Genomic DNA, 57,671 nt, shown 5'->3' with positions numbered 1-57,671 from the left:
TGGCCGCGACCCTGCTCGAGGCGGCCCGCGAACACGCCGAAATCCGCTGGGCCGATTCGATTTCCGGCATCACGCAGGATGCGGAGGGAGTGGATGTCACCTTCGAGAGCGGTGACACCGGGCGCTACGACTACGTGATCGGCGCCGACGGCCTGCATTCGAACGTACGGCGGCTGGTCTTCGGTGCGGAGTCCCAATTCATCCACCACATGGGCATGTACGCCGCGGCCCTGCCGGTCGAGCGGGCCCTCGGTGACGAGCACGAGGTGGTCATGCTCAATCTGCCGGGCCGGGCCATCTCCGTGCATCCCACCAAGGGAAAAGCGGTGGCGGCCTTCATGTTCCGTCGGCAGGCCGTCCCCGGCTTCGATCACCGCGACCTCGCCCAGCACAAGGGACTGGTCGCCGACGCCTTCGCCGGAGACCTCGGCATCTTCACCGATCTCCTCGATCAGCTGAAGGCCGCCGAGGACCTCTACTTCGATTCGGTGAGCCGGATCAGCCTGCCGCACTGGTCATCCGGCCGCGTCGCCCTGCTCGGCGACGCCGGATCCTCGCTCTCGCTCTTCGGCGACGGCTCCACCCTCGCGATCGCGGGCGGCTACACCCTCGCCGAGGAACTCACCCGCACCCCCGACCACCCGGCCACCGCCCTCACCGCCTACGAACAGCGTCACCGCAAGCTCGTCGAACCCAAGCAGCGGGGCTTCCGCGCCGCCGCGGCTCTCATGGTCCCCGCCACCGCCGCGGGCATCGCGCTCCGCAACACCGTCACCCGCTTCATGCGCTGATGAGCGGGTGGGGTGGGCGATCAGTAGGTCGGCAGGACGTAGTCCTGGGTCTGGTCGAGCATCTTCATCATGATCGGGCGGAAGAGCTTGGTGGTCATGAGCTTTCCGATGCGCTGCATCACCTTCAGGCCGAGCTTGGAGGTGGGGAGCATCATCTGGATGCCGCCGCCGGGGAGCTCCTTGGCCTTCTCGAGGAACGGGGTCACCTGCGCCTCGTAGCGGGCCAGGGCGCCCGCGATATCCGTTGGGGTGGCGGCGATTTCACCGGCGAGCAGGTAGGCGCCGACGATGGCCATGGCGGTGCCCATGCCGGTCATGGGGGAGCCGCAGAAGCCGGAGTCGCCGAGCAGGGTGACGCGGCCCTTGGACAGGGTCGGCATGTCGACGCGCACGAGTTCGTCGAAGTAGAAGTCGGGAGCGTGCTCCAGTTCGGCGAGCGCCTCCGGAACCACCCAGCCCGCGTCGGCGAGCATGTCGCGAATCAGCTTGTGCTGGGCGGGGATATCGCCGCGCAGCGCCGGATTCTGCTCGGTGCGCAGGGTGATGATGGCCTTGGAGGTGGTCGGTTCGTAGTCGGGCCGGATGCCGAGCGAGGCGCGCGGCACCACGCGCATGGACAGCCAGTCCTGCTCGGCGACGGCCGGGGTGGGCACGGTGTAGAAGGACATGTAGCCGCCGAGGAAGGTGGTGAACTGCTCCTCGGGCCCGAACACGAGCTTGCGGGTGCGCGAGTGCACGCCGTCCGCGCCGATCACCAGGTCGTAGCGCTCGCTGCGTCCCGAATTGAATCCGACGGTCACCCCGTCGGCGTCCTGGTCGATGGTCTCGATCCAGTCGCCATGCCGGTAGTCGAGTTCCCCTGCGGCGCCGGCGAGTTCGGTGAGCAGCACATCGTTGAGGTCGCCGCGGCTGATCTCGATGTCGGCGACCGGCCCCTTGCCGTCGAACATCTCCATGGACATGCGGTAGACCGGGCTGCCGTCGGTCTTGACGATGCTCATGCCCTTCTCGTGCAGCAGGCGCTTGGAGATGCCCTCCATCAGCCCCATGCGCTCGGCCACCTCGCGGCTGGGTCCGCGCAGATCCACGGCCTGCCCGCCGGGTCGCGGGGCACTGGCCCGCTCGACCACGGTGACGGCGATTCCGGCCCGAAGCAGTTGCAGCGCAACGGCGTTACCGGCGATGCCGCCGCCGGCGACGAGGATACGGAGGGTGTCGGTGCTCATTGGTTTCTCCCGGTGCGGTGAAGCTGGTTTGTCTAAGACATATGTCTAACAGAGTCTGGAACAAATGTCTAGAACAAATGTCTAGAACAAATGTCTAACAAGTCTTCCATCAGCGGAAACGCACTCGGCCCCCACCCGAATCGGGCAGGGGCCGAGCGACTTACGAGCGGATCAGCCGACCGTGGCCGGTTCCTTCTCCAAGACCGGCGTCGAGGACTGCTTGAGCTCGGCGAGCTTGCTGCCCTCCACGTCGATGTCGGGGAGGATGCGATCCAGCCACTTGGGCATCCACCAGGCCCAGTTGCCCAGCAGGGCGAGCAGGGACGGGATCAACACCATGCGGACGATGAAGGCGTCGAAGAACACGCCCGCCGCCATGGCGAAGCCCATGGACTTGGCCACCACGTTGTCGTCGAGCATGAACGCGCTGAACACCGAGATCATGATGATGGCCGCGGAGGTCACCACGCGCGCGCCGTGGTGGTAGCCGCTGATCATGGCGTCCTTGGCGGACTTCCCGTGCACGTACTCCTCACGCATGCGGGTCACCAGGAAGACCTGGTAGTCCATGGCGAGACCGAATACCAAGCCGATCAACATGATCGGCAGGAAGCTGACCAGCGGATGCGGGTCGAACAGCCCGAAGGTGCCCTCCTGGAACAGCAGCACCGTCGCACCGAAGGTGGCGGCCATCGAGAGCAGGAAGCCCAGCGCGGCGGTCAGCGGAACCAGGATCGAGCGGAACACCAACAGCAGCAACAGGAATGCCGCTCCGGCCACGATCGACAGATACGGAATGATCTTGTGCAGCAGGGCCTGTGAGACATCGGTGTAGATGGCGGTGGTGCCGGTGATGCCGTACTCCATGCCGTACTGGCCCTTGAACTCCGACTCGGCGTTGCGCGCGCTCTCGACGAGGTCCTTGGTCTCCTTGTTGTTCGGCCCGGACTTGGGCACGCCCATGAACAGCGCGGCCTGGCCGTCCTGACTGCGCTGCGCGGCCGTCAGGTAATCCATGCCCGGGTAGTGCGCGAGCTTGGTCCGCAGCTCACCGAGCGCCTTGTCGCGGTCGGCCTCGGGCGTCTTCGAAAGATCAACGGCCACCATGAGAGTGCCGTTGGAGCCCTCGCCGAAGCCCTTGGTCTGCAGGTCGTACGCCTTGTAGAGCGTGGTGTCCTTCGGCATCGAGTCGCCGCCGGGCAGGCCCAGCTGCAGATTCACCGCCGGCGCGGCCAACAGTCCGAGCAGCACCACCGAGGCCGCGAGGGTCAGCGCCGGAGCCTTGCCGATGAAGCGGGCGAAGCGAATCCCGTTGGTGACCGAGTTCTCGTCCTCGGGATCGTGCTGCGCGACCAGCGGCAGCTTCGGCTTGAACAGCGTGCCGCCGAACGCACCGAGCAGCGCGGGCATCAGGGTGACGGCGACCAGCACCGCCATGGTGGCCGTGATGGCGCCGCCGATACCCATGTAGGTGAGGAAGTTGACGCCGACGAAGCTGAGCCCGGCCAGCGCGATGATGACGGTCAGACCGGCGAAGATGACCGCGGAACCGGCGGTGCCGACCGCGGTGCCCGCCGCCTCTTCCGGCGAATCCGATACGGCCAGTTCGTGTTTGTAGCGCGACACGATGAACATGGCGTAGTCGATGGACAGCGCGATGCCGATCATCGAGGCCAGGGTCGGGGTGAACGCGGGCACGGTCAGCCAGTGGGTGCCGAACATGACGATGGACATGGCGGTGCCGACACCGAAGATCGCGGTGATGATCGGCACGAACGCGGCGACGATCGCGCCGAACGCGATGATCATGACCACCAGCGCCACGCCGACGCCGATCATCTCGGACGCGCCGCCCGCGGCCTGCTTCTGCTCGATATTGCCGGTCAGCTCCACCTGCAGTCCGGCGTCGCGGGCGCGCTGCCCGACCTGGTAGGCCGCGTCCTGGTCGGCCGTCGTGATGTCGGAGAACTTCGGAATGCTGTACAGCGCCTTGACGACCGCCACCGAATCCGGGTTGGTCTTGTTCAGCACGTTCAGCGGCGCGTTCGAGCAGTTGGCCGCGAAGTTCGGATCGGATCGATTGCCGTCGAGGCAGTCGATGCCCGCGCGCTGCCCGATCTGCTTGGTGGCGGCGATGGGATCCACCGGCGGGGCGTTCTTGTCGATGATGTCGAGCTTGCCGAGGTCGGCGAGGAAGCCCTCCAGCGCCGCCTTGTTCTTGGGATCGGTCAGCTTCTCACCGTCGGGCGCGGCGATCACATAGGTGCCGCTGACGGTGTTGGAGTCGAAATCCTTGGAGGCACCCGGAAAGTGCTTGTCGAGGATCTCGGTGGCCCGCTCCGACGGCAGGCCGGGCATGGAGAAGCTGTCCTGGAACGGCTTCGCGAGGGCGGCGCCGGTGCCGCCGATGACGAGTAGGGCGGCGATCCACGCCGTGATGACGAGCCATTTCCGGCGGAAGGCGAACTTTCCCCACCGATAGAGGTATACGGACACGAGGGGTTCTCCTGGCGAATGGTTTACGGGCGAAACAGGTCTGCTGTGTGCGAGCGCGTAGACAGGCACTGCCGCCTGGGAGCTTCGGCCCCCCGGCCTCCACGAAACTTGAATTCTGCCTACCGTGCGGTAGGTAGACTACCGACCGGATAAGCGGAGGAACAACCTCGACTCTAGGTGGCGTGCGTCGCATCCCCGGCTGGATGACTCACGAACCGAGCGCGGGTGAGAGGATGAGAGCATGGGCGCCCCAGTCGTTTCCGGAACAGTTATCGCAGGTAGAAGCACCAAGGATGCGATCAGAGAGGCCGCGCTGCAGCTATTTTCGACCAAGGGGTTCGACCACAGCAGCCTGCGCGAGGTCGCCGATGCGGTGGGAATCACAAAAGCCTCGCTCTACTATCACTACGCCTCGAAGGTCGATCTGCTGATCGCGATCATCGAGCCGATGTTCGACGAGCTCCGCGCGCAGGTCGAACGCCTCGACGACATCGAGCACACGCCCGAGAACGTGCGCGAGGTGATCAGTGAGCGCCTGCGCTCGACGCTGGCCAATCGCAATGTGGGCGTGCTGTGCATGCGCGATACCGTCGCCATCGTCAATGCCCTCGGCAACCGCTATCCCGACCTGATCGAACTGCATCACCGCACCTGCCGATGGCTGGCCGGACCGGGCGCCGACGCCGACACCCTGTTGCGCGCGACGGCCGCCATGCAGGTGCTCAGCACCGCCATGATGTCCCAGGAGATCGTGCCCGACACCGATACCGCCCATGTCGAGACGATCCTGCTGAATGCCGCACTCGGCGTGCTGTATCCGGCGCGATAGGGTTTTTCCTCACCACCGATTCAAGATCAGGAGTTCCCGTGCACATCACCGCGAAGGTCGATTACGCGGTGCGCACGCTCGTGGAAATCGCGAAGGCGCAACCGGATTCGGTGAAGGCCGACGCCATTGTCGCCGCCCAGGACATTCCGCCCAAAGTGCTCGAGTCGGTGGTCTCGGACCTACGCAAGGGCGGATTGGTCACCAGTCGCCGCGGCCCCGATGGCGGATACCGCCTGGCCCGCCCGGCCGCCGAGATCAGCATCGCCGATGTGATCCGCGTGGCGGAGGGCCCGCTGGCCTCGGTGCGCGGGCAGCGGCCCGAAGACGTCTCCTACCCGGGTGCCGCCGAACCGCTGCAGCGGGTGTGGATCGGGCTGCGGGTGAACATTCGCTCAATTCTGGAGCGGATCACCATCGCCGATATCGCCCACGATCTGCTGCCGTCCTTCCTCGACGAGCTGCTGCGCGATCCGGACGCGTGGACCCGCCGCCCCCGCCCGACCGGCGCTCCGACCCCGGCCCCGCAGGTCACACCGGGTGCGTCCGAATGGCGCGATCTGGACCGGCCCGATATCTGAGTCCCGCCCGGTATGACGTGGGCCACTATCCGACCGCGCCGGAAAACGTCGCGGCGGCGGTCGGGATTCGGCGGTAGCCTGCCAACATCATGTTGATCCGACTCCTACGCACCTTCCTGTGGACCTACCGCAAACAGTTGGCGGGGGTCGTCGTGCTCCAGCTGATCTCGGTCATCGCCATGCTGTATCTGCCCACGTTGAACGCCGACATCATCGACAACGGCGTCACCAAGGGCGATATCGGCTATATCTGGTCCACCGGCGGCTGGATGCTGCTGGTGACCGCCATCCAGATCGTCGCCCAGGGTATTTCGGTGTATCTGGGCGCGCAGGCCGCCATGGGCGCGGGCCGCGATATGCGCGCCGCCCTGCTGCACCGGGTCGGCACCTTCTCCGCGCGTGAGGTCGGCGTCTTCGGCGCGCCGTCGCTCATCACGCGCAATACCAATGACGTCGGACAGGTGCAGCTGCTCATCCTGATGAGCGCCACCATCCTGGTCATGGCCCCGATCATGTGCATCGGCGGCATCTTCATGGCGCTGCGCGAGAGCATGCAGCTGTCCTGGCTGCTGCTCATCGCGGTGCCCGCGCTGGGTCTGTCCATGGCCTTCATCATCAGCCGCATGGTGCCGGGCTTCCGGCGCATGCAGGAGCGCATCGACGCGGTGAACCGCGTGCTGCGCGAACAGATCACGGGCATTCGCGTGGTGCGCGCGTTCGTGCGGGAGCGGCAGGAGACCTGGCGTTTCGGAGTCGCCAATACCGAGCTGACCGAACAGTCGCTCTATGTCGGCAAGTACATGGCGCTGATGTTCCCGGCCGTCATGCTGATCTCCAATGTGACCACCGTCGGCGTCATCTGGTTCGGCGGCCACAATATCGACAACGGGGACATGCAGATCGGCTCGCTGACCGCGATGCTGGCCTACATCATGCAGATCCTGATGGCCGTCATGATGGCCTCGTTCCTGGCCATGATGGCCCCGCGCGCCGCGGTCTCGGCCGAGCGCATCGGCGCGGTGCTCGACACCGAGTCCTCGGTGGACGAACCGCGGCTGCCGCAGTCGTTCAAGGGCGATCCCGGCACGGTCGATCTGGCCTTCGCCGAGTTCAAGTTCCCGGGCGCGGAGAAGCCGGTGTTGCGGGCCATCCGATTCCAGACCACGCCCGGCACCACCACCGCCATCGTCGGCGCCACCGGCTCCGGCAAGACCACGCTGATCAATCTGATCCCGCGGCTCATCGACGTCACCGACGGCGCGGTCTACGTGGGCGGCACCGATGTGCGGCACCTCCCCTTGGAGACGTTGCGTTCGGAGATCGGGCTGGTGCCGCAGAAGGCGTACCTGTTCTCCGGCACCGTCGCCTCCAATCTGCGCTACGGCAAGCCGGACGCCACCGACGAGGAGCTCTGGCACGCGCTGGAGATCGCGCAGGCCGCCGACTTCGTGCGGGAGATGCCGCAAGGACTGGAAACCCCTGTGGCACAGGGCGGTACGACCGTCTCCGGCGGTCAACGCCAGCGCCTGGCCATCGCCCGCGCACTGGTGCGCAAGCCGCGCATCTACCTGTTCGACGACTGCTTCTCCGCCCTGGACGTCGCCACCGATGTGCGGGTCCGCGACGCCCTGCAGCCGGAGACCGCGAACGCGTCGGTGATCATTGTGGCGCAACGCATCTCGACCATCCGCGACGCCGATCAGATCGTGGTGCTGGAGGACGGCGCCATGGCCGGCATCGGCACCCACGACCAATTGCTCAGGGACTGCAGGGAATACCGCGAGATCGTGGAATCCCAGTTCAGCGCGGAGGAGGTGCGATGAGGCCCGGAACCGTCAATCCCGGTGCGCCGGACGCCAAGGCGAAGTCCTTCGGCCCGTCGCTCAAGCGCCTGCTGCGCCTGCTCGCACCCGATCGCGTCTTCCTCGTGATCGTCTTCGTGCTGGCCGTTGGCTCGGTGGTGCTGAACACGCTGGGCCCGCAGATCCTCGGCAAGGCCACCAACCTCATCTTCGACGGCGTGGTCGGCAAGCAGCTGCCCGCGGGGGTCGGCAAGGACGAACTGGTCGAGCACGCCCGCGCGAGCGGCAACGGCACCTTCGCCGACATGCTGGCCAGCATGGACGTGATTCCCGGTACGGGAATCGATTTCACCGCGGTCGGCCACGTGCTGGCCTGGGTACTGGCGCTCTACATCGGTGCCTCGGTGTTCCAGTGGCTGGAGGCGCAGCTGCTGATCATCCTGATCAACCGAACCGTGAAGCGGTTGCGCGCGCAGATCGAGGACAAGATCCACCGGCTGCCGCTGCGCTACTTCGACTCCATGCCGCGCGGCGATGTGCTCTCCCGCGTCACCAATGACGTCGACAATGTGGCACAGACGTTGCAGCAGACCATGTCTCAGCTGATCATCAATGTGCTGTCGGTGATCGGCATCCTGATCATGATGTTCTGGATCTCCTGGATCCTGGCCCTGATCGCCCTGCTGACAGTGCCTTTGGCGATCATCGTGACCGCGCAGATCGCCAAGCGCTCCAAGCCGCACTTCGTCGATCAGTGGAAGCTGACCGGCGACGTCAACGCCCAGGTCGAGGAGGCCTTCACCGGCCACGAGGTGGTCAGCGCCTTCGGCCGCGTGCGCGAGGTCGGCGAGCGTTTCGACGAGACCAACGACAAGCTCTACAACGCGTCGTTCAAGTCGCAGTTCATCTCCGGGCTGATCATGCCCGCCATCATGTTCCTCGGGAACCTGAACTACGTGCTGATCGCCGTGGTCGGCGGCCTGCGGGTGGCGTCGGGTCAGCTGTCGCTGGGTGAGGTGCAGGCCTTCATCCAGTACTCGCGCGGCTTCACCCAGCCGCTCACCCAGATCGGTTCGATGATGAACCTGCTGCAGTCGGGTGTGGCCTCGGCCGAGCGCATCTTCGAGATCCTGGACGCCGAGGAGCAGTCGGCGGATCCGGATCCGGAGGATTCGCGGCCGGTGGATCGCGGCCGGGTGGCGTTCGAGGACGTGTCGTTCCGCTACGAGCCGGAGACCCCGATCATCGAGAACCTCTCGCTGGTGGCCGAACCCGGGCACGTGGTGGCCATCGTCGGCCCGACCGGCGCGGGCAAGACCACGCTGGTCAACCTGCTCATGCGGTTCTACGAGGTGGACTCCGGCGCGATCACCATCGACGATGTCGACATCACCCGCATCACCCGCGACCACCTGCGCTCGCGCATGGGCATGGTGCTGCAGGACACCTGGCTCTTCGGCGGGACCATCCGGGAGAACATCGCCTACGGCAACCCGAACGCGTCCGAGGCCGACATCCTCGAGGCCGCCCGCGCCGCCTATGTGGACCGGTTCGTGCACGCGCTGCCGCACGGCTACGACACCGTCATCGACGAGGAGGGCTCCGGCGTCAGCACCGGTGAGAAGCAGCTCATCACCATCGCGCGCGCGTTCCTGGCCAAGCCGTCCATCCTGATCCTGGACGAGGCCACCAGTTCGGTCGACACCCGCACCGAGCTGCTGGTGCAGCACGCCATGGCGGCGCTGCGGCGGGACCGTACGAGTTTCGTGATCGCGCACCGGCTCTCGACGATCCGCGACGCCGACACCATCGTGGTGATGGAGAAGGGCAAGATCGTCGAGCAGGGCACCCACGACAAGCTGCTCGCGGCCAAGGGCGCGTACAGCCGCCTCTACAACGCGCAGTTCGCCGCGGCCATCACCGACGGCGAGGGCGAGAACGTGGACGATCCGGAGCCGGACGCGGTCGCCCTCAGCAAGAACTGAGAAGATGGCTCGGTGTCTGCACCCTCCGAGTTCTCGTTCAAGGTCGGTACCCGTCTGGAAGGACGGCACGGCAGGACGGGCGTGATCAGTACGCCGCACGGCGACATCGCCACGCCCGCCTTCACGCCGGTCGGTACCAAGGCCACGGTCAAGGCCGTGCTGCCGGAGACCATGAAGGAACTCGGTGCGCAGGCGCTGCTCGCCAACGCCTATCACCTCTACCTGCAGCCCGGTCCGGACATCGTGGACGAGGCCGGGGGCCTGGCCAAGTTCATGAACTGGAACGGCCCGACCTTCACCGACTCGGGCGGCTTCCAGGTCATGTCGCTGGGCGTCGGCTTCAAGAAGGTACTGGCCATGGAGTCGGTCGGCGTGCAGGACGACGATGTGATCGCCAAGGGCAAGGAGCGGCTGGCCCACGTCGACGACGACGGCGTCACCTTCCGCTCGCACCTGGACGGCTCCAAGCACCGGTTCACGCCGGAGGTGTCTATGGGCATCCAGCATCAACTGGGCGCGGACGTCATGATGGCCTTCGACGAGCTCACCACGCTCATGAATACCCGTGGCTACCAGGAGGAATCGCTGGAGCGCACGCGCCGCTGGGCCCAGCGCTGCCTGGACGAGCACGAGCGGCTCACCGCGGCCCGCCCGCACAAGCCGTATCAGGCGCTGTTCGGGGTGATCCAGGGCGCGCAGTACGAGGACCTGCGCCGCAAGGCCTGTCGCGATCTGGAGGCGTTGCGCGGCGCAGCCGGAACGGGATTCGACGGGTACGGCATCGGCGGCGCGCTGGAGAAGCACAATCTGGGCACCATCGTCGGCTGGTGCTGTGACGAACTGCCCGAGAACAAGCCGCGGCACCTGCTCGGCATCAGCGAGCCGGAGGACATCTTCACGGCGGTGGAGAACGGCGCGGACACCTTCGACTGCGTGAATCCCTCACGCGTGGCGCGCAATGCGGCCATGTACACCGACGAGGGCCGCTTCAATATCAATACCGCGCGCTTCAAGCGGGACTTCACGCCCATCGACGAAACCTGCGACTGCTACACGTGCGCCAATTACACGCGCGCCTATATTCACCACCTGTTCAAAGCGAAAGAGATTCTCGCGGCGACACTTTGCACCATCCACAACGAGCGTTTCACGGTGCGCCTGGTGGACCGCGTGCGAGAAAGCCTGGACGGCGGCTATTTCGACGACTACAAGACCGATTTCCTGGGCCGCTGGCGCGGCCGCATCAAAGCCCCTGGGCTATAGGGGAATTCGACGCGACCGCGCCGAAACCGCTATTCGTAGATGGCGGCCCGTTCGCGCGGGCGGTACGAGGGCTCGCGCTTCTTCAGGAAGGCGATGCAGCGGTAGCTGATCGGCAGCACGCACGCCTCGACGAGGGTCTTCCAGACGAAGCCCACGATCAGGTAGTTGAGGTAGTCGCCCCAGGTGTGAATGCCGATGGCGGTGGCCGCGATCGAGCAGAACACCAGGGTGTCGCCGAACTCGCCGGCGACGGTGGAGCCCATCAGCCGCGCCCACAGGTGCTTCTCCTTGGTGCGCTCCTTGATGAGCACCAGGGTGGCCGAGTTCAGGAACTGGCCCACGAAGTACCCGGCGATGCCGGCGAACGCCAGCTGCGGGGTATGGCCCAGGACGTCCTTGAACGACGACGCGTTCTGGTCGAGGCCCTCGCCCGTGGGCAGCCAGATGACCACCTGGAAGCAGGCGATCATGAGCAGCAGCGCGGCGAAACCGTAGTAGACGGCGCGGCGGGCGGCCTTGAAGCCGTAGACCTCGCTGAGGACGTCGCCGATGACATAGGCCAGCGGGAACAGGAAGAACGCGCCGTCCATGGTGACGGGCAGCACGGTGATCGGGCCGAACGAGAGATGGCTGTCGGTGAAGAACTGCACGCCCTTGGCGACGCAGACATTGGAGATCAGCAGGACGGCGGTGAAGGCCACCGCCACCTGGGTGAAATATCCCCCAGCCGGATCCGCGAACGAGGCGTGCTCCGGCGTGGGGTGTCCAGATCGGCCGGAATCGACCGTTTTCGTATCACTCACGCGGAAAGTATCCCTGCCTGGACCGATACGCACGGACCGACGGGTGTCTTAGGCTTGATGAATGACGAAGCCCGGCGATTCCGACGAGTGGTGGAGGCAGTACGGCGGTGAGGGCGTGACGCCCGAGAACCCGCCCTCGGCGCCCCAGCAATCGGTGCCGCAGCAACCCACTCCGCCCCCGGCCGGCTACACCTCCGGGCCGCAGTATCAGAATCCGCCGATGACCCCGCCGCCGCAGCCGGTGTATCCGAATTACCCTCCGCCGCAGTCGAATTACTCCCAGCCGCAGTCGACTCCGGCACCCGGCTATCCGGTCGCCGGGCAGCAGCAGCCGCAGGGTTACGGCTATCCGGGCTACCAGCCCTACGGGTACGGGGCCCCGAGCCAGCAGACCAATTCACTGGCCATCGCCTCGCTGGTGGTGTCGATCATCGGCCTGCCCAGCATGTTCTTCTGCCTGTTCATCCCGGTGATCTCGCTTGTCGGGCTGGTGCTGGGCATCGTCGGGTTGAACCAGATCAAGAGCAATCAGCAGCAGGGCCGCGGCCTGGCGCTGGGCGGCATCTGGGTGGGCGCGATCGGCATCGTCATCGGCCTCGGGCTGCTGCTGATCCTCATCCTCGCGGGTGACTGGAGTACGTCGACGTATTAGCGAAAATGACGTATCAGCGAAAACGCTGTGCGGCAATGAAAATGGGGCGCATCCACGAGGATGCGCCCCATTTTCGTTCGGTTCGAGGGACTCAGCCCTTGAGCACCTGGGTGCCGCCCGCGAACTTGTCGTGCCAACCCTGCTTGTTCGGGTCCTGCTCGATGGTGATCGCGACGTAGATCATCAGGCCGATGCTGATCAGGTTGCCGATGCACCAGACGATGTCGGCGAGCACGAAGATGTTCCGCTTGATCGAGGTCTGGATGTCCAGCGGCGCGCCGCCGGGGCCGATGACCCGCAGTCCGAGGATCTTCTTGCCGAGGGTCTGACCGTTGTTCTGGGTCTCCATCAGCACGAAGTAGGCGGTGATGATGATGGTCGACAGCGCGCCGCCGATGATGCTCGCGCCGATGCCGCCGCCCATGGCGGACTGCAGGATCCCGACGACGATGCCGGTGGGGATGCCGGCGATCAGGTAGTCGATGATGCGGGCGCCGAAGCGGATCCACAGGTCACCGGGCACCGCGCCGCCGAAACCGCCTGCGCCGTAACCGGGCTGGCCGCCGCCCGGGTAGGGCTGGTACGGCTGCTGCCCGTAGGGCTGCTGCTGGCCGTAGGCGTCGGACTGGCCGAAGGACGGCTGCCCGTAGGACGGCGGCTGCGGCTGGCCGTACTGCGGCTGCTGCTGACCGTACGGATCCGACGGCGGCTGCTGCTGGCCGTACGGGTCGGACTGCTGGCCGTAGGGCTGCTGCGGCTGCTGACCGTAGGGATCGGACTGACCGTAGGGCTGCTGCCCGTACGGCTGCTGGGGCTGCTGCCCGTAAGGCTGCTGCCCGTACGGCTGGCCACCCTGCGGATATTGGTTGGGGTCGTACCCACCGCTCGTCATCTGTTTCGCCGTCCTCGTCGAATTCGTTCGGGATCTGGTCGAGTGCGTACGTTACGGTTATGAACTGGGTTGCAACAACCCGTTGGGGTCGAGTGTCCACGGTTCCCGGGGCAGGTCTTCCGGCCGGAATTGTTCCAGCAGATCGGACGGCGTGTTTGCGCCGATGTAGCCCAATGACGCCGCGAGCGCGCCGAACACCTGGTGCGGGGATTCGCCGAGCGCCATCCGATCCCGCAGGGTGACCGCCCCGTCCCGCTTCGCCAGCCGCTGCCCGGCCGTGTTCAGTACCAATGGGACATGGGCGTATTCGGGCACCGGCAGGTCGAGCAGGGTGGCCAGGTAGGCCTGCCGGGGCGTGGAGGGCAGCAGGTCGTCGCCCCGCACCACCTGGTCGATGCCCTGGTCGGCGTCGTCCACCACGACCGCGAGGTTGTAGGCGGGGGTGCCGTCGCCGCGGCGCAGCACCAGATCGTCCACCGCGCCGCGGTATTCACCGAGTAGCCGGTCGGTGACGGTGAATTCGGTGACGGCGGCGCGCAGGCGCAGCGCGGCGGGACGGCCCTCGGCGCGGCGCTCCCGGATCTGCTGATCGGTGAGATTCCGGCAGGTCCCGGGGTACGCGCCCAGCGGGCCGTGCGGCGCGGTGACCGCCTGCTGGATTTCCCTGCGCGTGCAGAAGCATTCGTAGGTGAGCCCGGCCGCGGTCAGGCGCTCGATGGCCGCCTCGTAGAGCGGCAGCCGCTGGGATTGCCAGACCACCGGCGGATCCCAGTCCAGTCCGATGGCCGCGAGATCCTCGAGCTGCCGTTCGGCCGCACCCTTTTTCACCCGATCCAGATCCTCGACCCGCATGAGGAAGCCGCGACCCGTGGAACGGGCGAACAACCACGCCAGGAGTCCGGTGCGCAGATTGCCCACGTGCAGGTCGCCCGACGGGCTGGGCGCGAATCGGCCCGACGCAGGTCGAGGTTCGGCACTGCCGGACGTTGCTGTGGCGGGGTCGATGGACACGTCTGTCGATGGTAGTTCGCATCCTTCGCACCGCCGCCGATCCTTCGCATTCTTGCGGGCGCACACAGGGAGTGTGGAACGAGAGTTCCGCTGCGAATTCAGTGCGGGATTGTGAGCCGGGGTCGAAGATCGTTCTCGGATATGGGTTTTCCCTGGTCAATGGCGGTAAGCAGGGTGTCGGCGCAGGCCAGCAGCCCGGGCGAGTCGATGCCGTAGGGCGCCGGACCATAGGCCGTGAGGCGCTGCGTCGCGCGTTCGAGCAGGGTGCGAGCCCCTTTCGAATTTCCGCGTTGAATGTGGGTGAGCCCAACGGCAAATTGCGCGAGGCCCTGCCACAGCGACTTCTCCGCGAACGGGCCGTTCTTCCAGGCCGCCTCGAGTACCTCGTGGGCGTTGAATGCCAGCCCGTCATCGATCAGCCGCTGCGCGTAGTCGAGGGTCTCGGCGGGCGGCAGGTCGAGATCATCGGGGATGCGGGGGACACCCGGGCTGCCGAACGGGAGGGGTCGCCCAAAACGGTCGCGGGGACGGGCATTCCGGGCGCGGCCGCCCTCGTCGCGGTCCCGGGTGTCGTCGTGCGCTGCGTCCTGGGGCATGCGCTCCATGATTCCCCATGGCGCGGGCCCCGGCGCGCGGCGAGTTCGCGCATGCCGACGGGAATGGCGCCGCAACGGAATTCGGACTTCTGAAATTCGAAAGGCTCAAATTACGGCTAATTCGGCGCAAATAATTAGCTGGCTAACCTTGCCGTATATTTGCTGATTGAAAACGAAAGAATGCGATCTCCTTATGACGAACCCTGCTAGTGTTTAGCGCGGGAACGGCCATCGGGGGTGCATTCCCATCGCGAAGTGCACGAACTGGTTGTACGGAGCGTTTGCGTGCGGCCCGTGGCGCACCAGGGATTCGTGATTCTCGATGGATCCCAGGGTCACCAAGATCATTGCCAGCAAGATCTCATCCTTGACGCAGCAAAGGAGCTAGTACCGTGAACCTGGATTACACAGGCGCCGTATGGCGCAAGAGCAAACACAGTGGCCCCAACGGCAACTGCGTAGAGGTCGCATTTCTCGGCGACGGAAACGTCGCGGTCCGGGACAGCAAGGAAAACGGCCGCGGGCCGATCCTGGCCTTCACCCCCGGCGAATGGGACGCCTTCGTCGCCGGCGTCTCCGACGGAGAGTTCAAGCGGGCCTGACCGGCCGCGCTGAGGGCCTCGCCCCAGGCCCGATCCGGGAGAAAAGCGGAAGCCCCGAGTCCCGGAGACTCGGGGCTTCACTCTGTCCGGGGCGGCCCGGCGAACAGACGTGACTAGGCCCGTTGCCCGTTGCCCGCGTGCCCGTTGCCCGCCGCGTCCTCCTGCGCCCGCCGCAGCACCGCCAACTGCGCGTGCTCGGCCGCGCGGTCGTTGGCGGCATTGGCCTCCCGCTCGGCAGGTGGATCGGCGCGGAAGAACGCGCCCGTGCCCGGTCGCCCGGCGACTCCCAACTCGTTCATCTTCCGGGGCACCTTCGCGCCCTGGTACTCCAGGGGAATCGGATGACCGTGCTCGTCCACCGGTCCCAGCGGCTGATGCAGTTCGATGTACTCGCCGTGCGGAAGCCGCCGCACCACACCGGTTTCGATGCCGTGCTCGAGGATGGCCCGATCACTGCGCTGCAGGCCCAGGCACAGCCGGTAGGCGACCGTGTAGGCCAGCGCGGGCACGGTCAGCAGGGCGATGCGGAAGGCCCAGGTGGTGGCATTGAGCGAGATGTCGAACTTGAAGGCGATGATGTCGTTGACGCAGGCCAGGGTGAGGATCAGATAGAAGGTCAGCGCCATGGCCCCGATCGCGGTGCGCACCGGCACATCTCGCGGCCGCTGCAGCAGATTGTGCCGGGCCCGATCGCCGGTGAGCCGCTTCTCGATCCACGGGTAGGCGATGATCAGCGTGAAGATCAACGGCATGAACAATGCCACCGAGAACGCGCCCGGCACCGTGTGCCCGAAGATGTAGAGCTCCCAGGCCGGGAACAGGCGCAGGAAGCCGTCGGTCCACATCATGTAGAAGTCGGGCTGGGTGCCGGCCGACACCTGGGACGGGTTGTAGGGACCCAGATTCCAGATCGGATTGATCTGCAGCAGCCCGCCCATGATGGCCAGCACGCCCAGGGTGAAGGCGAAGAACGCGCCCTGATCCAGCGAGAACACCGGCACGATGCGGGTGCCGATGACGTTCTTCTCGGTGCGGCCCGGGCCCGGGTACTGGGTGTGCTTCTGGTACCAGACCAGCGCGATGTGAACGACGATGAGCGCCAGCATGATTCCGGGCAGCAGCAGCACATGGGCGATGTAGAGCCGCGGAATGATGATGCTGCCGGGGAAGTCCCCGCCGAACATGAGCCAGTGCAACCAGGTGCCGATGACCGGACTGCCCAGCGTGATGCCGGCGAAGGCGGCGCGCAGGCCGGTGCCCGAGAGCAGGTCGTCGGGCAGCGAGTAGCCGAAGAAGCCCTCGAACATGGCCATGATGAACAGCAGCGCGCCGAGCACCCAGTTGGCCTCGCGCGGTTTGCGGAACGCGCCGGTGAAGAAGATGCGGCACATGTGGACGATCATGGACGCGGTGAACAGCAGTGCGGCCCAATGGTGCACCTGCCGCACGAACAGGCCGCCGCGCACGTCGAAGGAGATATTGAGCGCGGTCTCGTACGCGCGGGACATGGTGACCCCGCGCAGCGGCTGATAGGACCCGTTGTAGGTCACGTCCTGCATGGACGGATCGAAATACAAGGTCAAATAGACGCCGGAGAGCAGCAGAATGATGAAGCTGTAGAGCGCTATTTCGCCGAGCAGGAACGACCAGTGGGTCGGAAAGACCTTGTTGATCGAGCGTTTCAGGAATGCGGCAGCTTGATACCGCTGATCCGCTTCATCGGCCTGCGTCGCGATTTTTCTCGCAGTCGCCGTTCTGGTTGCCATTGCGGTCACCCCGCCCCCGGGAGAGATGTAAGGCTTCTACTACAAACGGTAGCACCCAGAGCGGCTGCGCCGTATGGAGTTTCGCTAGGGTCATCGGGTGAATTCCCTGGCCGCCCGGGACGCCACCATGTACTGGCTGTCCGCGCGCACCCGCAATGATCTGTTCCTGCTCTACTGCTTCGCCGACACCGGACGCGATGCCGGGCGGCTGCGGGCGGAGGTGGCGGATCGGGTCACTCACATTCCGGATTTGCTGATACACGTGCTGGACACTCCTGCAAACATTGCGTATCCCATTTGGGCGGCTTGCGAATTCACGAATGCTCAGTTCGTCGATCACGACCTCGACGCGGCGACGTGGGCGAATGCCACCGCGGCCGTGGGCGGTCTGCTCGGCACCGGTCTGCGTGCCGCCGATCGGCCCTGGCGGCTGCACGTGTTCCGGAATGTCCGGGAGGTCCCGGGATTCGCTACCGGCGAGTCCGCGCTCGTAGCGGTGCTCCAGCTATCCCACGCGCTCGCCGACGGTCGCCGCGCCGCGCTCATCGCGCGGGCGCTGTTCGGCCGCAGCGAATTTCCGGCAGATTCACCCCGGCGTGAATCAATACCGCTCGTCGACCGCGTCCTGCCGGACAAGGTGCGCGAGACGGCACTCAGCGCCTTCGCCGCTACCCGGGCCCTGCCCGGTATTCCGATCGGTATGGCGCGCACCGTCATTCGCGGGCTGGCCGCTGCCCGGGCGCAAGGGCGGCTGGCCGAGCTGACCGCGGCAGGGGAGCTGCCGCCGCCCGCCCCGGATGCCGAACCGAACGTCCTCAACGGAGGCGGTGCGGTGCCCACAACGCATACCGTGCGAATGCTGGTGTGCGACAAGGACCGGCTGCGCGCGCCGGGCCACTCGGTCACCGTTGTGGCGCTCACCGCGGTCTCGGTCGCGCTGGAGCGCTACCTCCAGGATCGGGGTGAGCCGCCGCTCGGACTGCGCGCCCAGGTGCCGATGGCGTTCGCCGCCACCGGCGACGGCCGCAACGGCTACCGCGATCTCTCGGTGGATCTGGCCGTCGCCGAACCCACCCCGCGCGCCCGCGCCGACCGCATCGCCGCCGACCTGGCCGCGCGTCGCGAGCGCGCCGCCCACCCGTTGCAGGCCGCCCGGGACGCGGTGACCGCCGTGCTGCCCGCCCCGCTGCTGCACCGCGATGTCATGCACGCCCCCACCGACGCACTCCCGGAACGAGTTTCGGGTCACACCGTGGTGTCCAGCGTCGACCGGGGTGGCGCGGATCTCGAGTTCGGCGGCGGTGCGGTGCGTTTCACAGCGGGCTTCCCGGCCCTGGGTGCGGTCATGCACCTGACCCACGGCGTGCACGGCCTGGGCGACACCGTCACCGTCTCGGTGCACGCCGACCCCGCGGTGCTGCCCGATCCCGACCGGTACGCGATGTTGCTGGAGTCGGCCCTGGACGAGGTTGCCTGCGCATTGCGGGAATCGGAGCCCGGCGGATCCGGCAGACAATAAGGAAGGCCCCGTCCGGATCGAGTCCGGACGGGGCCTTCGCAAGCGGAGGATAGGGGATTTGAACCCCTGAGGGCTGTTAACCCAACCCGCGTTCCAGGCGAGCGCCATAGGCCACTAGGCGAATCCTCCGCCGAGCAATATACCGGGTGTACCCCTGGTAGAAGCAAATGCCGTGGTCGGCGGCTACTTCTTCTTCACATTGTCGAGCGCCTTGCGGGTCTGGTCCTTGCAGACCTGGGCCAGGTCGTCCTTGCTGACGGTCTTGCCCTTGTACGTGGTCAGCCGGATCTCGATCTTGACCGAGGCGTTGTCGTCCTTGACCGCGCAGGTGTAGTCGGTGGTGGTGAAGTAGGTGTAGTCGTCGGACTTGGACACCCAGTAGCCCGCCTCGCCGATGCCGACCAGGTCACCCGAGGTGCGGCCGCTGCCGGTGGTGCCGGTGTCGGAGGTCTTCCAGAGGTCGTATTCCGGGCGGTTGTACGCGCTGGAGGAACCGCTCAGGAAGGACACGTCGAGGGTCAGGTCGGCGGTGTTGGTGTCGGTGGAACCGTATTTGTCGGGCTTGGTGGTCTCCTCGTTGCCCGCGCGGCATTCGAAGCGGCCACCCGAATAATCGGTGGGCTTGGTCTCGGAGTGCTCGGGGGCGCCCTTGGAGTTGGCGGCGAACTTGCTGAGCACCGAGGTGTCGATCACGCTGCAGCCGTTGGTGACACCGTCCATGGTGTACTTCCCGGCATTCTTCTTCTTGTTGTCGCCGAGCGGCGAGGAGCCGTCGTCGCCGGTCAGCGCGACCGCGCCGATGATCACGCCGACGATCACCACCAGACCGATGACACCGCCGACGATCCAGCCGGTCTTGCTACCGCCCGAGCGCGGCGGCTGCTGCGGCGCGTATCCGTAGGCGGGCGCGATCGGCGGCACCGGCGGCGGCGCGTACTGCTGCTGCGGGGCGCCGTACGGCTGCTGCGGGAAGCCGCCGGACATCGGCTGGCCGTAGCCGCCGGTCATCGGCTGCTGCTGCGGGTAACCGCCGCCGGACTGCGGGGGCGGCACGGCCTGGGCGGGCGGGGTGTAGGGCGGCATGCCTCCCGCGTAGTTCAGCATGGTCGGGTCCGCGCCCTGAACCGGTTGGCCGGGTTCGGTTCCGGTGGGCGGGGTGGCCCACCACTGCGCGGTTTCCTGCGCCTTCGCCGGGTCGTGCGGTCCGCCGGATCCTGGATCGGAACTCGTCATCTGGATTCTTTCCCCTCCGGAAATGAGCGGGTGCCCCCGCATATCGCAGGCATCGTATCGACCCCGGGCGGCACGGGTCTCGGTGAGCCGCTACACTGGCCGACGGATCCAGCGCGGCGCGCATCCTGTGAACTCCCCCAGGGCCGGAAGGCAGCAAGGGTCAACGGGCTCTGCCGGGTGCGCTGGGTCCCCTTTCATATATCCCTGCCGATCCGGCGAAGCCTCCTAGTAACGTGAGCGGTTGGGTTCGCGCTGAGCGCAACCCTGGACACACATCCCACGCCATTGGAAAGGCTGTCAGATGCCTCGGCAGACGCAATTCGGTTTGATGAGCCATGCGGAACTCGCGACGGAACACGAGACGCAGACCGCGAACTACGCGAAGCTCAAGACCGAGAAGCTGACGCTGGACATTACGAGGGGTAAGCCCTCGCCCGAGCAGTTGGACCTCTCGCAGGGGCTCCTCGAACTGCCGGGCGCCGCCGACTACCGTGACGCCAACGGCACCGATGTCCGCAATTACGGTGGCCTGCACGGCCTGCCGGAGCTGCGCGCCATCTTCGGTGAGCTGCTGAACATTCCGGTCTCGAATCTGCTGGCCGGCAACAATGCCAGCCTCGAGATCATGAACGATCTGCTGACGTTCACCATGCTGCACGGCAACGCGGATTCGGTGCGCCGCTGGATCGACGAGCCGGTGCTCAAGTTCCTGTGCCCGGTACCGGGTTACGACCGCCACTTCGCCATCACCGAGGCGCTGGGCTTCGAGATGATCCCGATCCCGATGAAGGGTGACGGCCCGGACGTGCACCTGATCTCGGAGCTGGTGGCCTCCGACCCCAGCATCAAGGGCATGTGGGCGGTGCCCAACTACTCCAACCCGACCGGCATCACCTTCTCCGAAGCCGTTACCCGGGAACTGGTTTCGATGCCGACGGCCGCGCCGGACTTCCGCCTGTTCTGGGACAACGCCTACGCGGTGCACCCGCTCACCGACACCGCCGAGCCGGTGCTGGACGTGCTGGGCATGGCCGAGCAGGCCGGGCACCCGAACCGGGTGTTCGTGCTCGCCTCCACCTCGAAGATCACCTTCGCGGGCGCGGGCGTGAGCTTCTTCGGCTCGTCCACCGCCAATGTGGAGTGGTATCTGAAGCACCTGGGCAAGAAGACGATCGGCCCGGACAAGGTGAACCAGCTGCGGCACCTGCGCTTCTTCAAGGACGCCGAGGGCGTGCGGGCGCACATGCAGCGCCACCGCGAGATCCTCGAGCCCAAGTTCAAGCTGGTGCTGCGGATCCTGGAGGACCGCCTGGGTGCGTCGAAGGTGGCGTCCTGGACCGAGCCCAAGGGCGGATACTTCATCAGCCTGGACGTGCTGGAGGGCACCGCGAGCAAGATCGTGGCGCTGGCCAAGGACGCCGGCATCGCGTTGACGCCCGCCGGGGCCTCCTATCCGTACGGAAAGGACCCGGAGGACAAGAACATTCGCATCGCGCCCAGCTTCCCGTCCACGGCGGAACTGGAGAAGGCGATGGACGGCCTGGCCACCTGCGTGCTGCTGGCGGCCTCCGAGAAGCTCATGAGTCTGTAAAGGCCCCAACGAAATAAGAGGCGCGCACCCCGAAACGGTGCGCGCCTCTTGTGTTTTCGAGTCAGTTCGGCTTGTGCGCCAGGACCGCGAAGATGGTCACCGACAGGTGGATGTCACCGCTGGCCGCACCGGTCTCCAGATCCGCCAGCAGCTGTGTGCGCTGGGCCTTGCTGATCGAGCCGCGCGCGACGGCCCGGTCGGCGACCCGCGCCACCAGCGCGCCCGCGCCGACGCTGCCGTCCTGGATCAGCGCGTGCGAGGCGATGTCGTCGACGACCAGTCCGGCGGCGGTGAGCTGCCCGGCCAGGCGGCGGCCCGCGAAGGGGTTGGTGGTGCCCGCGATCATGGTCTCGATCACCTCGTGCACCACGTGCCGGTCGCCGGGATGCACGATGGCCGTGCCCCAGTCGCTGTCCATGACCACCACGCGGCCGCCGGGGCGCAGCACCCGGGCGATCTCCCCGGCCGCGCGGGCGGGCGCGGTCAGATGCTGGAAGACGCGCTCGCACAGCGCCACATCGAAGCTCTCACTGCCGACGGGCAGGCCGTAGGCGTCGCCGCTGACGAAGGTGGCCGAGGATCCGGCCTGGGCGGCACGGCGTTCGGCGGCGAGGAGCAGGTCCGGATCGGGCTCCACGCCGAGCGCGGTGCCGGTGGGGCCGACCCGGTCGGCGAAGGTCAGCACCTCCGAACCGGTGCCGGAGCCGATATCGACGGCGCTCTCGCCGGGTCGGGTGGCCAGGGCATCGTGGGCCCAGGCCCGCAGCCGCCGGATGCCCGGCAGGGCTGCCTGGAGATCGTTGACGTCGACGAGCTGATCTTGTCCATCACGGTCGAAACGGTCCGGTCGCAGTCCGGCCCCTGCGTCAGGTTGCGACGCGGTTCGCACTGAAGAATTAGCCATGGTGTCGGGCATGCGCCGAGCCTAGTCTTTTCCGGTCCGCCGGGTGACCCGTGTCACGGCGACCCACGAGTAATGGGATGATCGACGCATGGTGAGCCGCACGCTGTGTATTGCGCAGGAATCCGATGCCGACGAGCTGCTTTCGACCGATGATTTCGCCCTGTTGGTCGGAATGATGCTGGATCAGCAGTTCCCCATGGAGCACGCATTCCGTGGTCCGTGGAAACTGGCCGACCGCATGGGCGGCTTCGATATCCACAAGATCGCCGCCGCCGATCCCGAGGAATTCGAGGAGCTGGCCGCCACCCCGCCCGCCATCCACCGCTACGGCCGGTCCATGGGCCGCCGGGTGCAGGAGCTGGCCCGCTACATTGTCGAGAATTACGACGGCAATACCGCCGCGCTGTGGACCGAGGGCGATCCGGACGGCAAGGAAGTGCTGAAGCGGATCAAGAAGCTGCCCGGATTCGGCGACCAGAAGGCGCGAATCTTCCTGGCGCTCTTGGGCAAACAACGCGGGCTGACGGCTACCGGCTGGCGTGAGGCGGCGGGCGCGTACGGCGAGGACGGCTCGCGCCGCTCGGTCGCCGACGTCACCGACGCCGAATCCCTGACCCAGGTGCGGGAATTCAAGAAGCAGGCCAAGGCCGCCGCCAAGGCGAAGTAACCCGGGTCACGCCAGGTCCATCGAATCAACCTGGTTTTTAACCTCCAGAATCCTGTGAGGTTGCTTAATGCTTGCCGCCGACAGTTCAGTTTTCGGCAGGGAAGCAGTACCAGAATGAAGATGAGGAAATTCGCCGGGATCGCGGCATTGGTGATCGCGGCGACGGGCGTGACGGCCGGGACGGCCTACGCCGGTCCGGCCCCGGCCGAGTCGGATGTCATCAATTACACCAATCAGGCCACCGACACCGGTGCGATCATCCGGACCGACGCCGGTTCGCTGGTGGTCGAGGACGGCGCGCTGAAAATCAAGGCGGCCAATGGAACCACCGTCGCGGGCACGGAATTGAAGTTCCGGGTCGACGATTTCGAGTTCCCGATCGCGGCCCAGGTCTCCGATCGCACCGCCACGCTGACGCCGCAGTTCGACGAGGCGCACGCGGTTTACAAGCCGGTCGCGCTCCCGTACGAGGATCAGGCCCCGTGGAAGACCCAGTACGACCGTGAGCTGGCCGCCTGGAACCGCCTGACCAGCACCATCAGTGCGGGCGCGACCATCGGCACGCTGGTCGGCGGCCTGGGCGGCGCGGCGCTCGGCTGCGTCGTCGGCGGCGTCGTGTTCGCCACCGCCACGGCCCCGCTGGCCACCATGTTCGGCGTCGGCCCCATCGCCGGCTGCCTCATCGGCGCTTCGACCGTCGGCTTCCTGGGCACCATCGCCGGTCAGGTATTCGTGACCGCGCCGGTCGCGATTGCCGCTGCGGTGCAGTACTTCACGACCATCAACCAGCCGTTCACGCCCGCCAAGTAAGACCTTCTCGGTTATCGATGGGCAAAGGTTCATCCGGGTGGTGCCAGCCTGCCATATTGCGTTTGTAAGACCGGTTTCCATCACTGCGTCCCAGGGGATACACCTGACTTCGTTTCCCCTGGGGCGCATCTGCTCATCCGAGAAGGAAATCCCTGACACCATGCGTCTCAAGAAGTTTGCCGCGACCTCCGCGCTCGTGATCGCCGCCCTCGGCGTCTCCGCGGGCACCGTGAACGCGGCTCCGGCTGCCGAAGACAACGGCGCCATCAACTACACGATCACCACCACCGAGACCAACAGTGTCCTGCGCACCGACGCGGGCTCGCTGGTCGTGGAGAACGGCAACCTGGAGGTCAAGGCCGCCAACGGCAACGTCGTGGCCGGCATGCCGCTGTCGTTCAAGGTGGACGACTTCACCTTCCCGATCGCGGCGGACATCTCCGATCGCACCGCGACCCTCACCCCGCAGTTCGATATTGCCCATGCGAAGTACACCCCGGAGAACGTCAAGGACGTGGCGCTGCCTTACGAGGATCAGGCGCCGTGGAAGTCGGACTACGACCGTGAGCAGGCCGCCTGGAACCGCATGAAGGACAACATCTCGCTGGGCGCCACGATCGGCACCCTGGTCGGCGGTATCGGTGGCGCGGCCCTCGGCTGCGTCATCGGTGCTGGTGTCGCTTTCGCGGCGACCACCCCGCTGCTGCTGATGTTCGGTGCCGGCCCGCTCGGCGGCTGCCTTGTCGGCGCCAGCCTCGTCGGCTTCCTGGGCACCCTGGCCGGTCAGGTGTTCGTGACCGCGCCGGTCGCCATCGCGTCTGCGATCCAGTACTTCATCACCATCAACGGCCCGCACGTCACCGCTCCGGCGACGAAGTAAGGCCCACCGAAAGAGCAAGGGGCTCTATAGAATCAGCACTGCCTCATTGGGACGGACAGCCCGCTCGGCGAATAGTCGGGCGGGTTTTCCCAATCCTGAAGAGTTCACTGTTTCAGTACCTGCGTGACACGCGTCGTTCGCGTCGGCCCGATTCGATCATGCGGTCCATACCTGCGGACTGCTTGATGAGGAAACAAAAAACAAATGCGCTTCAAGTCTCTCGCCGCGACCGCGGCACTGGTGTCCGCTGCCATGGGCGTCACCGCCGGCACCGTGAACGCCGCGCCGGCCGCCACGGCTGACAACGGCTCCATCAACTACACCATTACCTCCTCCGAGACCAACAGTGTCCTGCGCACCGACGCGGGCTCGCTGGTCGTGGAGAACGGCAACCTGGAGGTCAAGGCCGCCAACGGCACCGTCGTGGCCGGCATGCCGCTGAAGTTCACGGTCGACGACTTCGAGTTCCCGATCGCGGCGGAGATCTCCGACCGCACCGCGACCCTGACGCCGCAGTTCGACATGGACCACGCGACCTACAAGCCGGTCGCCCAGGCGCAGGACATCAACCTGCCCTACGAGGACCAGGCGCCGTGGAAGTCGGACTACGACCGTGAGCAGGCCGCCTGGAACCGTATGAAGGACACCGTTTCCCTGGGCGCCACCATCGGCACCCTGGTCGGTGGCCTCGGTGGCGCGGCCCTCGGCTGCGTCATCGGTGCTGGTGTCGCTTTCGCGGCGACCACCCCGCTGCTGCTGATGTTCGGTGCCGGCCCGCTCGGCGGCTGCATCGTCGGAGCGAGCCTGACCGGCTTCCTGGGCACCATCGCGGGCAACATCCTCGTCACCGCGCCGGTCGCCATCGCCGCGGCGGTCAACTACTTCATCACCATCAACCAGCCGCACGTCGTCGCGCCGAAGTAACTCCGCGACAAGAGCACTGGGGACAGAGCCCCCGTCCAGCCACAGCCGGGCGGGGGCTCTTGCAATCGGTGTGATCGCAACCATGTCGGGCCGCGGCGCGCGGTGCTGCACTGGGTTGATGGGCGAGCTGACCACTGGGTCTTTGGGCCAGATAACCTCGATTCACGGCGCGGCTGCCGCGCTTGCTTCCGTTGATGGAGCCGATTTGCGGCGCACGTTCGCGCACTTCCCCAGTGGGGTGGTGGCGGTGTGTGCGCGGATCGGCGGGACGCCGTACGGGTTGGTGGCCAGTACTTTCGTGCCGGTTTCGCTGGATCCGCCGTTGGTGTCGATCTGCATTCAGTACTCCTCGGAGACTTGGCCCAAGCTGGAGACTGCGAGTCGGCTGGGGTTGAGTCTGCTCAGTAGCGAGCAGGAGCCGGCGGCGCGGGGGTTGAGTTCGCGGCGGGGGGATCGGTTCCGGAATGTGGAGTTGCGGTCCGGGCACGGGAACGCGGCGTTCGTGGCCGGAGCCACCGCTTGGCTGGAAACGTCTGTGTACGAGCAGGTTCCGGCGGGGGATCATGCGGTGGTGTTGCTGCGCGTGCATCGGGTGAGCGCCAGCGCCGAATCGGAGCCGCTGGTGTTCCATCGGAGTGATTTCCGCGCACTTTCCGGGAAATCCACTGCCGCTCAATTGAATTCAGCCTGATCGGGACCGGCGACAGTGCGGGGCCGGATTCGTATCGTCGGTGTTCATGAGCACCCTGGCGGTTCCCGCGCAGTCGGCGGCGACCGAACACGATGACGGCGACCTGCCGGTCGTCCGTACCCGCCACCCGTGGCGGTGGGTCACGGGGGCGGTCGCGCTGGTGGTGGTCGCGCAGTTCGCGCACGGCCTGATCACCAATCCGGGCTGGGACTGGGGCACTTTCGCGCAGTATTTCACCGCGGCGTCGGTGTTGTCGGCGCTGAAGGTGACCCTGGAGCTGACCTTCTGGGGCACCCTGCTGGGGTTCTTCCTCGGGATCTGGCTGGCGGTCGGGCGCCTGTCGAAGAATCCGGTGCTGCGGGCCATCGCGTGGACCTATGTCTGGGCGTTCCGGTCGATTCCGCTGATCGTGCAGCTGTTGTTCTGGTTCAACCTGGCGTATCTGTACAAGACGCTGTCGCTGGGGATTCCGTTCGGGCCGGAGTTCGCGCGTTTCGAGACCAATGGCGTGATCAGCGGATTCAGTGCCGCCGTCATCGGGCTGGCGCTGCATCAGGCGGCGTATTCGGCGGAGATCATTCGCGCCGGGGTCATTTCGGTGGACGAGGGGCAGTGGGAGGCCGCGCGTTCGCTGGGCCTGCCGTGGCGGCGTCAGTTCTTCACCATCGTGGCCCCGCAGGCCATGCGGGGAATTCTGCCGAATGCCGCCAATGAGGTGATCAGCCTGTTCAAGGGCACCTCGATCGTCTCGGTCATGGCGATCGCCGAGCTCTTCTATCAGGTGCAGGTGGTCTACGGCCGCAATGGCCGCGTGGTGCCGCTGCTCATGGTGGCGACGGTTTGGTACATCCTGCTGACCACCGTGCTGAGCATCATTCAGTTCTATATCGAGCGGCACTACTCCAAGGGAAACCGATGAGTGAATTCGCCATCGAATTGCGGGGCATACGAAAGTCGTTCGGCAAGAACGAAGTCCTGTCCGGCATCGATCTGACCGTGCGCACCGGTGAGGTCACCGTCATTCTGGGCCCGTCGGGTTCGGGCAAGTCGACCTTGCTGCGCACCATCAACCACCTCGAGCAGGTGGACGGCGGCACCGTGCGGGTGGGCGGCGAACTGGTCGGCTATCGCCGCAAGGGCGACAAGCTCTACGAGCTGCACGAGCGCGAGATCCTGCGGCAGCGGGCGCGCATCGGATTCGTCTTCCAGAATTTCAATCTCTTTCCGCACCTGACGGTTCGGGAGAATGTGGCGCTCGCCCCGGTGGCCGCCCAGCGCCGCTCCAAGGCCGAGGTGAACACCGAGGCGCTGGAGCTGCTGGCGCGGGTCGGCCTGGCCGATAAGGCCGACGAGTATCCGAGCCGGCTGTCCGGCGGCCAGCAGCAGCGGGTGGCGATCGCCCGCGCGCTGGCGCTGCGGCCCGAGGTGGTGCTGTTCGACGAGCCCACCTCCGCGCTGGATCCCGAACTGGTCGGCGAGGTCCTCGACGTCATCAAGGATCTCGCGCGCGGCGGCTCGACGCTGGTGGTCGTCACCCACGAAATCGGTTTCGCCCGCGAGGTGGCCGACACCGTGGTGCTCATGGACGCCGGCCGCATCGTCGAACAGGGACCGCCCGCGCAAGTGCTCGACAACCCGTCGCATTCGCGCACCAAAGCCTTTCTCGCACACGTGCTCTGACGCACTCCACTAGGTAAAGGAACCGCTCATGTCTCTGGCGAGGAGCCGTCGCAGACGGATCACCGCACTGGCCGCTCTCACCGTTCTCGGATTGTTCGCGAGCGCGTGTGGCGGCAATGGCGACGGCGGTACCTCCGAGACCCGGAGCGTGAACGGGCTGAGCTATGACCTGTCCCCGGAACAGTCCGGGCGGATCCACAGCCCCAAGGTGGATTCGATCGCGGCGCTGGTTCCCCAGGCCATTCGCGATCGCGGCACGCTGGTGGTGACCGGCACCGCGGGTTCGACGCCGCCGCTGGGCTTCTACGCCACCGACGATCGCACGGTCGTCGGTTCGGAGGTCGACTTCGGCATTCTGATCGGCGACATCCTGGGCCTGAAGGTGGAACGCCGCAACGGCGACTTCGCCCAGAACTTCGTGAAGATCGATTCCGGCGAGGCGGACCTGATGGTCAGCAATGCCACGGTCACCGAGGAGCGCAAGGAGAAGTACGACTTCGCCACCTACCGCCTGGACAATATCGCCCTCGAGGTGCCCGGGAACGCGAACTGGACCTACCAGGACCGGAAGTCGCTGGCGGGCAAGAAGATCGGCGTCACGGCGGGCACCAATCAGGAACAGCTGCTGGTCGCCTGGAACGACCAGAACGCGGCCGAGGGCCTGCCCAAGCTGGAACTCGCCTACTACCAGCAGGCGTCGGATTACTACCTGGCGCTGTCGTCGAACCGGATCGACGGGTACGTGGGCCCGAACCCGTCGGCCCAGTACCACTCCGCGACGACCGGCAACAAGGTGCTGACCACCTGGTCCGGTGCCGGTGACGCGCTGCAGGCCGAGATCGCCGCGATGACCCGCAAGGACAACGGCCTGATCGGCGCGGTGCAGCAGGCCATCCAGTACGCCATCGACCACGGCACCTACAAGCAGGTCCTCGACCGCTGGGGCCTGAGCGGCGAGTCCGTGTCGCAGTCGCGCATCAATCCGCCCGGGCTGCCCAAGAAGAAGAAGGGATGAGCGTGTCGCACAGCGTATTCCACGTCGCACAGCACGATCCGCTGGCCGCGCCGCTGCTGGCGGAGCTGGCCATCGAGTACAGCAGCCGTTACGGCCGTACCCCGGGTGAGGTGCACGCGGATCTGATCGGGTATTCGGCGAGCCATTTCGCGCCGCCGGACGGTGACCTGCTGGTCGTGGTGGAGGACGGAGAACCGGTGGCGGGCGGCGCCTTCCAGCGCTTCGACTCGGAAATCGGCTACACCGCGCTGCCACGGAACATCGTCAAGGAGGTCGGCCACGTGCATCCGTTCGGGAAGCTGGTCACCGAGGCGGTTCCGGCATGAAATTCCTGCTTCTGACGCTCATTACGCACACGCCCGATCCGGTCACCGGCACCACCGAGTCGCCGCGCCAGCGCCTGCGCCGGGTGGTCGACAGCGCCAAGCTGGCCGAGGAGCTCGGCTATGACGGTTTCGCGGTGGGGGAGCGGCACGAGGATCCGTTCATCTCCGCGGCCCCGCCGGTGGTGCTCAGCCATATCGCCGCCGTCACTTCGCGGCTGGCGTTGTTCACCGGTGTCACCACCTTGAGCCTGCTGGATCCGGTGCGCGCCTTCGAGGACTACTCGACGCTGGACAATCTCTCCGACGGCCGTCTCGAACTGATCATCGGCAAGGGCAATGGCGCGGCGCAGGCCAAGCTCTTCCACGTCACCACCGATGACCAGTGGGACCGCAATCGTGAAGGCTACGAACTGTTCCGCAAGCTGTGGGACAGCGACAGCGTCACCTGGGAGGGCCGGTTCCGGCCGTCGCTGACCGAGGCCAAGGCGCTGCCCCGGCCGCTGCAGCCGCGGCTGCGCATCTGGCACGGCAGCGCCACCAGCCGCGAGTCCGCGGATTACGCGGCACAGCACGGGGATCCGCTGTTCTCGGCGAATGTCACCTATCCCATCGATTCGTACGCCGAACTCATCGACCACTACCGGGAGCGCTGGGCCGAGTACGGTCACGATCCGGCGCAGGCGCTGGTGGGCGCGGGCACGGCGGGCTTCCTGGTGACCCGCACCTCGCAGGAGGCGTTGGACCTGTACCGCCCGATCTTCGAGGCCCGTCAGGCCGTGGCGCGAAAGTTCAACGTGCCCATCGTCTTCGAGTCCGTCGAGGACTTCGCCGCACGGTCCTCGGCCCTCATCGGCAGCCCGGAGCAGGTGCTGGACAAGGTGAGCCGCTACCACGAGCGATTCGGCCACGAGGTGGTCCACCTGAGCGCCGACGCCGACGGCCGCACCCAGGCCCAGCACTACGACAGCCTGGAGCTCTTCCAGGCCGAGGTCGCGCCCGAACTGCGCCGCCGCATTCCGAGCCGTCCGCTCGGAGCCGATCGCTACGACTTCGGAGATCCCCAATGAAGCGCACAGTCGCAATAACCGGCGCGGTCGCCGCCGCCTTCACCCTGGCCGCCTGCGGTGGCGGTGGTGACAATGGCGGCGGCAATGGCGAGCCCGCCGGTCCGCCCCAGGCGGGCGGCACCCTGCGCTACGGCCTGTCGGTAGCCCCGACCTGCTCGGATCCGGCACAGTCCTCCACGAACCAGACCATCTACGTGACCCGGCAGATCGTGGACTCGCTCGTCGACCAGGATCCGGAGACCGGACAGCTGAAGCCGTGGCTGGCCGACACCTGGACGGTCTCCCCGGACGCCAAGTCCTTCACCTTCCACCTGAAGGACGGCATCACCTTCAGCGACGGCACCCCGCTGACCGCGGACTCGGTGCGCAAGAACCTGGACTCCATCGTCGCCCTCGGCGGCGCCAAGGCCCCGCTGGGCGCGAGCTACCTGGCCGGATACGCGGGCAGCACGGTGCTGGACCCGCATACGGTGCGGGTGGACTTCTCCGGTCCGAACGCCCAGTTCCTGCAGGCGACCTCGACGCCGCAGCTGGGCATCCAGTCCGATGCCACGGTCGCGAAATCGGCCGACGAGCGCTGCCTCGGCACGAATATCGGCAGCGGCCCGTTCACCTACGCCGAATGGAAGCAGAACGCCTCCGCAACGCTGGTCAAGCGTTCCGGATACAGCTGGGGCTCCGCGGTTTTCGCGAGCCAGGGCGAGGCCAACCTGGACAAGATCGTGTTCACCGTGGTCCCCGAATCGGGTGTGCGCACCGGCAGCCTGTCCTCCGGCCAGCTCGACGCGATCAGTGACGCGCTGCCGCAGGACATCCCGCAGATCGAGTCCGGCGGCGGCCGCGTCCAGTTCACCGCCAATCCCGGTGTCCCGTTCGGCCTGCAGGTCAATGTGACCCGCGGCCCGCTGCGCGACCCGGCCGTGCGGGCCGCGCTGGTGCCCGCGATCAACCGCAAGGAACTCGTGGACACCGTGCTCGGTCCGCAGTTCAAGGTCGCCACCAGCGTTCTCGCCTCCAAAACGCCCGGCTACACCGATCTTTCGAGCCGGGTGACCTACGACCCGGACGCCGCCAAGAAGCTGCTCGACCAGGCGGGCTGGGTGCCCGGCCCGGACGGCATCCGGGTCAAGGACGGCCAGCGGCTGAGCGCGAGCGTCATCTTCGCGCCGGTGTTCGCGGGCAATCAGGCCATTCTCGAACTGACCCAGCAGCAGCTGAAGGCGGTCGGCTTCGATCTGCGCCTGGAGCCGCTGTCGGTGGCGGAATCGAATGTGCGCCAGAACAACAAGGACTTCGACTTCGACTACTACAACTCGACCCGCGCCGACGGCGACATCCTGCGCACCACCTTCGCGGTGAACCAGCGCAACCTGAACGCGCGCGGCGGGCCCGCCGAACCCCTGGACACCCTGCTCTCCCAGCAGCTCGCGGCCACCGATCCGGCGGCCCGCGCCAAGATCATCGGCGAGGCCCAGACCGCGGTGCTCGACCAGGGCCTGTGGATCCCGACCATCGAACTGTCGCAGGCCATCGGCGTCGGAAAGAACGTGGGCGGGGTGAAGTTCGAGGCCTCGGCCCGGCTCCAATTCCATGACACCTGGCTGAAGCGGTAATCCCATGGGCCGCTACGTGATCGGACGGGTGCTGCAGGCGGTGGGCGTGCTGTGGGCGGCGTTCTCGCTGTCGTTCGTGGTGCTCTACCTGCTGCCCGGCGACCCGGTGGACATGGCCGCCAACGCCGCCACCGGCACCCCCGTGGACGCGGCGGCCATTGCCGAGATGCGGGCCAGATACGGCCTGGATCAACCGCTCTGGGCGCAGTACTGGACGGCGCTCACCCACGCGGTGCGCGGCGATCTGGGCCATTCGATCTTCAGCGGCCAGACCGTCACCGGTGCGCTCGCCGACGCGCTGCCCTCCACCCTGGTGCTGGCCGGCTCCGGCCTGCTGCTGGCGGTGCTGGGCGGCACGGCGCTCGCGCTCGCCGCCGCCTACACCGAGCGGCCGTGGCTGCGCGGACTGCTGATCGCGCTGCCGCCGGTGGGGGCGTCCATGCCCGCCTTCTGGGTGGGATTGCTGCTGCTGCAGCTGTTCTCGTTCCGGCTGCGGCTGGTGCCGGCCATCGGCGGCACCGGATTCACCGGCACCATCCTGCCCGCGATCACCCTGGCCATTCCGGTCGGCGCGGTCATCGCCCAGGTGCTCTACAGCAGCCTGGTCACCACCTGGCGGCAGCCGTTCGCGGAGGTCGCCTTCGCCAAGGGCGCCTCGCGCTGGTGGGTGCAGCTGCGCCATGTGCTGCGCCCCGCCGCGACCCCGGCGCTGACGGTGGCCGGACTGTGGGTGGGCCAGGTGCTGGCGGGCTCGGTGGTCACCGAGACCGTCTACTCCCGGCCCGGACTCGGTCGGCTCACTCAGGAATCGGTGCTGCACCAGGACATTCCGGTGGTGCAGGGCGTCGTCGTCTTCGCCGCGCTGGTCTTCGTCACCGTCAACCTGCTCATCGATCTCGCCTACCCACTCTTGGATCCCCGTGTGGTGCACCGGGATTCGCGGAAGGAGCGCGCTCATGCCTGACGGCCTGCCCCGCCACCTGATCCGGAACCTGCGCGAGCGGCTCCGCGTCCCGTCCGGCCCGCGCTCCCAGCTGCGGGTCATCACCCTGACCCACCCGATGCTCGATCCCGGCTTCGCCTACTGGCCCGCCGACGACGAAGCCTCCGATGTCTGACACCGCGATCCTGGTTCGCGAACCCGATCGGGCACAGCGATTTTCGGTGCGCGACCGGTTCTCCGTGCGCGAGGCGGCGGCCTGGGCTCGCGGACGTGTCGGCTTGATCATCGCCGGAGCCGTCGTGCTGCTGGTGCTGGCCTGGGCCGTCGCGCCATCGCTCTTCGCCGGTCGCGACCCGCTGCGCGGCGTCCCGGCGCAGAAGCTGCGGGGCCCCGGTGCCGAGCACTGGTTCGGAACCGACAACCTCGGCCGGGACCTGTACACGCGCGTGGTGCACGGTACCGGTCTGTCGTTGAGCGCCACCGTCTTCGCCGTGCTGCTCGGGCTGGTCGTGGGCTCGCTGCTGGGACTGGTGTCGGGCGCGGCGGGCGGCGTGGTGGACACCGCGCTGATGCGGGTGGTGGATGTGCTGCTGTCCATCCCGGACCTGGTGGTCGCGCTCGCCATGATCACCGTGCTCGGCCTCGGTACCCGCAATGTGTCCATCGCCGTGGGTGTTTCGCTGATCGCCCGTTTCGCGCGGGTGATGCGCGGCGAGGTGCTGCGGGTGCGGCGCGCGCCCTATGTCGAGGCGGCCTTCGCCTCGGGCGTGCGCTGGCACACGGTGCTCTTCCGCCACGTCCTGCGCAATGCGTACGTGCCGGTGGCGGCGCTGGCGGCCGTCGACTTCGGTGTCGCGGTGCTGTTCGTGGCGACCCTGAGCTTCCTCGGCTACGGGGCGGTGCCGCCGACACCGGAATGGGGCTCGCTGGTCTCCGACGGCCGCGGCTTCCTGGCCACCGCCTGGTGGATGACCACGCTGCCGGGTCTGGTCATCGTCGTCCTGGTGCTGTCCACCCAGCGCATCGCGCGCGCCCTCCAGAAGGACGGGGTCCGATGACCGATCACCTGCTGAGCATTGAGGGGTTGCAGGTCGAATACCTGGGCAGCACCGGCACGACCGCCGCGGTTCAGGGTGTCTCGCTGACCGTCGAACGCGGCGAGACCGTGGCGCTGGTGGGCGAATCCGGTTCGGGCAAGTCCACTCTCGCGCATGCGGTGCTCGGGCTGCTCAATGGCGGCCGGATCACGGCGGGGGAGATCACCTTCGCCGGGGAGCGGATCGAGCACGCCGCGCGCCGGACCCTGCAGCGGATTCGCGGGGCGCGCATCGGACTGGTGCCGCAGGATCCGGGCACCTCGCTGAATCCGGTGCTGCGCATCGGCGATCAGGTGGCCGAGGTGCTGCGCATTCACGGCCGCGCCGACCGCCGCACGGCGCGGCTCGAGGCCGTCCGGATTCTGGAGCAGGCCGGGCTGGACCGCCCGGAGTTGCGGGCGCGGCAGTATCCCCAGGATCTGTCCGGCGGTCAGCGGCAGCGGGTGCTCATCGGGATCGCCCTGGCCTGCGGGCCGGAGCTGGTCATCGCCGATGAGCCGACCAGTGCGCTGGACGTCACCGTGCAGCGCCGCATTCTCGACCATCTGGCCCGGAGGACCGCGGAATCGGGGACGGCGGTGCTGCTCATCACCCACGACCTGGCGGTGGCGGCCGAGCGCGCGGACCGGATCGCGGTCATGCAGAACGGTGTGATCGTCGAAACCGGCACCGCGGCAGAGGTGCTCGGCAATCCGCAGCACGAATACACCAAACGCCTGATCGCCGCTGCTCCGAGCCTGGACCACCAGGAGCGGCCGCGGCCCGTCCGCGAGCACACGACCCCGTTGCTCTCGGCCACCGGACTCCGGAAGTCCTTCCGGGTCGCCAGGGATTTCACCGTCACCGCCGTGGACGATGTCTCGCTCAAGGTCCATCGTGGCGAAACCCTCGCCGTGGTGGGCGAATCCGGGTCCGGCAAGTCGACGACCGCCCGCATCCTCGCCCGTCTGGCCGAACCCGATTCGGGCACGGTGACTTTCGACGGCCAGGACATCACCGGACTGCGCGGCTCCGGACTGCGGGCCCTGCGTCGCCGGATCCAGGTCGTCTACCAGAACCCGTACGTCTCGCTGAACCCCAAGCTGACCATCGGCAAGATCGTCGCGGAACCCTTGCAGGCGTTCGGAATCGGTGATCGCCGATCTCGGCGGGTGACCGCCGGTGAGCTGCTGGAGCAGGTCGCACTGCCGCCCGCCTACCTCGATCGCCGCCCCGCCGAACTCTCCGGCGGTCAGCGGCAGCGCGTCGCCATCGCCCGCGCCCTGGCCCTGCGCCCGGAGCTCCTGGTCCTCGACGAACCGGTGTCGGCGCTGGACGTCTCGGTCCAGGCCCAGATCCTGGACCTGCTCGAACACCTGCAGGCCGAACTGGACCTGGCCTACCTGTTCATCTCCCACGATCTGGCGGTGGTCCGCCGCCTGGCCGATCGAGTCGCCGTCATGCGGCAGGGCTGTGTGGTCGAAACAGCGTCCACCGCAGAGCTTTTCGGTAATCCGCAGAACGACTACACCCGCGAGCTGCTCGCCGCGGTACCCCGGGCGGCCACGCCCGACCCCTCCCTCCCGCTCGAAAGGACAGCCTGATGCCGCATCCCTCTCCGCTGGTGCTGGGCCTGGAACTGTCCGGCACGGGCGCACATCCGGCCTCCTGGCGGCGTGCCGATTCCCGCGCCGAGGAACTCTTCGACGCTCGCTACTGGGTCGAGGCCCTGCGCCTCGCGGAGGACGCGGGAATCGATCTCGCCTTCCTGCCCGATGCCTTCACCCTGCAATCGGCCGGTGCGCTCGGCCGCTTGGACGCGGTGGCGGTGGCCGCGCGGGCCGCCGCCGAGACCCGCCGCATCGGCCTGGTCCCGCAGGCCTCGGTCACCCACACCGAGCCCTTCCACCTCTCCAAGGCCATTGCCAGCCTGGACTTCGCCAGCGCGGGCCGGGCGGGCTGGGAGGTCACCGTCTCGGCCGGGGAATCGGCCCTGTTCGGCCGGAAACCCGAGCAGGACGATCGATCCCGCTGGCACGAGGCCGACGAGGCGGTGGAGGTGGTGACCCGGCTGTGGGACAGCTGGGAGGACGACGCCGAGATCCGCGACCGGGCGACCGGCCGCTTCATCGACCGCGACAAGTTGCACTACATCGATTTCGCCGGTGAGCACTTTTCGGTGAAGGGACCCTCGATCACGCCGCGCCCGCCGCAGGGGCAACCGCTGGTCGCGGTGCGCGCCACCGACCCGCACTCGGCCCGCGTGGCCGTGCACCGCGCCGATCTGATCCGCATCACCGCAAAGGATCTCGCGTCCGCCGCCGCTGTCCGCACCGAATTTCGCGCCGCCATCGCGGCGGCCGGGCGCGATCCGGACCGAGTCTCGGTGCTGCTCGACCTCGACATCCACCTGGCCGGAACGGTGGACGCGGCCGCCGCCGAGGTGGCCCAGCTCGAGGACTGGATCGCGACACCCGCCCCGGCCACGGTCTTCCACATCGGCACCCCCGCCGAACTGCGCGACATCCTGCACCGCGTCGAAGTCGACGGCGCCGCGGACGGTGTGGTGCTGCGTCCGCTGGCCCTGGCCGCCGCGCTGCGGCAGCTGCCCGCCCTCACCCCGACCCTGCGTGCGCGGCTGGGCCTGCCGCGACCGGTCAGCCGCTACGCCGACGCCTAGGAGGCACCATGCCGGATCATCGGATACGCAAGCAGATTCACCTGGCCGCCCACTTCCCGGGCGTCAACCACCACACGGTGTGGACCGACCCGGAGTCGGGCAGCCAGATCGACTTCGACTCATTCGTGCACCTGGCGCGCACCGCCGAGCGCGGACTGTTCGACTTCTTCTTCCTGGCCGAGGGCCTGCGGCTGCGCGAACACCGCGGCCGCATCCACGACCTGGACGTGGTCGGCCGCCCGGACACCTTCACCGTGCTCAACGCGCTGGCCGCGGTCACCACCCGGCTCGGGCTCGCGGGCACCATCAACACGACCTTCAACGAACCCTTCGAGCTGGCAAAGCAATTCGGGACGCTGGACCATCTCTCGGGTGGTCGCGCGGCCTGGAACGCGGTGACCTCCTCCGACGCCTTCACCGGCGAGAACTTCCGGCGCGGCGGCTATCTCGAGCACGCCAAGCGCTACACCCGCGCCCGGGAGGTGGTCGACGCCACCCGCGCGCTGTGGGACAGCTGGCCCGCGGACGCGGTCGTGATCGACCGGGAGCGCGGGATTTTCGCGCGGCCGGTGCCGGAGGTCCGGTTCACCAGCGACCAGTTCGAGCTCGACGGCCGGTTCGTGCTGCCGCGCAGCCCGCAGGGCTATCCGGTGCAGATCCAGGCCGGCGATTCCGACGAGGGCCGCGAATTCGCCGCCGCCACGGCCGATGTCATCTTCAGCGCGCACGGCGAACTCGAGGACGGACGGCGGTTCTACCGGGACGTGAAGGACCGGCTCGCCAAATACGGGCGCGCCCGTGACGATCTGAAGATCCTGCCCGCCGCCGGGTTCGTGCTCGGCGACACGGCGGACGAGGCCGCCGAGCGCGCCCGCCACATCCGCCGCCAGCAGGTGACGCCGCAGACCGCCATCGCCTTCCTGGAACAGGTTTGGGGCCAGGACCTTTCGGCCTATGACCCGGACGGTCCGCTGCCGGATATCGATCCGGCCGAGGACGTGAACATCACGCGCGGCCGGGTCCGCCACGCCAAGGATCTGCGCGCCATCGCCGACGCCTGGCGCGCCAAGGCGGCCGCCGAGAACCTGTCCATCCGCGAGCTCATCATCGCGACCACCGCCCGCCAGCAGTTCGTGGGCACGCCCGCGCAGGTGGCCGCCGAGATCGACCACTACGTCCAGTCCGATGCCGCCGACGGTTTCGTCCTGGTCCCGCATCTCACCCCCGGCGGCCTCGACGAATTCGTCGACCGGGTCGTCCCGGAACTGCAGGCGCTGGGCAGTTTCCGCACCGAGTACACCGGCTCGACCCTGCGTGACCATCTGAATCTGCGCCACCCCCATCACAGCACCGAAGGAGTACGCGCCTCATGACCGCAGCCACCACCGAATTCGACCAGCAGTGGGCCACCTTCCGCGCCGAACGCGCGGCCTGGGCGCGGCAACCGCTGGGCTGGCTGAGCCTGACCGGGCTGCACTGGCTCGGGGAGCAGGAGGAGACCGTCGAGGGCATTCCCGGCCGCTGGCGCGCCGACGCCGAGAACGTCTATGTCACGGTCGAATCCGATGACGCCGAGCCGCTGCGCCTGGACGGCGAGGTGCTCACCGGGTCGGCCGTGCTGACCCCGGGCGAGGGCGCGCCGGGCCTCGAGGTCCGCACCGGCGAGCGGGTCATCGAGGTGATTCGCCGGACCGGCCAGTTCGCGCTGCGCGTGCACGATCCCGAGTCCGCCACCCTGCTGTCCTTCACCGAGATCCCGGCCTACGAGCCGAATCCGTCCTGGACCGTGACCGGCCGGTTCGAGCCCTACGCCGAGGCGCGCACCGTGACCACGGGCGCGGTGGTCGAGGGACTCGAGCACCATCACAATGCCGCCGGCACAGTCGCTTTCGAGCTCGACGGCGAGGCGCGGCGGCTGATCGTCTTCGGCAGCCCGGCCCTGGGCCTGCATGTCCTGTTCACCGACGTGACCAGCGGTGTCACCACCTACGGCGGCGCACGGCGGCTGGATCTGTCCACGCCCGCCGCGGACGGCACCGTGGTGCTCGACTTCAATCGCGCGGTCAACCTGCCGTGCGCGTTCACCGACTACGCCACCTGCCCTGTCGCCCCGCCGGAGAACCGACTCAGCATCGCCGTCACGGCGGGCGAACAGGATCCGCGGAAGGAGCACTCGGCATGACCATCCCACTCTCGGTGCTGGATCTCGCACCGATCAGCGCGGGCTCGACGCCGCAGCAGGCGCTGCGCAACAGTATCGATCTGGCCCGGCAGTCCGAACGGCTCGGCTATCACCGGTTCTGGGTCGCCGAACACCATTTCGTGCGGACCGCCAGCGCCGCGCCCACCACGCTGATCGGATTGATCGCGGCCGCGACCGAATCCATTCGCGTCGGTTCGGCGGCCGTGCAGCTGGGCCACCACACCTCGATCTCGGTGGTGGAGGCCTTCGGCACCATCGACGCCCTGTACCCGGGCCGCCTCGACCTCGGGCTGGGGCGCTCCGGTCACCGCGGCGAGCAGGTGCGGTCGGCGGGCGTGCCGCCGGTGCCCGCGCCCGACCGCCCCACCGAGGTGCGCGACGGCGTGGTGATCCCGCCGCCGTTCTACCCCGGCCAGCTGCTCGACTTCTCCAGGGTGCGAGCGGGTTTGGGCGCCCTGCACCTGCCGGGCGCGCAGCCGCTGCCCTACACCGACCAGGTCGAGGACATCCTGGCGCTGCTCGACGGCAGCTACGTCTCACCCGAGGGCGTGGACCTGCACGCGGTGCCGGGTGAGGGCGCGGACATCCAGCCGTGGCTCTTCGGCAGCAGCGGCGGCGAAAGCGCCCAGCTGGCAGGACGATTGGGGCTGCCGTTCGCGGCGAACTATCACGTGTCGCCGGGCACCATCGTCGAGACCGTGGAGGCGTACCGGGCGGCGTTCCGTCCGTCCGCGCGCTTCCCGCGGCCGTACCTGGTGGTGTCCGCCGATGTGGTGGTCGCCGAGGACGACGCCACCGCACAGCATCTGGCCTCCACCTACGGCCACTGGGTGTACAGCATTCGCAGTGGCGCGGGCGCGGCCGAATACCTCGACCCCGATACCGCGCCGCCGCTGTCCGATCAGCAGCGCCGCCTGGTCGATGATCGGGTCACCACCCAGTTCGTCGGCTCCCCGGGCACGGTCGCCGAGCGCCTGGACGCCCTGCGCAAGCTGACCGGCGCGGACGAAATCCTGGTCACCAGCGTCACTTTCGACCACGGCGACCGCGTGAACTCACACCGCCTGCTGGCTCGCGAGTGGGGGCTCTCCCCGCAGGTGCGCGCCGCCTGAGACCCCCGACCGCCCGCCAGGAAGGGGACTCCGGGCCGGGCGGCGGGACCCCCGCACCGCGCGCAAGGGCCTCGCGCGCGTGCGGGACTCGAGGTCGGGCCGGGCCGTGGACCGCCCGGCCCGACCTCTCGTAAACCCAAGAGCCACAAAGAATCCCCGCCGGACGCATCCGGCGGGGATTCTTTTCGTACGTCCGCGGCTAGCGCGACCGCGTGGCCCGGCGCATGGCCGAGAGCGGATCGGCGTAGAACACGCTCACCGAGGTGACCGCCGCCGCGAATTCCTGCACCCGGCCGCCGAATCGGCTGATCCGCAGGTCTGCCGCGGGCAGCGTGGTCGATTCCGCGAAGGCCTTGGCCACCCGCTCCATGCCGGGCCGCCAGCCGGTGAAGGCCTGCCCGCCCAGCACCACCCGGTCCGGGTTGAACATGTCGCGCACCAGCGCCGCGGTGCGGCCCAGGATCTCGGCCCGCTCGATGAGCAGGTCGCGGGCGGCGGTGTTGCCCGAGTCGGCGGCGCGGTACAGGTCGGTCACGGCCGGGCGGCGCGGGGCCTCCGGCTTGGGCAGCACGCCCTTGCGCACGGCGCGCTCCAGCAGGGCGCGCTCACCGATGGCGGCCTCCAAGCAGCCGCGCCGGCCGCAGGTGCAATCCACATCCGAGCCGGTCGGCAGGTGCGCGATCGAACCCGGGCCATTGGTGGGCGTGTGCACCCGATCGTGCAGAGTCACTGCCACACCGGCGGTTTCGCGGGCGTAGACGAACAGGCTGCTGCCCGGCCGGGCCTCCTCGGCCGGATCGCGCGGTGCGAGCAGCAGTTCCGCCGCCGCCATCGCCTCGACATGCGCCGACACCGAGACCGGCAGATCCAGCACGCTGCTGAAGACCGCCGCCACCGGCGCGGCCTGCCAGCCCAGCCGGGGATGGTCGACCACGCCCGCGGCGGGATCGACCCGGCCCGCCAGCGCCACACCGGTCCACAGCGGCTTGCGCCGCGGCAGCCGGTCCAGGAACGCCTTGGCGCTGCGGGCCACTATGGTCAGCGCCGCGTCCTGAGTCGTTTGGGGAGTGGCGATTTCGAGTCCGCCCAGAATGCGGCCGGACAGGTCGGCGGCCACGATGCGGGTGACGGTGAAGCCGATGTGCACACCCAGCGTCACGTACGAGTCGGTGTCGACCTCGAACGGCACGCGCGGGCGGCCCACCGCGCCGGACGCGGTCAGATCGGCGCGCTCGCGCAGCAGCCCGGCCGAAAGCAGCGCGGACACTTGGCGATTCACGGTGGCGATGCTCAGGCCGGTGGCCTGGGCGGCGACATCGCGGAAGATCGGGCCGCGGGTGGCGGCGCGGAGGACCGCGGCCGCCGGGTTGTCGGTGATGCGCAGTTCCGGTGGGACCGCCGGGCGGGCCGGAGCCAACCGCGCGGTGGCGGTGGAAACGGCGTTATGGGGACGTTCGAGCGTGGGGCTGGACACTGTGGGAATCCTTGCTGCGGTCCCGCCTGGCACAGGGGGGACGAATGCCTACATGGAGGTATCGGCTGTGCAGCGAGGAACCCGGATTCGCGGGAGCGGTGACGCTCGGACGATCGGGCTCAGAACTCGGCTGCGGGACGGCAGGGACAACACAGTTCCCGTTGCCGCGGCAGCCGAACGCCCAGCGCGACGGTCACATAGGTGACCCGCGGCGCGGAGAGAGGGCGATTGGCAGACATGGGATCAAAGTATCATTCCGATCACGGTGAACGGAAGCCGTAGCGGCTTTCGGCCCTGCTCCACGCATTCCGATCACCCTGATTTCAAGCCCGTCCGAAGCGCCCGGGGTGGCGCAATATCCGTGTTCGCCGACATTTCGGCAGGCCACGCGAGAGCCGTGGCGGCGTAATTCCGCACCGCCTCCCGGGCCCCCGCCGTGAGCGCCTGGCCCGCACCGCTTTCCGCCGCTACTCTTCCTGAAACCCCAGGTCAAAGGCGTGGAAAGGAGTCGAGGTGTCGCCGGAACCGGTACCGCTGCGCGCCCCCGAACGCCGGGCCGATCGCGCCCGCCAGGTCGCCGATGTGCTGCGTCAGCAGATCCACACGGGCGCCTTCGATCGGGCGCTGCCGTCGGAGTCCGCGCTCGCCGCGGAGTTCAGCGTGTCGCGCAACACAGTTCGCGACGCGCTGGCGCTGTTGAAGGATGAGGGGCTGATCGAACGGGCCCCGAAGGTCGGCACCCACGTCGCCCAGCGCAAGTACGACCACGGCCTCGACGCCCTGCTCGGACTGAGGGAGACGCTGCGCGGTCACGGCGAGGTCCGCAACGAGGTGCGCGCCGCCCGCCGCCTCACCCCGCCGCCCGCCGTCGCGCGCAAGCTGCGGCTCGAACCCGGCGAGCAGGCCGTCTATATAGAGCGACTCCGTTACCTGGGTGACCTGCCGCTGAGCCTGGACCTCACCTACCTGGTCCCGGACATCGGCGCGGAGGTGATGGCCCGCGACCTCGAGACCAATGACGTCTTCGCGCTCATCGAGCAGCTCGGCGGCGGCCCGCTCGGCTCCGCCGACCTCGCGCTCGAGGCCATCACCGCCGACGCCCACTCCGCCATGACCCTGCAGATGCCCGAGGGCGGCGCCCTGCTGCTGCTCGAGCGGCTCACCAGACTCGGGGACGGCCGCCCGGTCGACCTGGAATACATCCGCATGCGCGGGGACCGGATCACCATGCGCGGCAGCCTGATCCGGCCGCCCGAGCGCGCACCCGGCCCCGACGCGGGCACCGACTGGAGGTTGACGTAGATGGCCATGGTCGAACAGCGGGCCGATGTCCCGGTGACCATCGACGAATCGCTGTGCATCCAGGGCTGCACGCTGTGCGTGGAGATCTGCCCGCTGGATTCGCTGGCGATCAATCCGGACAACGGCAAGGCGTACATGCACGTCGACGAGTGCTGGTACTGCGGCCCGTGCGCCGCGCGCTGTCCCACCGGCGCGGTCACCGTCAATATGCCCTACCTGCTGCGTTGAGGAAAACCCATGAAGCTCTACCCCGCCCGCCTGGCCACCGCGGCCATTGCCGCCACCCTCGCCCTGACCGCCTCCGGCTGCTCGCTGGAGAGCACCGGCGGCGGTGACACCGTCAAGGTCGTCATCGGCTACCAGTCCAAGACCATCAATACCGTCACCGCCGGAACCCTGTTGAAGGCCAGGGGTTTCCTGGAGCAGCGCCTGAACGCACTGGGCGGCAAGAAGTATCAGGTCGAGTGGCAGGACTACGACACCGGTGCGCCCATCACCGCGCAGATGGTGGCCGAGAAGATCGACATCGGCTCGATGGGCGATTACCCGCTGCTCATCAACGGCTCCCGCACCCAGGCCAATGAGCGGTCCAAGACCGAGCTGGTCTCCGTTACCGGCTACAACCCCAAGGGTGCGCTGAACATGGTGGTGGTCGCGCCCGATTCCAAGGCGCAGACCATCAACGACCTTGCCGGGCAGAAGATCTCGGCCAGCGTCGGCTCCGCCGGGCACGGCACGCTCGTGCAGGCGCTGAGCCGGGCGGGCATCGATCCCAAGTCCGGGGTCGAGGTGCTCAACCAGCAGCCCCAGATCGGTTCCTCCGCACTGGAATCCGGTCAGGTGGCGGCACTGTCGCAGTTCGTGGCCTGGCCCGGGCTGCTGGTCTTCCAGAACAAGGCCAAGCTGCTCTACGACGGCGCGGAACTGAACGTGCCGACCTTCCACGGCGTGGTGGCCCGCCGCGACTACGCGGGGCAGCACCCGGAGGTGCTCGACGCCTTCCTGCAGGCCCAGCTCGACGCCACCGACTTCATCCACCAGCATCCCCTGGAAGCGGCGCAGGTGGTCGCCGACAGCGCCGGGCTGGCGCCGGAGGTCGTGTACCTCTACAACGGGCCCGGCGGCACCTCCTTCGACACCACGCTGAAGCCCTCGCTCATCAGCGCGCTCAAAGGCGATGTGTCATACCTGAAGTCGATCGGCGACTTCGCCGAACTTGATATCGACAAGTTCGTCGACCCGGCCGCCCTGAAGAAGGTGTATCAGGAACGCGGGCTGAACTACGACGCCGAACTCGCGAACACCGCCAACCCGCTACCGGGCACCGGCGGTGAACTGTGGCTCGCCGGACAGAACACCACGCAGCCGACGGCCGACGCCACCGCGCTGCTGGCCGCCGTCAAACAGGCTCGGGCTCAGGGCAAGACGGTCCGCACCGCCTACATCGCCGACGCCGAACTCGGCACCCGCTGGTTCGCCGACAAGGCGCTGTGGGTCCGTGACGGTGACACCTATCTGCCCTTCACCACCGCGGCGGCCGCCCAGCGCTACCTGGCCAAACACCCGTCAGGCGTGAGCATTTCGTTCGAGCAGGCCGTCAACGAGGTCCGGGTATGAGTGCCGCGGCCGTGGCGCTGGAGGCGGCGGTCCCGGCCGCCGTCCCGGTAGAGCCGCGCGCACACCGATCGCGGGGCGGCCGCGCGCTGTGGCGGTCTCGTACCGTTCGGCTGCTGTCGGTGCTGGCGGCCGTGGGCGTCTGGGAATTCCTGACCGCCAACCATATTCGGCTCTGGGTGCGGTTCGACACGCTGCCGACCGTCACCCAGATCGTGCGGGCGTTCCGGCATCAGCTCGGCACCGACACCTACTATCTCGACCTCGGGCAATCGCTCATCCGGATCCTCACCGGATTCGGGCTGGCGGCGCTGCTGGGCGTGGCCAGCGGTGTGGCACTGGGGCGTTCGCGCTGGTTCGCCGATATCGTGGGCCCGCTCACCGAGCTGGCCCGGCCGATTCCGGCCATCGCCATCGTGCCGGTCGCCATTCTGCTGTTCCCGGACGACGAGGCCGGAATCGTGTTCATCACCTTCCTGGCCGCGTATTTCCCGATCATGGTCGCCACCCGGCACGCGGTGCGGGCGCTGCCGACCATCTGGGAGGAATCGGTGCGCACCCAGGGCGGCACGCGCTGGGACGTGCTGTGGCGGGTCGTGCTGCCGGGCAGCCTGCCCGGCGTCTTCGGCGGGCTCTCGACCGGGATCGGTGTGGCCTGGATCTGCGTGGTGTCGGCCGAGATGATCTCGGGGCGGCTGGGTGTCGGTTATCGGACCTGGCAGGCGTACACGATCGTCGACTATCCGGGCGTATTCGTCGGGATCATCACCATCGGCGTGCTCGGCTACGGCACCTCGGCCGCCGTCGAACTGATCGGGCGGCGGGTCACGCACTGGCTGCCCCGGGGTGAGGAGACCGTGAAATGAGCACGGCCGGAATCGATCTGACCCTGGATCGGGTCGGGCTCTCGTACACGGGCGCGCCGGTGATCGCCGACCTGTCGCTGACGGTGCGGCCCGGCGAGATCCTGATCCTCACCGGGCCCTCGGGCTGCGGGAAGTCCACCGTGCTGCGCGCCCTGGCCGGGCTGCTGCGGCCGGATTCGGGGCGGGTCCTGGCCGACGGCATCCCGGTCACGGGCACCGACCGAGACCGCGCCGTCGTCTTCCAGGACAACGCGCTGCTGCCGTGGAAGACGGTGCGGGCCAATATCGAACTGGCGCTGAAGCTTCGGGGTGAGCCACGCGCCGGACGGCGAGCGCTGGCCGACCGCTGGATCGCCGAGATCGGGCTCACCGGCTTCGCCGACTTCCTGCCCAAATCGCTGTCCGGCGGCATGCGCCAGCGCGTGCAGCTGGCCCGCGGGCTGGCGGGCGCGCCGCGCGCGGTCATGATGGACGAACCCTTCGGCGCACTCGACGCTCAGACCCGGAACACCATGCAGCGCTTGCTCATCGACACCTGGCGGGCGCACCCGACCACCGTCGTCTTCGTCACCCACGACGTGGACGAGGCGCTGCTGATCGGCGACCGGATCGCCGTGCTCGGCCGCGCGGGAGCGCCGCTGCGCGCCCTGCTCGAGGTTCCCCGGCCGCGCGAATCCGGCGTCGACCGCTCCGCCCTGCGCACCGAAATCATTGCCGCCCTCGATCATTCGGGCGAGCTCACGGAGGCAACGCACTGATGGACATCCCAGATCTCGCCGACACCACCCGCCTGGACTGCGACGTCCTGGTCATCGGCGGCGGCACCGCGGGCACCATGGCCGCGCTCACCGCCGCCGAGGCGGGCGCGAACGTGCTGCTGCTGGAGAAGGCGCACGTCCGCCACTCCGGCGCGCTGGCCATGGGCATGGACGGCGTCAACAATGCCGTCATCCCCGGCAAGGCCGAACCCGAGGACTACGTCGCCGAGATCACCCGCGCCAATGACGGAATCGTCAACCAGCGCACCATCTATCAGACCGCCACCCGCGGCTTCGCCATGGTGCAGCGGCTCGAGCGGTACGGGGTGAAGTTCGAGAAGGACGCCTACGGGGAGTACGCCGTGCGGCGGGTGCACCGGTCGGGGTCCTATGTGCTGCCCATGCCGGAGGGCAAGGACGTCAAGAAGGCGCTGTATCGCGTGCTGCGGCAACGCAGCATGCGCGAGCGCATCCGGATCGAGAACCGGCTCATGCCGGTGCGGGTGCTCACCGAGAACGGGCGCGCGGTCGGCGCGGCCGCCTTGAACACGCGCACAGGCGAATTCGTCGCCGTCGGCGCGAAGGCCGTCATCCTGGCCACCGGTCCGTGCGGCCGCCTCGGACTGCCCGCCTCCGGATATCTCTACGGCACCTACGAGAACCCGACCAATGCGGGCGACGGGTACGCCATGGCCTACCACGCGGGCGCGGAGCTCTCCGGCATCGAATGCTTCCAGATCAATCCGCTCATCAAGGATTACAACGGCCCGGCCTGCGCGTACGTGGCCAATCCGTTCGGCGGCTACCAGGTCAACGCGCTCGGCGAGCGCTTCGTGGACTCCGACTACTGGTCGGGCCAGATGATGGCCGAGGTGAAGCGGGAGATCGAATCCGCGCGCGGCCCCATCTATCTCAAGGTCTCACACCTGCCCGAGGAGACCCTCGAGGCGCTCGAGGGCATCCTGCACACCACCGAGCGGCCCACCCGCGGCACCTTCCACGCCAATCGCGGCCACGACTACCGCAGCCACGACATCGAGATGCACATCTCCGAAATCGGGTTGTGCAGCGGGCATTCCGCCTCCGGCGTGTGGGTCGACGAGCACGCCCGCACCACCGTCCCCGGCCTCTACGCCGCGGGCGACCTGGCCTGCGTGCCGCATAACTACATGATCGGCGCGTTCGTCTACGGCGACCTGGCCGGAGCGCACGCCGCGGGCACCCTCGCCGACCTGCCCGCCCCGGGCGACCTGCCCGCCGACCAGCTGGCCGCCGCGCACGAACTCGTCTACCGGCCGCTGAGCAATCCCGACGGCCCGCCGCAGCCGCAGGTCGAATACAAGCTGCGGCGCTTCGTGAACGACTATGTGGCCCCGCCCAAGACGGCCACCAAGCTCTCCCTCGCCATCGAGACCTTCGACCGCATGCGCGAGGACCTCACGTCGATGGGCGCGCGCACCCCGCACGAACTCATGCGCTGCGCGGAAGTCAGCTTCATTCGCGACTGCGCGGAAATGGCCGCCCGGTCCTCACTCACCCGGACCGAATCCCGTTGGGGCCTCTACCACGAGCGTGCCGACCTGCCCGAGCGCGACGATATCGAATGGCGGTACCACCTGAACCTGCGCAAGGGCGCGGACGGGCGGATGGAATTCCTGAAGCGTCCTGTCGCACCCTATTTCGTGCCGGTCCCGGGACTGGACGAGCTGCCTTCGGCCGAGACCGCCGCCATCCCGGTGGCCCAGCCCGCCCTGGTCGGAACGCCGCCCAACATCGGCGCGGACCTCCGCTCCCGCGCCGCCGCCTCGGGTTCGCCCAAGGAGATCGTGGCCCCGCGCATCGCGCTGGTGTTGAGCCTGGATTCGCCCGGGCTCGCGGATCTGGAGTCCTTCCTATCCGATGCCGATCCGCGCGTGCGGGCCACCGCGCTCTCGGTGCTCACCGAGAACACCCCCGACGGTTTCGCCGACCCGCTGATCGCCGCGCTCGCCGACGAGGACGCCGAGGTGCGCGCCGTCGCCGTGTCGGGTCTGCGGGAGCTCGCCGAAATCCTGCCCGCGGCAACGGGTCTCGCGGACCATGCGGATTCCCCGGACCCGCTGGTCCGGGCGGCCGTGGTGGACCTGTCCCGCGCCCTGCGCTCCGGCACCCCCGAACTCTTCGCCAAGGCCGCCGTCGACACCGATCATCGCGTCCGGGTCCAGGCGGTGAATGCCCTGGTGTCCCTGGATGATTGGTCCGCGCTCACCACCGCCGCCCACGACGACAACCGCGAGGTCCGCATTGCCGCCGCGCGCGGCCTGGCCACCGTCGGGCTCGGCGGCGCGGACACCCTCCGCGCCCTGGTCGGCGACCGTGATCCGCTGGTCCGCGCCGCCGCGCTCACCGCCCTGGCTCGCCTCGGCGATGACGCGGACGCCGCGACATTGACCGCCGCACTGGGTGATTCGGCCTGGCAGATTCGCGAGGGCGCGGCCCGCGGGCTGGCGGCACTGACCCCCGAGCGGGCCGCCGAGCCGCTCACCACCGCCCTAGCCGATATCCACCCCGATATCCGCAAGGCGGCGGTGCTCACCCTGAGCGCCTGGCCCGAATCCGCCGCCGCCCGTAGCGCACTCGAAACAGCCCTAACCGACGGCGATGCCGATGTCCGCGCCTACGCGCGTCGCGCGCTCGCCGTGCATGCGGGCGGCTGAGCGGGTTATGCGGGTGGCTGCGCCGGGTCACGCCTGCCGGTACAGCAGTCCGACGGGCAGATAGCCGGTCGCGACGCCCGGGCGCATGCCGCGATCCACGGCCAGGCAGGCCACCGCGAGCAGCGGCCAGGCGATGAAGCCCTCCGGATCCACCCAGCGCTGCGGTGTATCCCAGTAGCGCCGATGGAATTCCAGGCCCTCGAACAGTGCGGTGTCGAACTCGGCGGGCTCATTGCGGGCGACCGCGTCCAGCAGGCACAGCGCGAAGTACGCGATGGTGAGCGGGTAATCGTCCTCGGCGCCGGCCTGGGCGTCCACGGCGGCCTCGATGCCGTCGACGAGGATCGTCTCGGCCGCCGGATCGCCGGTCCACACCCGCTGCCAGGCATCGGCCCAGAGGTACAGGCAGCGCTCCCGCGGATCCCCGGTGCGGGTGGTCGCGGACAGCGGATAACCCTGGGCGCCGGTCGAACCCAGCAGGAAGGCGAGCAGTTCGCCGTCGCGCCCGATCAGCGCGGGCCACAGACCGCTCAGCACATCGGCGATGGTCGGCGGTGGGACCAGGCCGCCGGTGGCCGGAACCGACCACTGTTCCGCGTTGAGCGTCACCTCGACCGGCTCCTGCCCGGCGGGCCGCAGCACCGACCGCAGGCGGGCCGTTTGCGCCACGGCCGCATCCGCGACCGCCCGCCGCAACGGAATCGAATCGCCGCGCAGGTCATCCAGGCTCAGATATCCGGCGATGGCGCGCGAGCACCAGGCCACATCGGCGAGCACCGCGTGCGGATTCTGAGTCAGATAGTCCTGCCGCAGCGCCGTGGTGCGCACCCGCACGGCCCGGCCGAAACCACCGTCGGTATTGCGAATCGCGGTGGGATACCGCAGGTCCTGGGCATTGAGTGCGAGATGGCGATCGGTCATCGGAGTCTGAGTGTGATCGGCGCGGCCAGCAGAATTGCTGAAAGATTGCTCACTGGCGCGACAATAGCCGCCCGCGGTGCTCTGCGCATCGGTCGGCATATCGGTCGATCCACCGGTGTCAGCCCTGTTCGGAGGTCCGGAACAGCCCTTCGACGGCGGTGATGAAATACGGGAAGTGCGCGCCGAAACGGTGCAGACGCCGATCGCCCTCGAAGCCGCCGAACCAGTACAGCCCGGGACTCCCGTCCGCGGTCGGATCCAGATCGCGGAAGGCGCGCACCCACTGATCGCCGCGCCGTGCCGCCACCAGGAACGGCAGCGCCCGCGAGAACACCAGCTCCTGATCGGCGGCCGGAACCCGCTGCGGCGCAATCGCGTCCAGGCCCCGCAGCATGGCCCGCACCTGCGCCGTCAACTCCCGGCCCAGCGCCGTGCGGGACGGCAGGTAGCGGGGGAGCAGCAGCGCCGCCACACCGCCCAGGGCGATGGCCGCACCGACCAGCGCGTGCCGCTGCGGGCCCAGCGCCAGCACCACGGTCGCGATCACGCCGAGCAGGATCAGTCCCGCCCCGAGCCAGAATTCGAAACCGCGCCGGGTGCGGTCGACGAACACGCCGGCCGCCACCGCGTCGTCGATCAGGGCGCGGCGCACCGCGTTCGCGTCGACCTTGCCGCGAAGTTCGGAGAGCAGCACCGAATCGGCGCCCTCGGGAATCAGGGCCGCGTAGACCGCGCGCTCGTAGCCGCTCAGCTGAGCGTCCGGCGGATTCACCCGGGAGAAGCGCCAATCCGAATCGCCGACCGCGCTCACCCAGAGATAGTTGCGCACCGCCAGATCCACCACCGTGGACGCCATGTCCGGCACGTCGGCGTGCCCGTCCAGCAGCAGTCCGGCCGTGCTCGGCAGCATGCCGTCCGGAGAGGTGAACTGGACGTGATCGCCCTGGCGCACCAGCGGATCCAGCGCCTCGCCCCCGGCCGGGGCCGAATCGGCGGTACGCCGCGACCACAGCACGTATCCGGCCGCCGCGGCCAGCGCCGCGAGCAGCACCCCGAACGCGGCGAACACCGGCCCGGTCAGCGAGAAGGCATTGGGCGCGTTGTCATCCCGGACATCGGCATTGGCCTTCACGGTGTTCGGCGGCAGCTGCAGCGTCACATCGAGAATGTCGCCCTTGTGCAGATCCGTCTTCTCCAGATGCGCGAAACCGTCCGGCTCGACCCGAATATCGGCGCAGTCCTGGGGATTTCCGGGCGGGCCGACGGTGCACTTGGTGATGCCCATGCGGAAACTCGGGCTCGACACCGTCGCATTGATCGACGCCACATCGGTATTCAGCACACCGGTCCACTGGAACACCTGCGCGCCCGTGGCATCGCTGACGGTGTTGTGGACGGTGTATTTGAAGGTCGCCGAACCGGGCCGCGCGTGCACGGTGAAGATGTCATCGGCGACATTCGCCTCGCCGTCGCCCTCGGCGGAAACATCGGTCACCTCGAAATTGCGCTGCACGCCGGTTCCCACCTGCACCCGCAACGGCACGGCCTGCCGGAAATCCCCGCCCTCCGGCACTTTCACCGTTTCGGTGACCCGTAGCAGACCGTCGTCGCCCAGATTGATGTCGGCGGTGATATCCACACCGGCTGCCTGCGCCCACGCTGATGGCGCCGCCAGGCCCGCTGCCGTCAGCAGCAGCGCCACCAGGGCGGCCCCCCGAAAAATCTGCATGCCTGGCACTCTAGGGCAGCTTGCTATTCTTCCTCAGCGGCTGTCAGGTTATCTGCGAGGAACTAGGGGGTGCGGGGGATGACTCGCCCACCGTCGGATCACGGATCGACGCCCCCGGGTCAGCGCCCGGTGCCCCAGCAGTTCCCCGCGATCCCGCCGCAGCAGCCCGGCCGGCCGATGCCGCCGCCGCCCGGATATCAACGGCCGCAGGGTTATCCACAGCCGCAGGCTTATCCACAACAGCCCGGTATGCCGCCCCGCCCGGGTTATCCGCCGCGCCAGGGCTTTCCGCCGCCGCCCGGCTACGGTCAGTCGCCCTACGGCCAGGCCGCGCCCGGATATCGCGCACCCATGCCGCCGCCCGCCGCCGCCCCGCCGACCGGCGCCATCCCGGTGGCCCGCCCCGCGCCGCCGCGCCGCGGCCGGATGGGCGCCCTGCTGGTGATCCTGATCCTGGTGGTCACCGGTGTGCTGCTGCGCACCGCCGTCACCACCGGCCTGCACTCCATCAACGCTGGCTCGACCGTCAAGACCACTTACGCAGGCGATTCCGGCAGCGAGAACCGCGGTGTGCAGGCCACGGCCGACAATCCCTTGCTCACCAACGCCGATTACACCCTGCTCCCGGCCAAATGCGCGTACACCGCGTGGAGCACCCAGGTGGAGGTGGCGCGCAAGTTCTTCGAAACCGCCGCGAGCTGCCTGCAATCGGCGTGGAAACCATTGTTCGACAAGATGAATCTGCCGTTCGAAGCGCCGAAATTGAAGGTCTCGGCGACCACCAGCGGCATCACCACGCTGTGCACCGGCAACAGCAGTAATTTCGCCGCCTTCTACTGCTCGGCGGATATGACCATCTATATGCCGATCAGCCAGCTGCAAACCGATCTGTTCGGCAACAACTGGGTGGTGTACCTGTCGGTCTTCGCCCACGAATACGGCCATCACGTCCAGGCCCAGGCCGGCATTCTCGGCAAGGTGCACTCCCAGCGCCGGGACGCGGGCGCGCGCAGCGACCTCGGCCTGGAACTGTCCCGCCGCACCGAATTACAGGCCCAGTGCTTCGACGGCATGTACCTGTCGTCCTCGAGCAACGGCGGCTCGCTGACCAGCGCCCAGATCGGCGTGGCCCGCAATGACGCCTACCACCGCGGCGACGCGCCCGGCGATATGCGCGATCACGGCACCGCGTCCAACATGGGCACCTGGTTCGAGACCGGCTACGACAAGGATCGAGCCATGCAGTGCAACACCTTCAGCGTCCCGGCGAGCAAGGTGAACTGACCCGGCTCAGTGCCCGAGCGGCTTGCCGATGCGGTTCGGCGAATGCCCGTGCACGCCTTCGGCGTACGCGGTCTCCGCGTGCAGCGCGAAGTCGACGCCGCCGAGCTCGTCCTCGCGGCTGACCCGGAATCCGATCGTCTTGTCGAGCAGCTTGCCCAGCGCGAACGTCACCCCGAAGGCGAAGGCCGCCACCGTGATCACACCCACCGCCTGCTTGCCCAGCTGACCCAGCCCGCCGCCGTAGAACAGCCCCTCGGGACCGCCGGTCATCACCGCGGAGGCCAGCAAGCCGATCAGCAGCGTGCCCACGATGCCGCCGACGAAGTGCACGCCCACCACATCGAGCGAATCGTCGTAGTTGCCCTTGAACTTCCAGCTCACCGCGAACGAACACACCACGCCCGCCACCAGGCCGACCACCACCGCGCCGATGGTGTTCACCTCACCGCAGGACGGTGTGATGGCGACCAGACCGGCCACCGCGCCCGAGGCCGCGCCGAAGGTGGTCGGCTTGCCGTCGCGGCGCGCCTCCACCACCAGCCAGCCCAGCATGCCCAGGCAGCCCGCCACCAGCGTGTTCAGGAACACCGCCGCGGCGATCCCGTTGGCGGACAGGGCCGAACCGGCATTGAACCCGAACCAGCCGAACCACAGCAGACCCGCGCCCAGCAGCACGAACGGCAGATTGTGCGGCCGCATGGCATCGACCTTGAAGCCCACCCGCGGACCCAGCACCAGCGCCATGGCCAAGGCCGAAGCGCCCGAGGCGATCTCGACCACCAGACCGCCCGCGTAGTCCAGCGCGCCCAGCTGCATCAGCCAGCCGTCCGGCGTCCACACCCAGTGCGCGATCGGCGCGTAGACGATGAGCGCCCACACCGGCACGAAGATCATCCACGCCGAGAACTTGGCGCGATCGGCGATCGCACCGCTGATCAGCGCCACGGTCAGGATCGCGAAGGTCAGCTGGAAGGTGACGAACAACAGCTCCGGCACCGCCGCACCGGTTTTCGCGTCCACCACGTGCAGCGTGTCCGGATTGATCCCGGCGAGTCCGAAATGCCCGAGGTCGCCGATGATTCCGCCGCCCGCGTCATCACCGAACGAGAGGCTGTATCCACCCACCAGCCATGCCACCGTCACCAGCGGAATCGAGATGAAGCTCATCATCAGCATGTTGAGCACACCGCTGGAGCGCACCATGCCGCCGTAGAAGATCGCCAGGCCCGGCGTCATCAGCAGCACCAGCGCCGTGGCGGCCAAGAGCCAGGCCGTGGCCGCCGGGTCGAGGTGGGGTGTCATGCGGTAACTCCTTCCGCGCGTGATCGCGTTGCGTGGAAGTTACCGAATCCTCACGTTAAGGCGCTGTTACAAATATGCGGGTTTGGAAACCGTCCCGTAACAGCTCTAGCTGCGGGAACTCTTGACCTTTTTGGCCAAGGCGCGCAATCCGCGCGGGCCGGGCACCGGATTGCCGTCCTCGAGCGCCATCCATTCGGCGGTGACGAGCCACTGCTGCTGGGCGCGGGCGTCGGCTGTGTCGTTGAACACCCGGCGGCCGCGGTCGTCGCGCAATTCGTAGGCCAGCACCGACCAGCGCGGCGGGCGGCCGTGCTCGGCCACCTGATCCCGCAGATAGGCCGCGACCAGCGTGCCGATGGTGTTCACCGGCCGCAGCGATACCCGGTTTCCGTACCGCGCGGCATGGAAACGCCTTCCGGCACACAGGGATCGGGGCGTGGCGTTGTAGGCGATCCAGCCCGCGCGCTGGGCGCGCTCGATCAGCCACAGATGCTTGATGGCGGTCGGCGGGATCTCGCCCACCCGGTCCCGGATCAGGGCGATGACCGGTTCGGTGAGCAGGATGTCGCGCCGGGTCGGGCCGGTGCCGTGCGCGGTCCAGTATTCGTCGGTGAGCTTGGCCAGCACCCGCCCGAAGTCGTCGATGCTGCGCTGCGCCCGCCGGCCCAGGCGCTCGATCCGCTCGGCCTCGGCACGCATGTCGTTCTGCACGATGAGGGTGCGGATGGCCGCCATGGTCGGAACCTGACCGCGCTGCAGCAGTTCCAGAATGGCGCCCGCGGTGGCCGGATCGGCGGCGGCGGAGACGGGTAGCGAGTCGCGATTGATGTCGTAATCGCGCGGATTGATGGCCCTGCTGAGCAATCCGACGGCGGCGGAGTCACCCGCGAATTCGGTGCTGGAGAGCCAGGCTGTGGCGATGTCGTCGATCGACGGCACTTGGGCATTTCCTCCGGGAGATTTGGTTGTGCCCCGGTCGGGATGAGGGACCGGCCGGGGCAACCAACCTGATGAAGGTTTGGCTACCGAAGTTGCCGATGTCCACGGTAGCCAAACGATTGCGATCTTGCCGCATCGATTGGCCGGATCGTTATGTCCGCTCTGTGGAGTTGAAACAGAACGCAAGTCTGTATCTGGTGACGTAGCAGGTAAGGCGAGTTCGGCATTTGCTCTCTAAAAGCACGCTAAGAATTTGCTGCGAAGATCAGCAGGATTCCGAGTTCAGTCCGGTCGGTATCTACCGGCCCCGGGAATGCATGTGATTTGCATCACAGACCAGCGGGCTCGGCAGCGAATCGCTCCGTGTCGGTGGCGGCCGGTAACCTCTCCCCGTGGCTCTGTACCGGAAGTACCGACCGGCAACGTTCGCTGAAGTGGTGGGTCAGGAGCACGTCACCGATCCCCTGAGTATCGCGCTCGACACCGGGCGGATCAGTCATGCGTACCTGTTCTCGGGACCGCGGGGATGCGGCAAGACCTCGTCCGCGCGCATTCTCGCGCGCTCGCTGAACTGTGTGGAGGGCCCGACCTCCAAGCCCTGCGGCGTGTGCTCGTCGTGTGTGGCCCTGGGCCCGGGCGGTTCCGGCAACCTCGACGTCATCGAGCTCGACGCCGCCAGCCACGGCGGTGTGGACGACACCCGCGAACTGCGCGACCGCGCCTTCTACGCCCCGGCCGAATCCCGGTACCGCGTCTTCATCGTGGACGAGGCGCACATGGTCACCACCGCGGGCTTCAACGCGCTGCTCAAGATCGTGGAGGAGCCGCCCGCCCACCTCATCTTCGTCTTCGCCACCACCGAGCCGGACAAGGTGCTGCCGACCATCCGCTCGCGCACCCACCACTACCCGTTCCGGCTGCTCCCGCCCGCCACCATGCGCGGCCTGCTCGGCAAGATCTGCGATCAGGAGAACGTGGCGGTCGAGGAGTCGGTGTATCCGTTGGTGATTCGCGCCGGCGGCGGTTCCCCGCGCGACAGCCTCAGCGTGCTGGACCAGCTGCTGGCCGGTGCGGGCCCCGACGGCGTCACCTATCCGCGCGCGGTCTCCCTGCTCGGCGTCACCGACGTCGCGCTCATCGACGACGCGGTCGAATCCCTCGTCGCCGCCGACGGCGCGGCCCTGTTCGGCGCCATCGACCGCGTGGTCGAGGCGGGCCACGACCCCCGCCGCTTCGCCACCGATCTCCTCGAGCGCCTCCGCGACCTCATCCTGCTGCGCGCGGTCCCCGACGCCACCGACCGCAACCTGGTCACCGGCCCCGGCGATGTCATCGAGCGCATGCGCTCCCAGGCCGAGCGCCTCGGCGCGGCCACCCTGGCCCGCCACGCCGAACTCCTGCACGAGGGCCTCGGCGATATGCGCGGCGCCACCAACCCGCGCCTGCTGCTCGAGGTGATCGCCGCCCGCATGCTGCTCCCGGCCGCCTCGGACGCCGAGACCGCGACGCTGCAGCGCCTGGAACAGCTGGAACGCCGAATGGCAAGCGGCGCAATCCCGGTCGCCACCCAGCAGGCACAGGCGGCTCCGCAGCAGGCCCAAGCCGCATCGCAGCAGGCGCCCGCCACCCCGGCCGCATCCGCGGCGGCCGCCGCGCCTCCCGGCCGTCGCGGAGCCGCCGCCCTGGCCGCCATGCGCGCCGAAAAGTCCGGTGAGCCAGCGGCTCCCGCCGCCGAAACGGCACCCGCGCCGGTAACTCCGGCTCCGGAACCGGCCGTAGCGCCGACGCCTCCCGCGCCCGCGCCCGCCGCGGCGGTCCCCGCACACCCCGCCGAACGTGCCGCCGCACAACAGGTTTCGGCCCCGCCGGTGGCGGCCGAACCGCCCGCTCCGAGCGCGCCGCCCGTCCCGCCGGAGGCGCCCGTCGCGGAGCCGGAGCCTCCCGTCGCGGCGGTCGTGCCCGACGAGACGCCGGAACCCGAAGTCGCGCAGCAGGTTTCCGTTCCCGCCGAACCCGAACCCGTGGAACCGGTTGTCGCGGCGGCCCCGCCGGAACCCGAGCCGGTCGTCGCCGAACCCGTTGTGCCCGAGCCGGTCACCGCCCCCGAGCCGATTGCCGCCGCCGAGCCCGTCGCGGCGGGCGACGCCGTGCTCGCCGAGATCGAGGCGGCGTGGGCCGATATCCGGGCCAAGGTGCGCGAGTTCGGGGCCGCGGTGCACGCGCTGCTGTCCGGGGCCAGCGTCTCCCGGGTCGAGGGCGAGACGATCGTCTTCGCGCATCAGCACGCGCCGCTGGCGCAGCGGTTGTCGCAGCCGCAGTATGTCGAGGCGGTGCAGTCCGCGGTCCGGGCCGTGCTGGGCCGGGATCACGGGGTGAAGTGGGAAGTCGGCGGATCCGGATCGGGTGGGGCCGCCAAGGCGGCCGCGACCAAGGGACCCGCGACCCCGCCCCCGGCCGCCGCGCCGAAGAAGGCCGCGCAGAAGTTCTCCCGACCGAGTCAGGCCAAGGCCGCGGCCGCACCCGTCGCCGAGCCCGCGGCGCCGAGCGGGTGGGGCAGCCC

The 57,671-nt window shown here is 68.2% G+C and carries 50 protein-coding genes, 1 tRNA gene, 1 other RNA gene and 1 pseudogene (1 of these 53 running past the window's edge); 38 read left to right on the top strand and 15 right to left on the bottom strand.

All coding sequences use genetic code 11. The annotated features are described in order from the left end of the window. A protein-coding gene (locus ACAM49_RS10075; protein ID WP_369635191.1) for an FAD-dependent monooxygenase crosses the window boundary here: on the top strand, window positions 1-791 show its 3' portion. Its footprint begins 319 nt before the window's first position; the window shows 791 of its 1,110 coding nt (coding positions 320-1,110); its start codon lies beyond the left edge, outside the window; its stop codon occupies window positions 789-791. 20 nt (window positions 792-811) lie between these two features. Here the strand turns inward: ACAM49_RS10075 and ACAM49_RS10070 are convergent, their stop codons facing one another. Beyond that, window positions 812-2,017, bottom strand: coding sequence for an FAD-dependent monooxygenase (locus ACAM49_RS10070; protein WP_369635190.1), 1,206 nt, complete (start codon window positions 2,015-2,017; stop codon window positions 812-814). 171 nt (window positions 2,018-2,188) lie between these two features. After that, entirely contained in the window at window positions 2,189-4,513 is a 2,325-nt protein-coding gene (locus ACAM49_RS10065; RefSeq protein WP_369635189.1) for an MMPL family transporter, read from the bottom strand. A 241-nt stretch (window positions 4,514-4,754) separates the two neighbouring features. Between ACAM49_RS10065 and ACAM49_RS10060 the strand changes: the two genes are divergently transcribed. The 5 genes from ACAM49_RS10060 (at window position 4,755) to tgt (ending at window position 10,970) form a co-directional block, all read left to right on the top strand. After that, the gene (locus ACAM49_RS10060) at window positions 4,755-5,342 is read left to right on the top strand and encodes a TetR/AcrR family transcriptional regulator (protein WP_369635188.1); all 588 of its coding nucleotides are present in this window, start codon (window positions 4,755-4,757) and stop codon (window positions 5,340-5,342) included. Window positions 5,343-5,380: 38 nt separating this feature from the next. Beyond that, window positions 5,381-5,920: an Rrf2 family transcriptional regulator gene (locus tag ACAM49_RS10055; protein ID WP_369635187.1), complete on the top strand. Its 540-nt coding sequence runs from the start codon at window positions 5,381-5,383 to the stop codon at window positions 5,918-5,920. Window positions 5,921-6,009: 89 nt separating this feature from the next. Further along, window positions 6,010-7,743 (top strand): ABC transporter ATP-binding protein, encoded by a 1,734-nt coding sequence (locus ACAM49_RS10050; RefSeq protein WP_369635186.1) that lies wholly within the window; start codon window positions 6,010-6,012, stop codon window positions 7,741-7,743. Next, complete coding sequence (locus ACAM49_RS10045; RefSeq protein WP_369635185.1) at window positions 7,740-9,707, top strand: ABC transporter ATP-binding protein; 1,968 nt, start codon at window positions 7,740-7,742, stop codon at window positions 9,705-9,707. Before ACAM49_RS10050 ends, ACAM49_RS10045 begins: the two co-directional genes overlap by 4 nt. A 12-nt stretch (window positions 9,708-9,719) precedes the next feature. After that, window positions 9,720-10,970: a tRNA guanosine(34) transglycosylase Tgt gene (gene tgt, locus ACAM49_RS10040; protein ID WP_369635184.1), complete on the top strand. Its 1,251-nt coding sequence runs from the start codon at window positions 9,720-9,722 to the stop codon at window positions 10,968-10,970. 29 nt (window positions 10,971-10,999) lie between these two features. On the opposite strand, the gene ACAM49_RS10035 is transcribed toward tgt, so the two are convergent. Continuing rightward, window positions 11,000-11,773, bottom strand: a complete 774-nt coding sequence (locus ACAM49_RS10035) for a queuosine precursor transporter (RefSeq protein WP_369635183.1) — start codon at window positions 11,771-11,773, stop codon at window positions 11,000-11,002. A 61-nt stretch (window positions 11,774-11,834) separates the two neighbouring features. Between ACAM49_RS10035 and ACAM49_RS10030 the strand changes: the two genes are divergently transcribed. Further along, window positions 11,835-12,425 carry a DUF4190 domain-containing protein gene (locus ACAM49_RS10030; RefSeq protein ID WP_369635182.1) on the top strand — a complete coding sequence of 197 codons (591 nt, stop codon included), beginning with the start codon at window positions 11,835-11,837 and terminating at the stop codon, window positions 12,423-12,425. 91 nt (window positions 12,426-12,516) lie between these two features. Here ACAM49_RS10030 and ACAM49_RS10025 read toward each other — a convergent pair whose 3' ends face one another. From ACAM49_RS10025 to ACAM49_RS10015, 3 genes are all read right to left on the bottom strand, one after another. Then, window positions 12,517-13,317: an RDD family protein gene (locus tag ACAM49_RS10025; protein WP_369635181.1), complete on the bottom strand. Its 801-nt coding sequence runs from the start codon at window positions 13,315-13,317 to the stop codon at window positions 12,517-12,519. Window positions 13,318-13,374: 57 nt separating this feature from the next. Next, a complete protein-coding gene (gene gluQRS / locus ACAM49_RS10020; protein WP_369635180.1) occupies window positions 13,375-14,328 on the bottom strand; it encodes a tRNA glutamyl-Q(34) synthetase GluQRS in 954 nt (317 codons plus the stop codon). A gap of 98 nt (window positions 14,329-14,426) precedes the next feature. After that, entirely contained in the window at window positions 14,427-14,924 is a 498-nt protein-coding gene (locus ACAM49_RS10015; RefSeq protein ID WP_369635179.1) for a DUF309 domain-containing protein, read from the bottom strand. Between the two features lie 392 nt (window positions 14,925-15,316). Here ACAM49_RS10015 and ACAM49_RS10010 point away from each other — a divergent pair, with 392 nt between their 5' ends. Beyond that, window positions 15,317-15,526 carry a DUF397 domain-containing protein gene (locus ACAM49_RS10010; protein ID WP_040802481.1) on the top strand — a complete coding sequence of 70 codons (210 nt, stop codon included), beginning with the start codon at window positions 15,317-15,319 and terminating at the stop codon, window positions 15,524-15,526. A 113-nt stretch (window positions 15,527-15,639) separates the two neighbouring features. Here the strand turns inward: ACAM49_RS10010 and ACAM49_RS10005 are convergent, their stop codons facing one another. Further along, window positions 15,640-17,292: a cytochrome bc complex cytochrome b subunit gene (locus ACAM49_RS10005; protein WP_369635178.1), complete on the bottom strand. Its 1,653-nt coding sequence runs from the start codon at window positions 17,290-17,292 to the stop codon at window positions 15,640-15,642. Between the two features lie 97 nt (window positions 17,293-17,389). On the opposite strand from ACAM49_RS10005, the gene ACAM49_RS10000 reads away from it, so the two are divergent. Then, window positions 17,390-18,811, top strand: a complete 1,422-nt coding sequence (locus tag ACAM49_RS10000) for a WS/DGAT domain-containing protein (RefSeq protein WP_369635177.1) — start codon at window positions 17,390-17,392, stop codon at window positions 18,809-18,811. 43 nt (window positions 18,812-18,854) lie between these two features. On the opposite strand, the gene ACAM49_RS09995 is transcribed toward ACAM49_RS10000, so the two are convergent. Then, window positions 18,855-18,940: transfer RNA gene (locus tag ACAM49_RS09995), tRNA-Ser, on the bottom strand. Between the two features lie 54 nt (window positions 18,941-18,994). Continuing rightward, window positions 18,995-20,044 (bottom strand): hypothetical protein, encoded by a 1,050-nt coding sequence (locus ACAM49_RS09990; RefSeq protein ID WP_369635176.1) that lies wholly within the window; start codon window positions 20,042-20,044, stop codon window positions 18,995-18,997. A gap of 101 nt (window positions 20,045-20,145) precedes the next feature. Between ACAM49_RS09990 and ffs the strand changes: the two genes are divergently transcribed. Then, window positions 20,146-20,240: signal recognition particle sRNA small type (ffs, locus tag ACAM49_RS09985), an RNA gene on the top strand. A 105-nt stretch (window positions 20,241-20,345) separates the two neighbouring features. Beyond that, window positions 20,346-21,635, top strand: a complete 1,290-nt coding sequence (locus ACAM49_RS09980; protein WP_369635175.1) for an aminotransferase class I/II-fold pyridoxal phosphate-dependent enzyme — start codon at window positions 20,346-20,348, stop codon at window positions 21,633-21,635. A 61-nt stretch (window positions 21,636-21,696) separates the two neighbouring features. On the opposite strand, the gene ACAM49_RS09975 is transcribed toward ACAM49_RS09980, so the two are convergent. Then, on the bottom strand, window positions 21,697-22,488 hold the full coding sequence (locus ACAM49_RS09975) for a methyltransferase domain-containing protein (RefSeq protein WP_369635193.1): 792 nt from the start codon (window positions 22,486-22,488) through the stop codon (window positions 21,697-21,699). A 139-nt stretch (window positions 22,489-22,627) separates the two neighbouring features. On the opposite strand from ACAM49_RS09975, the gene ACAM49_RS09970 reads away from it, so the two are divergent. From ACAM49_RS09970 to ACAM49_RS09880, 19 genes and pseudogenes are all read left to right on the top strand, one after another. Further along, the gene (locus tag ACAM49_RS09970) at window positions 22,628-23,206 is read left to right on the top strand and encodes an HhH-GPD-type base excision DNA repair protein (protein WP_369635174.1); all 579 of its coding nucleotides are present in this window, start codon (window positions 22,628-22,630) and stop codon (window positions 23,204-23,206) included. A gap of 114 nt (window positions 23,207-23,320) precedes the next feature. Continuing rightward, window positions 23,321-24,016: a hypothetical protein gene (locus ACAM49_RS09965; RefSeq protein WP_369635173.1), complete on the top strand. Its 696-nt coding sequence runs from the start codon at window positions 23,321-23,323 to the stop codon at window positions 24,014-24,016. Between the two features lie 160 nt (window positions 24,017-24,176). Next, window positions 24,177-24,896, top strand: a complete 720-nt coding sequence (locus ACAM49_RS09960; RefSeq protein WP_369635172.1) for a hypothetical protein — start codon at window positions 24,177-24,179, stop codon at window positions 24,894-24,896. A gap of 204 nt (window positions 24,897-25,100) precedes the next feature. After that, complete coding sequence (locus tag ACAM49_RS09955; RefSeq protein WP_369635171.1) at window positions 25,101-25,820, top strand: hypothetical protein; 720 nt, start codon at window positions 25,101-25,103, stop codon at window positions 25,818-25,820. A 118-nt stretch (window positions 25,821-25,938) separates the two neighbouring features. Next, window positions 25,939-26,511 (top strand): flavin reductase family protein, encoded by a 573-nt coding sequence (locus ACAM49_RS09950; protein ID WP_369635170.1) that lies wholly within the window; start codon window positions 25,939-25,941, stop codon window positions 26,509-26,511. 46 nt (window positions 26,512-26,557) lie between these two features. Continuing rightward, on the top strand, window positions 26,558-27,430 hold the full coding sequence (locus tag ACAM49_RS09945) for an amino acid ABC transporter permease (RefSeq protein WP_369635169.1): 873 nt from the start codon (window positions 26,558-26,560) through the stop codon (window positions 27,428-27,430). Continuing rightward, window positions 27,427-28,191: an amino acid ABC transporter ATP-binding protein gene (locus ACAM49_RS09940; protein WP_369635168.1), complete on the top strand. Its 765-nt coding sequence runs from the start codon at window positions 27,427-27,429 to the stop codon at window positions 28,189-28,191. The genes ACAM49_RS09945 and ACAM49_RS09940 overlap by 4 nt, the downstream gene beginning before the upstream one ends. Window positions 28,192-28,219: 28 nt before the next feature. Further along, window positions 28,220-29,206 carry an ABC transporter substrate-binding protein gene (locus tag ACAM49_RS09935; RefSeq protein ID WP_369635167.1) on the top strand — a complete coding sequence of 329 codons (987 nt, stop codon included), beginning with the start codon at window positions 28,220-28,222 and terminating at the stop codon, window positions 29,204-29,206. Further along, window positions 29,203-29,436 (top strand): annotated as a pseudogene (locus ACAM49_RS09930) (GNAT family N-acetyltransferase); the annotation flags it as partial. The gene ACAM49_RS09935 and the pseudogene ACAM49_RS09930, both read left to right, overlap by 4 nt. Window positions 29,437-29,528: 92 nt before the next feature. Beyond that, window positions 29,529-30,599: an LLM class flavin-dependent oxidoreductase gene (locus ACAM49_RS09925; RefSeq protein ID WP_369635166.1), complete on the top strand. Its 1,071-nt coding sequence runs from the start codon at window positions 29,529-29,531 to the stop codon at window positions 30,597-30,599. Further along, complete coding sequence (locus ACAM49_RS09920; protein ID WP_369635165.1) at window positions 30,596-32,212, top strand: ABC transporter substrate-binding protein; 1,617 nt, start codon at window positions 30,596-30,598, stop codon at window positions 32,210-32,212. The genes ACAM49_RS09925 and ACAM49_RS09920 overlap by 4 nt, the downstream gene beginning before the upstream one ends. 4 nt (window positions 32,213-32,216) lie before the next feature. Further along, entirely contained in the window at window positions 32,217-33,176 is a 960-nt protein-coding gene (locus tag ACAM49_RS09915; protein WP_369635164.1) for an ABC transporter permease, read from the top strand. Beyond that, complete coding sequence (locus ACAM49_RS09910) at window positions 33,169-33,330, top strand: hypothetical protein (protein ID WP_157513862.1); 162 nt, start codon at window positions 33,169-33,171, stop codon at window positions 33,328-33,330. Before ACAM49_RS09915 ends, ACAM49_RS09910 begins: the two co-directional genes overlap by 8 nt. Beyond that, on the top strand, window positions 33,323-34,213 hold the full coding sequence (locus ACAM49_RS09905; RefSeq protein ID WP_369635163.1) for an ABC transporter permease: 891 nt from the start codon (window positions 33,323-33,325) through the stop codon (window positions 34,211-34,213). The genes ACAM49_RS09910 and ACAM49_RS09905 overlap by 8 nt, the downstream gene beginning before the upstream one ends. Continuing rightward, on the top strand, window positions 34,210-35,835 hold the full coding sequence (locus tag ACAM49_RS09900; protein WP_369635162.1) for a dipeptide ABC transporter ATP-binding protein: 1,626 nt from the start codon (window positions 34,210-34,212) through the stop codon (window positions 35,833-35,835). Before ACAM49_RS09905 ends, ACAM49_RS09900 begins: the two co-directional genes overlap by 4 nt. Further along, a complete protein-coding gene (locus ACAM49_RS09895; RefSeq protein ID WP_369635161.1) occupies window positions 35,835-36,911 on the top strand; it encodes an LLM class flavin-dependent oxidoreductase in 1,077 nt (358 codons plus the stop codon). The genes ACAM49_RS09900 and ACAM49_RS09895 overlap by 1 nt, the downstream gene beginning before the upstream one ends. 8 nt (window positions 36,912-36,919) lie before the next feature. Next, window positions 36,920-38,284 carry an NtaA/DmoA family FMN-dependent monooxygenase gene (locus ACAM49_RS09890; RefSeq protein ID WP_369635160.1) on the top strand — a complete coding sequence of 455 codons (1,365 nt, stop codon included), beginning with the start codon at window positions 36,920-36,922 and terminating at the stop codon, window positions 38,282-38,284. Next, on the top strand, window positions 38,281-39,093 hold the full coding sequence (locus ACAM49_RS09885) for a DUF1684 domain-containing protein (protein ID WP_369635159.1): 813 nt from the start codon (window positions 38,281-38,283) through the stop codon (window positions 39,091-39,093). The genes ACAM49_RS09890 and ACAM49_RS09885 overlap by 4 nt, the downstream gene beginning before the upstream one ends. Further along, on the top strand, window positions 39,090-40,226 hold the full coding sequence (locus ACAM49_RS09880) for an LLM class flavin-dependent oxidoreductase (protein ID WP_369635158.1): 1,137 nt from the start codon (window positions 39,090-39,092) through the stop codon (window positions 40,224-40,226). The genes ACAM49_RS09885 and ACAM49_RS09880 overlap by 4 nt, the downstream gene beginning before the upstream one ends. A gap of 199 nt (window positions 40,227-40,425) precedes the next feature. Here the strand turns inward: ACAM49_RS09880 and ACAM49_RS09875 are convergent, their stop codons facing one another. After that, window positions 40,426-41,700 carry an ROK family protein gene (locus tag ACAM49_RS09875; RefSeq protein WP_369635157.1) on the bottom strand — a complete coding sequence of 425 codons (1,275 nt, stop codon included), beginning with the start codon at window positions 41,698-41,700 and terminating at the stop codon, window positions 40,426-40,428. 513 nt (window positions 41,701-42,213) lie between these two features. Between ACAM49_RS09875 and ACAM49_RS09870 the strand changes: the two genes are divergently transcribed. Genes ACAM49_RS09870 through ACAM49_RS09845 form a run of 6 tightly spaced genes read left to right on the top strand, consistent with a single transcriptional unit; the run spans window position 42,214 to window position 48,936 of the window. Next, on the top strand, window positions 42,214-43,002 hold the full coding sequence (locus tag ACAM49_RS09870) for a GntR family transcriptional regulator (protein ID WP_369635156.1): 789 nt from the start codon (window positions 42,214-42,216) through the stop codon (window positions 43,000-43,002). Continuing rightward, a complete protein-coding gene (locus tag ACAM49_RS09865; protein WP_326310131.1) occupies window positions 43,003-43,230 on the top strand; it encodes a ferredoxin family protein in 228 nt (75 codons plus the stop codon). Window positions 43,231-43,239: 9 nt separating this feature from the next. Beyond that, window positions 43,240-44,619 carry an ABC transporter substrate-binding protein gene (locus ACAM49_RS09860; RefSeq protein WP_369635155.1) on the top strand — a complete coding sequence of 460 codons (1,380 nt, stop codon included), beginning with the start codon at window positions 43,240-43,242 and terminating at the stop codon, window positions 44,617-44,619. Continuing rightward, window positions 44,616-45,482: an ABC transporter permease gene (locus ACAM49_RS09855; RefSeq protein WP_369635154.1), complete on the top strand. Its 867-nt coding sequence runs from the start codon at window positions 44,616-44,618 to the stop codon at window positions 45,480-45,482. Before ACAM49_RS09860 ends, ACAM49_RS09855 begins: the two co-directional genes overlap by 4 nt. Then, entirely contained in the window at window positions 45,479-46,240 is a 762-nt protein-coding gene (locus ACAM49_RS09850) for an ABC transporter ATP-binding protein (RefSeq protein ID WP_369635153.1), read from the top strand. Before ACAM49_RS09855 ends, ACAM49_RS09850 begins: the two co-directional genes overlap by 4 nt. Continuing rightward, window positions 46,240-48,936, top strand: a complete 2,697-nt coding sequence (locus tag ACAM49_RS09845) for a fumarate reductase/succinate dehydrogenase flavoprotein subunit (protein ID WP_369635152.1) — start codon at window positions 46,240-46,242, stop codon at window positions 48,934-48,936. Before ACAM49_RS09850 ends, ACAM49_RS09845 begins: the two co-directional genes overlap by 1 nt. Before the next feature lie 27 nt (window positions 48,937-48,963). Here ACAM49_RS09845 and ACAM49_RS09840 read toward each other — a convergent pair whose 3' ends face one another. Beyond that, the gene (locus tag ACAM49_RS09840) at window positions 48,964-49,857 is read right to left on the bottom strand and encodes an immunity 49 family protein (RefSeq protein WP_369635151.1); all 894 of its coding nucleotides are present in this window, start codon (window positions 49,855-49,857) and stop codon (window positions 48,964-48,966) included. A gap of 118 nt (window positions 49,858-49,975) precedes the next feature. Next, window positions 49,976-51,586 (bottom strand): DUF2207 domain-containing protein, encoded by a 1,611-nt coding sequence (locus ACAM49_RS09835; protein ID WP_369635150.1) that lies wholly within the window; start codon window positions 51,584-51,586, stop codon window positions 49,976-49,978. 78 nt (window positions 51,587-51,664) lie between these two features. On the opposite strand from ACAM49_RS09835, the gene ACAM49_RS09830 reads away from it, so the two are divergent. Then, window positions 51,665-52,870, top strand: coding sequence for a neutral zinc metallopeptidase (locus ACAM49_RS09830; RefSeq protein ID WP_369635149.1), 1,206 nt, complete (start codon window positions 51,665-51,667; stop codon window positions 52,868-52,870). 6 nt (window positions 52,871-52,876) lie between these two features. On the opposite strand, the gene ACAM49_RS09825 is transcribed toward ACAM49_RS09830, so the two are convergent. After that, window positions 52,877-54,172, bottom strand: a complete 1,296-nt coding sequence (locus tag ACAM49_RS09825) for an ammonium transporter (RefSeq protein ID WP_369635148.1) — start codon at window positions 54,170-54,172, stop codon at window positions 52,877-52,879. A gap of 105 nt (window positions 54,173-54,277) precedes the next feature. Then, window positions 54,278-55,111 (bottom strand): hypothetical protein, encoded by an 834-nt coding sequence (locus ACAM49_RS09820; protein WP_369635147.1) that lies wholly within the window; start codon window positions 55,109-55,111, stop codon window positions 54,278-54,280. Between the two features lie 392 nt (window positions 55,112-55,503). Here ACAM49_RS09820 and ACAM49_RS09815 point away from each other — a divergent pair. Beyond that, window positions 55,504-57,671, top strand: a 2,168-nt coding sequence (locus ACAM49_RS09815; protein WP_369635146.1) for a DNA polymerase III subunit gamma and tau, incomplete at its 3' end; no start/stop codon positions are given.

The organism is Nocardia sp. JMUB6875, assembly GCF_041154655.1.
Classification (GTDB): domain Bacteria; phylum Actinomycetota; class Actinomycetes; order Mycobacteriales; family Mycobacteriaceae; genus Nocardia.
Note: the sequence above shows the minus strand (reverse complement) of the source record. Positions and strands in the feature narration are given on the sequence as shown.

Coding starts and splice junctions, on each gene's coding strand:
- ACAM49_RS10070 (WP_369635190.1), bottom strand. CDS start 2,017: ATGAGCACCGACACCCTCCGTATCCTCGTCGCCGGCGGCGGCATCGCC.
- ACAM49_RS10060 (WP_369635188.1), top strand. CDS start 4,755: ATGGGCGCCCCAGTCGTTTCCGGAACAGTTATCGCAGGTAGAAGCACC.
- ACAM49_RS10050 (WP_369635186.1), top strand. CDS start 6,010: ATGTTGATCCGACTCCTACGCACCTTCCTGTGGACCTACCGCAAACAG.
- ACAM49_RS10045 (WP_369635185.1), top strand. CDS start 7,740: ATGAGGCCCGGAACCGTCAATCCCGGTGCGCCGGACGCCAAGGCGAAG.
- ACAM49_RS10030 (WP_369635182.1), top strand. CDS start 11,835: ATGACGAAGCCCGGCGATTCCGACGAGTGGTGGAGGCAGTACGGCGGT.
- ACAM49_RS10025 (WP_369635181.1), bottom strand. CDS start 13,317: ATGACGAGCGGTGGGTACGACCCCAACCAATATCCGCAGGGTGGCCAG.
- ACAM49_RS10015 (WP_369635179.1), bottom strand. CDS start 14,924: ATGCCCCAGGACGCAGCGCACGACGACACCCGGGACCGCGACGAGGGC.
- ACAM49_RS10005 (WP_369635178.1), bottom strand. CDS start 17,292: ATGGCAACCAGAACGGCGACTGCGAGAAAAATCGCGACGCAGGCCGAT.
- ACAM49_RS09990 (WP_369635176.1), bottom strand. CDS start 20,044: ATGACGAGTTCCGATCCAGGATCCGGCGGACCGCACGACCCGGCGAAG.
- ACAM49_RS09980 (WP_369635175.1), top strand. CDS start 20,346: ATGCCTCGGCAGACGCAATTCGGTTTGATGAGCCATGCGGAACTCGCG.
- ACAM49_RS09970 (WP_369635174.1), top strand. CDS start 22,628: ATGGTGAGCCGCACGCTGTGTATTGCGCAGGAATCCGATGCCGACGAG.
- ACAM49_RS09965 (WP_369635173.1), top strand. CDS start 23,321: ATGAAGATGAGGAAATTCGCCGGGATCGCGGCATTGGTGATCGCGGCG.
- ACAM49_RS09960 (WP_369635172.1), top strand. CDS start 24,177: ATGCGTCTCAAGAAGTTTGCCGCGACCTCCGCGCTCGTGATCGCCGCC.
- ACAM49_RS09955 (WP_369635171.1), top strand. CDS start 25,101: ATGCGCTTCAAGTCTCTCGCCGCGACCGCGGCACTGGTGTCCGCTGCC.
- ACAM49_RS09950 (WP_369635170.1), top strand. CDS start 25,939: ATGGGCGAGCTGACCACTGGGTCTTTGGGCCAGATAACCTCGATTCAC.
- ACAM49_RS09945 (WP_369635169.1), top strand. CDS start 26,558: ATGAGCACCCTGGCGGTTCCCGCGCAGTCGGCGGCGACCGAACACGAT.
- ACAM49_RS09940 (WP_369635168.1), top strand. CDS start 27,427: ATGAGTGAATTCGCCATCGAATTGCGGGGCATACGAAAGTCGTTCGGC.
- ACAM49_RS09935 (WP_369635167.1), top strand. CDS start 28,220: ATGTCTCTGGCGAGGAGCCGTCGCAGACGGATCACCGCACTGGCCGCT.
- ACAM49_RS09925 (WP_369635166.1), top strand. CDS start 29,529: ATGAAATTCCTGCTTCTGACGCTCATTACGCACACGCCCGATCCGGTC.
- ACAM49_RS09920 (WP_369635165.1), top strand. CDS start 30,596: ATGAAGCGCACAGTCGCAATAACCGGCGCGGTCGCCGCCGCCTTCACC.
- ACAM49_RS09915 (WP_369635164.1), top strand. CDS start 32,217: ATGGGCCGCTACGTGATCGGACGGGTGCTGCAGGCGGTGGGCGTGCTG.
- ACAM49_RS09910 (WP_157513862.1), top strand. CDS start 33,169: ATGCCTGACGGCCTGCCCCGCCACCTGATCCGGAACCTGCGCGAGCGG.
- ACAM49_RS09905 (WP_369635163.1), top strand. CDS start 33,323: ATGTCTGACACCGCGATCCTGGTTCGCGAACCCGATCGGGCACAGCGA.
- ACAM49_RS09900 (WP_369635162.1), top strand. CDS start 34,210: ATGACCGATCACCTGCTGAGCATTGAGGGGTTGCAGGTCGAATACCTG.
- ACAM49_RS09895 (WP_369635161.1), top strand. CDS start 35,835: ATGCCGCATCCCTCTCCGCTGGTGCTGGGCCTGGAACTGTCCGGCACG.
- ACAM49_RS09890 (WP_369635160.1), top strand. CDS start 36,920: ATGCCGGATCATCGGATACGCAAGCAGATTCACCTGGCCGCCCACTTC.
- ACAM49_RS09885 (WP_369635159.1), top strand. CDS start 38,281: ATGACCGCAGCCACCACCGAATTCGACCAGCAGTGGGCCACCTTCCGC.
- ACAM49_RS09880 (WP_369635158.1), top strand. CDS start 39,090: ATGACCATCCCACTCTCGGTGCTGGATCTCGCACCGATCAGCGCGGGC.
- ACAM49_RS09865 (WP_326310131.1), top strand. CDS start 43,003: ATGGCCATGGTCGAACAGCGGGCCGATGTCCCGGTGACCATCGACGAA.
- ACAM49_RS09860 (WP_369635155.1), top strand. CDS start 43,240: ATGAAGCTCTACCCCGCCCGCCTGGCCACCGCGGCCATTGCCGCCACC.
- ACAM49_RS09855 (WP_369635154.1), top strand. CDS start 44,616: ATGAGTGCCGCGGCCGTGGCGCTGGAGGCGGCGGTCCCGGCCGCCGTC.
- ACAM49_RS09850 (WP_369635153.1), top strand. CDS start 45,479: ATGAGCACGGCCGGAATCGATCTGACCCTGGATCGGGTCGGGCTCTCG.
- ACAM49_RS09845 (WP_369635152.1), top strand. CDS start 46,240: ATGGACATCCCAGATCTCGCCGACACCACCCGCCTGGACTGCGACGTC.
- ACAM49_RS09840 (WP_369635151.1), bottom strand. CDS start 49,857: ATGACCGATCGCCATCTCGCACTCAATGCCCAGGACCTGCGGTATCCC.
- ACAM49_RS09835 (WP_369635150.1), bottom strand. CDS start 51,586: ATGCAGATTTTTCGGGGGGCCGCCCTGGTGGCGCTGCTGCTGACGGCA.
- ACAM49_RS09830 (WP_369635149.1), top strand. CDS start 51,665: ATGACTCGCCCACCGTCGGATCACGGATCGACGCCCCCGGGTCAGCGC.
- ACAM49_RS09825 (WP_369635148.1), bottom strand. CDS start 54,172: ATGACACCCCACCTCGACCCGGCGGCCACGGCCTGGCTCTTGGCCGCC.